Raw genomic sequence first — 57,259 nt, 5'->3', positions numbered from 1 at the left:
GACGGCCGGGACCAGGACGGAGGGGGCCGGGGCCACGAGGGACACCGGTGGGTCGACCACGGTCATGGCGCGGGACGGTAATGGCCGGTACCGCCCGGTGGGGGCACTGCGCCCCGCTTCGCCGTCGTTTCGCACGCAGGAGTGACGGGTGCGCCGCCGTGGAACGCGTGAGACGGCCCGCGCGGACACCCGCAGGGAGTTTCGGAGGACGTGACACAGGTCACCGGGTGAGGGAAGGGTCGCCTGACCGGTCACTCCTGTCGCTGAGCTGGGATGATCGCGGGTGGTAAACCAGCGCAGACGAACCAGCGAGGGGTAGGCGCAGAGAAGTGGCAGCCAGCAAGGACACCTTCGGAGCCCGGTCGACGCTCAGCGTCGAGGGCACCGAGTACGACATCTACCGGCTCGACGCGGTGGAGGGCTCTGAGAAGCTGCCCTTCAGCCTGAAGGTCCTCCTCGAGAACCTCCTGCGCACCGAGGACGGCGCAGACATCACCGCCGACCACATCCGGGCGATCGCCGGCTGGGACCCGAATGCCGAGCCCGACCAGGAGATCCAGTTCACCCCGGCCCGCGTGGTCATGCAGGACTTCACCGGCGTCCCCTGCATCGTCGACCTCGCCACCATGCGCGAGGCCATGGCCGAGCTCGGCGGGGACCCGCAGAAGATCAACCCGCTGGCGCCGGCCGAGCTGGTCATCGACCACTCGGTGATCGCCGACATCTTCGGCACCGAGGACTCGTTCCAGCGCAACGTCGAGATCGAGTACGAGCGCAACGGCGAGCGCTACCAGTTCCTGCGCTGGGGCCAGGGCGCGTTCAGCGACTTCAAGGTCGTCCCCCCGGGCACCGGCATCGTCCACCAGGTCAACATCGAGCACCTGGCCCGCGTGGTCTTCCCGCGCCAGGAGGGGAACCGCGTCGTCGCCTACCCCGACACCTGCGTGGGCACCGACAGCCACACCACCATGGTCAACGGCCTGGGTGTCCTGGGCTGGGGCGTCGGCGGCATCGAGGCCGAGGCCGCGATGCTCGGCCAGCCGGTCTCGATGCTCATCCCCCGCGTCGTCGGCTTCAAGCTCTCCGGCTCGCTGCCGGACGGCGCCACCGCCACCGACCTGGTCCTCACGATCACCGAGATGCTGCGCGAGCACGGCGTCGTCGGGAAGTTCGTCGAGTTCTACGGCGAGGGCGTCTCCGCGGTGCCGCTGGCCAACCGCGCCACGATCGGCAACATGAGCCCGGAGTTCGGCTCCACCGCGGCGATGTTCCCGATCGATGAGGAGACCATCACCTACCTGCAGCTCACCGGCCGCAGCGAGGAGCAGGTCAAGCTGGTCGAGGCCTACGCCAAGGAGCAGGGCCTCTGGCACGACCCCTCCCGCGAGCCGGCGTTCTCCGAGTACCTGGAGCTCGACCTCGCGACCGTGGTGCCCTCGATCGCCGGGCCCAAGCGCCCGCAGGACCGCGTGGCCATCACCGACGCCAAGCCGGCCTTCCGCACCGCGCTGGCCGACTACGTCGCCGCAGACGAGACCGGTGGGGAGGACCGCAAGCCCGGCGTCCCGGCCAACGAGCAGCCCTACGGCGTCGAGTCCGCCGCCGACGAGGCCTCGGCCGAGTCCTTCCCGGCGTCGGACCCGGTGAGCCCGTTCGCGCGCGGCAACGGTGAGGCCGGCAAACCGCACCACGCCGTCGTCCCGGAGAAGGCCGCCGACCGCCCCTCCAAGCCCACCAAGGTGGTCATGGAGGACGGCACGGAGACCTTCGTCGACCACGGCCACGTCGTGATCGCCGCGATCACCTCCTGCACCAACACCTCGAACCCGCAGGTGATGATCGGTGCCGCGCTGCTGGCCAAGAAGGCCGTCGAGCGTGGGCTGACCAGCAAGCCGTGGGTCAAGACGACGCTGGCCCCCGGGTCCAAGGTCGTCATGGACTACTACGAGAAGGCCGAGCTCACCCCGTACCTGGAGAAGCTGGGCTTCTACCTGGTCGGCTACGGCTGCACCACGTGCATCGGCAACTCCGGCCCGCTGCCGGAGCCGGTGTCCCACGCTGTCAACGAGGCCGACCTCGCCGTCGTCTCGGTGCTCTCGGGCAACCGCAACTTCGAGGGCCGGATCAACCCCGACATCAAGATGAACTACCTGGCCTCACCCCCGCTGGTCGTCGCCTACGCCCTCGCCGGCTCCATGGACGTCGACCTGAACAACGACCCGCTGGGGCAGGACCCCGACGGCAACGACGTCTTCCTGCACGACATCTGGCCCTCCCCGCAGGAGGTCCAGCGGGTCATCGACCACGCCGTCTCCGCGGAGCAGTTCGGCAACAGCTACGCCGACGTCTTCGCCGGCACCGAGCAGTGGCAGGCCCTGCCCACCCCGGAGGGCGACACCTTCCAGTGGGATGCGGACAGCACCTACGTGCAGCGTCCGCCGTACTTCGACGGCATGCCTGCCGAGCCGACTCCGGTCGAGGACATCACCGGCGCCCGCACGCTCGTGGTGCTCGGTGACTCGGTGACCACCGACCACATCTCACCGGCCGGCTCGATCAAGGCCGACAGCCCCGCGGGCCAATACCTGCGCGAGCGCGGGGTGGACCGCCGCGACTTCAACTCCTACGGCTCCCGCCGCGGGAACCACGAGGTCATGATCCGCGGCACCTTCGCCAACATCCGGCTGCGCAACCAGCTGGTGCCCGGCACCGAGGGCGGCGTCACCAGGAACCACCTGACCGGCGAGACGACGACGATCTACGACGCCTCGCGCGCCTACATCGACGCCGGCGTCCCGCTGGTCGTGCTGGCCGGCAAGGAGTACGGCTCGGGTTCCTCCCGCGACTGGGCGGCCAAGGGCACGGCGCTGCTGGGCGTCAAGGTGGTCATCGCCGAGAGCTACGAGCGCATCCACCGGTCGAACCTGATCGGCATGGGCGTGCTGCCGCTGCAGTTCCCCGAGGGCCAGAATCGCGAGTCGCTCGGCCTGACCGGCGACGAGGAGTTCACGATCACCGGGATCACCGCGCTGAACGACGGCTCGGTGCCGCGCACGGTGAAGGTCACGGCTCAGGCATCGGACGGTCAGACGACCGAGTTCGACGCCCGCGTCCGGATCGACACCCCCGGTGAGGCGAACTACTACCGCAACGGCGGGATCATGCAGTACGTCCTGCGCTCGCTGCGGGGCTCTGCCGCCTGATGGACCTGGGCCTGGGTGGTCGCGGATTCCTGCTCACCGGCGCGAGCCGTGGGCTGGGGTTCGCCACCGCCCAGGCCCTCGTCCATGACGGGGCCCGGGTGCTGGTCAGCTCACGGTCCGCCGACGGGGTCGCGCGGGCCGTCGAGCGGCTCGGCGGCGAGCCCGCGGCCTCCGGGCTCGCGGCCGACCTCGCCGACGCCGGTGCCGCGGAGGCGCTGGTCGCCGCGGCCCGGGAACGGCTCGGCAGGCTCGACGGGGTCCTCATCAGCGTCGGCGGCCCGGCGCCCGGCAGCGTGCTGGACACCCCCGAGGACGCCTGGCGGGCCGGGGTCGACAGCGTGCTGCTGGGCCCGCTCCGGCTGGTCAAGGCGCTCGTCCCGCACCTCGGCGAGGGCGCGGCCATCGCCTTCGTCCTGTCCACCTCCGTCCGGCAGCCGCTGGACGGGCTGGCGGTCTCCAACGGCCTGCGCCCGGGCCTGGCCATGACCGCCAAGGGCCTCGCCGACGAGCTGGGTCCCCGGGGGATCCGGGTCGTCGGCCTGCTGCCCGGCAGCATCCTGACCGATCAGAACCGTCACCTGCACGATGGCTCGGATGAGGCCACCGCACGACGTGCCCGCAGCGAAGCGGGGATCCCGCTGCGCCGACTCGGTCGACCCGAGGAGTTCGGTCGGGTGGCCGCCTTCGTGCTCTCCCGCGCTGCCTCCTACGTCACGGGCACGATGATCGCCGTCGACGGCGGTCGGTTGCGGTCGATGTGAACGTCACGGCACACCCCACCGACCCGGTGCTCGTCGCATGTGCCCACGGCACCCGCAACCCCACCGGCCGTCGATTGATCGCGGAACTGGCGCTGGCCGCCCGCGCACGACGTCCGCGCCTGGTGACGGCGGCGGCGTTCGTCGACGTGCAGCCGCCGACCGTGGTCGACGTGGTCGCAGGGCTCGCCGCGGAGGGCCGGTCCGCCGTCGTCGTCCCGCTGCTGCTCTCCGGCGGCTACCACGTGCACGTCGACATCGCGGGCGCCGTGGCGGCGCACGGGTCCGTCGTCGCCGCGCGTCCGCTCGGTCCCGACCCCCGGTTGGTCGAGGTCGTGCACGAGCGTCTGGTGCAGGCCGGCGCCGACCCCCGCGACCCCGTGACCGCGGTCGTCCTCTGCGCCGCCGGCTCCAGCGACCCGCGTTCGGTGGCCGACGTCGAGTCGACCGCCGACCTGCTCCAGGCGTCCTGGGCCGGCACCGTGACCACCGGCTACGGCTCGGCGGCCAGCCCGACGGTGCGGGATGCAGTTGCCGCGGCCCGTGGCGCGGGCGCGCGCCGAGTGGTCCTGGCGAGCTACCTGCTGGCCCCCGGGCACTTCCACGACAAACTCTCGGCCGCGGGAGCCGATGCGGTCACCGCACCGCTGCTCCCCGACGAGCGCATCGCTGCCGTGCTGCTGGACCGCTACGACGCCGCGACAGGATCGCGGTGAGTCAGGCGGCGTCGCCGACGACCAGCACAGGTTTGAGGGTGCGACCGCTGCGCATGTCGTCCAGGGCGTCGTTGGCCCGGGCCAGCGGGTAGTGGGTCACCAGCGCCGACAGGTCGAACCGCTCGGCGAGCGCGGGCACCGAGCGGACGTACTGCACGTGGTCGGCCGCTGAAAAGGCCCAGCTGCCGAGGACCCGCAGCTGCTTCTTCGTGATGTAGTGCGGGTTGAGCATGGTCGTGCCATGGTCGGTGTACTGGCCGACCACGAGGTACGTGCCACCCTTACGCGCCAGGTCGATGCCCTCCGCAACGGCGCTGGGCGCCCCGGTCGCCTCGATGACGAAATCGGCACCGCGGCCACCCGGTGTCTCGGCCAGCACCCGAGCCAGCCGCTCCTCCGCGGAGCTCTCGAAGATGTCGACGTGCACGTCTCCGATGCCGAGGCTCCGGGCGATCTCCAGGCGGTTGGCGGGCCCACCGACGAGGATCACCTTCGCTGCCCCGGCCAGCTGCGCGAGCATCGCCGACGCCAGGCCGACGGGCCCGCTCCCCTGGACGACGACGACATCCCCTTCCCGCGGCTCGGCCATGCTCTGCATCGCGTGCGTCGCGGTCGGACCGGCGCAGCCGAGGGCGATGACGGCGTCCGGCGTGGCTCCCTCGGGCAGCTTGATGACGGTGGAGCCGGGCTGCAGGTAGATCTGCTCCGACCAGCCCCCGGAGAGGTGCGGCCAGTCGGCGGAGCTCTGGTTGATCCCGTACACACGGCGGCTCTCGCACAACGATGGCTGGTTCTCCTCGGTGCAGTAGAAACACTGACCGCAAGGGATGTTCGACATCCACGAGATGGCGTCGCCGACCTCCAGCCGCTGTCCCGTGGCATCCGTCGTCACACCGCTCCCCAGCTCACGGACGACCCCCACGGCCTCGTGCCCCAGGATCACCGGGAGGGGGATCTGCATGCGCCCTGCCTGCAGATGCATGTCGGTGCCGCACACCCCTGCGTGGGTCACGTCGGCCACGATGGCTCCCGGACCAGCAGCCGAGGGGACGATCCGGGTGGGCTCCAACGGCGCATCGAAGGCCCGCAGTTGCATGGCGGACACCGGGCGGGCCGAGGTCGAGCTGGTGGTCACTGGGATCCGATCCTGGCTGTCGGGCGGGCTTCGTCCGGAGGACGGGCGAGCGCCTGGGGCACGCGGGAGACGTCCGACCAGCCCGTGAGAACCGTCGATGTGCCGTCCGTCACTCGTGACCGTAGGTCCGACCCCGACCACGGTCAACGATTGATAGCCCCTATCGGAAATGCTGATTCGCACCCTCGCGAACTGGTCGCCAGCCCATCCGGCTGGCGACCTCAGTGCGGCCAGGGTGCCATTTCTCGCACGTCCCGGCCTTCGCGTGCGCAATACAGCCGCGCGGCTCGAAATGGAATGGGCAGGGCACCTCGATACCAACAACGTGCATTCCCGATTCCTGCCACCGGCGTCGCACGAAAGAGCGACGCGTACGGCGGGTGAATGCGCGGTGCCGGGGGCCTGCGTGGTTCACTGACGGCGTGTACGCGATCCGAGCAATGAGGCCGGGCGGAGCCGACGTTCTCGAGTACGGGGAAGTGCCCGATCCACATCCGGGGCCTGGCGAGCTGCTCGTCGAAGTCATCGCCAGCGGTGTCAATTTCATCGACACGTACCGCCGCAGCGGGGTGTACGCGTCGGAGTTCCCGCACGTCCCCGGCGCGGAGGCCATGGGCACCGTCGTAGCCTTGGGCCCCGGCGTGGAGGGCATCGCGGTCGGCCAGCGCGTCGCGTGGGTGGACGTCCTCCGGTCGTACGCACAGCTCGCCGTGGTGCCGAGCGCTCGGGCCGTGGTCATCCCCGACGGTGTCGACGACGCGAGCGCTGCCGCACTCCCCCTGCAGGGCATCACGGCGCACTACCTCGCCGTCTCGACCTACCCGGTGCAGCGGGGCGACACCGTGCTGGTGCACGCGGCGGCCGGTGGTGTGGGACTGCTGCTCACGCAGCTGGCGGTCTCCCGAGGCGCGCGGGTCATCGGCACGGTCAGCACCGCGGCCAAGGAGGCGCTCGCGCGCGAGGCCGGCGTCTCGGACGTCATCCGCTACGACGAGCTGCAGGACCTGGCGGCCGAGCTGCCGGCGGTGGTGCGTGAGCTGACCGCCGGCACGGGCGTCGACGCCGTCTACGACGGTGTCGGCCGGGCAACCTTCGAAGCGTCCCTCGGATCGCTGAAGCCGCGCGGAATGGTGGCCCTCTTCGGAGCGGCTTCGGGCCAGGTGCCGCCGTTCGACCTGCAGCGGCTCATCGCCTTCCACTCGGCGTACGTCACGCGGCCGACCATCGGTGACTACATCGCCGACCGCGAGGAGCTCACCTGGCGTGCCCGCGAGGTGTTCGACGCCGCCGCCGCCGGCCTCCTCACCGCCCGCGTCGGTGGCCTGTACCCCTTGCAGGAGGCGGCCGATGCGCACGGTGACCTGGAGAGCCGGCGGACCACCGCCAAGCTCCTCCTGGTTCCCCCAGGGTCGCCGCTGAGCTCATGACCGTCCTGGACGGTTACCGGCTCGAGTGGTTGGGGAGCTTCCTGGCCGTCGTGGACCACGGCGGCTTCGCCGCTGCCGCCGAGAATGTCTACCGCTCGCAGCCGAGCATCAGCTCGCACGTCGCCGAGCTGGAGAGCCGGCTGGGTGCGTTGCTGTTCGACCGCAAGGAGCGTCCGGTCCGACTGACCGAGGCAGGGATGGCGTTCCTGGTGCACGCCCGCGCCGTGCAGGCCGAGCTGGAGGCCGGCGAGGCCGACGTGCAGGCCGTCCTCGGTCTGCTCCGCGGTCGCGTACGGCTGGGGTGTTACCCCAGCGCAGGCGCCGCCTTCGTGCCCGGCGCCCTGCGCGAGTTCGCCGCCCAGTACCCCGCGGTTGAGGTCGCTCTTCTCGAGGGCGCGCCGGTGGACCTCGGCGCCGCCCTGCAGAACGGGGACGCCGACCTGGCGATCCGCCCGCTGCTCCCGATCCCGCGCGAGTCCTCCGTCGCCCACGAAGTCCTGTGGGTCGAGCCGTTGGTCGCCGTCGTGGCCGAGGACCACCCGCTGGCGCAGTTCCAGACGATCGACCTGGCCCGTCTCCGCAACGCGCGGCTGATCACGCTGGGGTCGGGGACGCAGCGCGAGACGGGGACGACCGAGATGGACCACGCGCTGCGGGACGCCGGTCTGGAGAACCACGTCGTGCTGCGTACCAACGAGCCGCAGACCCTCGTGGCGCTGGCCCGGACGGGGCACGGTATCGGTCTGACGAACCTGCTCGCGGCCGCGGTGTCCGACACCTCGGGCACCCGGGTCATACCGATGCACGGCACGGTGCACCGGCGCGAGGTCGGGGTGTTCTGGGACGGCGCCCGTGCGATGCAGCCGGCGGTCCGCGCCTTCCTCGACCTGATCCTGCAGATGCCCGTCCCTGATGCGGTGCAGCGGTACGAGCGCCGCGCCTGACCGGCCGCACGCGCGGTGCGGCCGGTCGGCCGGTCAGCGCGCCCCAGCCAGCTCCCTGAGCTCGGTGAACAGCTCGTCGGCGACGCGGCGCGACGGGATGGGGTTCACGGCACCGAGACTCTGCACGACCCGGGACGCTGCCGCGGCGGCGAAGGTCGCCGCCTCCACGGGCGGTCGCCCTTCCACCAGCGACACCGCGAAGGCAGCGTCGAAGGTGTCCCCCGCCCCCGTGGGATCCTTCGCCCGCACCTTGAGGGCGGGAATGGCCTCGTAGCCGTCGGCGGTCGCGACGGCCGCCCCGACGCCACCCATCTTCAGCACGACCAGCGGCGCCCCCAGGGCCAGAAGCTCCGAGGCGATGGCCCGCGGGTCCTCGTAGCCGGTCAGCAGCCGCCCCTCGTCGAGGTTGGGGAGCACGACGTCGCACAGTGGGAGCGTGTACCGGGCCATCGCCCGCGCCTGGTCCAGCGACCACAGCCGGGGCCTGATGTTCGGGTCGTAGGTGACCAGCGTGTCTCCCAGGCGGGCCCGTTCGATGGCGCTGAAGACCGTGTCACAGGCAGTCCTGCTGATGGCCTGCGTGATGCCGGTGACGTGGACGACGCGCGCCTGTTCGATCCAGCCGTCCGGCAGGTCGGCCGGACGCAACCGCGATGCCGCAGAACCGGTCCGCCGGTAGACGAACTCCGTACTCGTCCCTTCCCGCAGGACGAAGTAGAGGCCGGTGGGGTGCTCGGGGTCGGTGACGACGTGCTCGGCCTGCACGCCCTCGGACTGCCAGAGCTTGCGCAGCAGCTCGCCGAACTGGTCATCCCCCACCCGGGAGAGATAGCCCGAGCGCCCGCCCAGCCGGCTGGCGGCCACCGCGAAGTTGGAGCTGTCCCCGCCGAAGCCCACGCTGTACAGCGACCCCACCCGGGGGCCGCCGACGGCCTCTGCATTGAACTCGACCATCGGCTCGCCGAACGAGACGATGTCTGGCACGTACGTCATGACCGGATCGCCTCGCCGCTCAGATGCGGTTGTACTTGGCCAGGCCGGCGGCCAACGAGCCGGACTCGAGGATGAGGCGGGTCTGCTCGCGCTCGCGCTCCTCGATCGACGTCGCTCCCTCCAGGACCTGCGCCACCAGGGCGTGCGGGACGGCCACGACACCGTCGCCGTCACCCACGATGAGATCGCCTGGGTTGACCGTGACGCCGCCGCAGCGGACGGGCTCGTTGGCGGCCACCGTCTTGTAGCGACCGACCGTCGTCGCGGTGGAGACCGACCTAGAGAAAACGGTGAACCCGAAGTCCCGCCGGATCTCCTCGACGTCACGCATGCCGCCGTCCAGGACGGCACCGGCGAGGTCGTTGGCCACGGCTCCGGCCGTCATGAGGCCGCCCCACACCGCCACCTCGGTCTCCTCGCCGATGTCGATGACGACGACGGAGCCCGGCGCGGAGTTGTCGATCACGTCAAGTGCGTGCTGCGGGGGGACGCGCTCGGAGGTGGGGACCTCTCGCACGGTCACAGCGGGACCCACGAGCTTCTGACCGGTGCGCAGACGGATCTGCGACGACATGTAGCCGTGGACGCCGAGCTCCTGCAGGGCGTCGGACACCGACGCCGTGGTGATCCCGCGAAAGGCCTCGATGGTCTCGGCGGGATGGACAGCGGGGGTGGTCATGGACGCTCCTTCGTGGACGGGTCTGGGGTAGCCGACGGTGTTCGCACCGCGACGAGTGACTGCCTTGCTGCTTCGTGGATGGCCTCGAGCCCTGCCTGGTCGAGCGGGCCGCTCGGCGAGAGCGCCCCACCCATCCCGACGGCGACGGCGCCTGCGTCGAGCCACGCCCGTGCGTTGCCCGGCCCTACGCCTCCGCTGGGGACGATCTCGAGCTCGGGCATCGGGCCCAGGAGCGCCCCGATGTAGCCGGGATCGACGGCGGAGGCAGGGAAGAGCTTCAGCGCACGCGCCCCGGCCGCCAGCGCACGCATCGCCTCGCTCGGGCTGAGGATCCCTGGGAGGGCGAGGACGTCCTGGCCGGTCACCCGGGCGACGAGCGGCTCGTCGAGGCCCGGGCTGACGACGAAGCGTGCGCCCGCCGAGATGGCGGCGTCGGCCTGCTCCGTCGTCCGGACGGTGCCGGCACCGATCAGCGTGCCGTCGTCCGGGCTGCTCCGCGAGAGTTCCGCGATGACGTCGACGGCTCCGGGCACGGTGAAGGTGACCTCGACGACTCGGATACCGGCGTCGATGGCCGCACGTGCCCCCGCCAGCGCGGTCTCGGGGGTGGGCGCGCGGAGCACCATGACCATGCGCTCGCGCCGGATGACCTCGAGGGACTGCTCGGCCGTCATCCCGCATCGTCCTCGTAGAGCTCCAGGCGGTCGACCCAATAGATCTTGGCCAGGGCCGCCACGGACTCGGGTCTCACTGAGCGGAGATGGATCCGGTTGTCCTCGACGCCCATGACATGTCCGTAGGACTGCAACTTCAGGCTGTGGAACCGCTCGGGCGGGAAGTCCAGCGCCACCGAGACGCGCAGGGGCTGCCCCTCCTCCACGGCCACGGCCAGCTCTGGGGCGATCCGGCCCGGCGCCCGGACGGTGAGGTACACCTGCCAAGCCAGCGCGAGCACCAGGACCACGACGATCGTCCGGAAGGCCGTGCTGCGGGACAGCCGGCGGAGCAGCGTCACGACCCCTTCTCGTCGTCGTCGACGCCCAGCATCGCCATCAGCTCACGCCGGATGCGGACGAATGCCGGGTCGGCGTACACGTCCGACCACGTCCGCGGCCTCGGGATGGGGATCTCGATGTCGGCCTGGACGGCGCTCGGACGGCTGGAGAGGACGATGACGCGGTCGGACATGAAGATCGCCTCGTCGACGTCGTGGGTGACGAAGAGGACCGTCGGCCGCTCCTGCTCCCAGATGCGGAGGACCTCCTGCTGCAGCACGCGCCGCGTCTGCGCGTCGATGCTCGCGAACGGTTCGTCCATCAGCATCATCGTCGGTTCGGTGGCGAGGACCCGCGCCACACCCACGCGCTGCCGCATGCCGCCCGAGAGCTCGTGCGGGTACTTCGCCTCGAAGCCGGAGAGACCGACGAGCTCGATGACCTCCCGGGCCCGCCGCTTGCGCTCGGCCTTGTCGACGCCCCGCATCTTCAGGCCGAAGGCAATGTTGGCTTCCACCGATTTCCACGGGAAGAGGGCGAAGTCCTGGAACACCACACCACGGTCGGGGCCGGGGCCGGAGATGGGTTTCCCGGCCAGCATGACGCTCCCACCACTGGCCCGGATGAAGCCGGCAACAATGTTGAGAACCGTCGTCTTCCCGCAACCGCTGGGCCCGATCAGGGAGATGAACTGGCCTTCGGGAATATCGAAGGACACATTTCCGACCGCGGTCATTTCTTCGTGCGTGTACGCGTCCGTGTACACCTGGTTCAGGTTTTCCACTGACAGGAGACTCATCTGCCGATCCCTTCTACCATGCCCCAGCGCTCGACCGTCTCCTTCTCGAAGGGGGCGAGGATGAGAGCGTCCGTGGCATACCAGAGGGCGCCCAGCACGACCATTCCGATGAAGACGTGCGAGACGTCGCCCTGACGCCGCGCCTCGAACATCATGAATCCGACGCCGCTCGTCCCGATGATGATTTCGGCGGCGATCAGGGCGCGCCATCCATAACCGAGTCCCGTGCGAATCCCACTGGAGATGCCGGGCAGGGCAGCCGGCACGACCACTTCCACGATCCCCCGCCAGCGCTTGGCTCCCAGGCTCGCGGCAGCCCGCATCAGGTTCTGCGGGATGGAGTCGATCCCGGCGACGATGCTGATGATCAGGGGAAACGTCACCGTGTAGACGATGACGAGCGTGACCGACGTGAGGCTGAACCCGAACCAGATGATCAGGATCGGCAGCCACGCGATGTCGCCGATCGCCTGGAAGAAGAGAAGCATGGGCCAGCTGAACTTGCGGGCGTACTTGTTGAGCCCGATCAGGAAGCCGAGCGCGACGCCGATGACGACCCCGAAGCCGGCCCCCACCGCCAGGCGGAGCAACGAGTCCCCGATGTAGCTGGGCAGGATGCCACGCTCGATCAGGCGCACAGTGGTCTCGAAGACCGTCCCCGGTCCCACGAAGAAAGCCGACGGGAAGAGCTCCAGTTCGGCGATGAGGGCCCAGATCGCGACGACGACCGCGAACGGTCCCCACGTCCGGATCCCGGGGACACGGAGGAGCCCGGTCCAGGCGCCGGCCGTCTCAACGCGGGACCGCTGCTGCGATCGGACGGGAGTGTCGACGGTCATGTCCCCACCTGCCTGCGAGCGCCCCAGCGCTCCACGGTCCGGCGCTCCAGCGGCGCCAGCAGGAAACGGTCCATGAGGAGCCAGAGCACCCCGATCGTGATCATCATCAGGATGATCACGTCCGTCTCGTAGTACTGGCGGGCCAGGAACAACGTGTAGCCCAGACCACTGCTGGTCGCGATGATCTCGGCCGCGATGAGCCCTCTCCAGGCGAAGCCCATGCCCATCCGCAGGCCGGTGACGATGCTCGGTGCGGCTCCAGGCAGGTAGATCTCGACGAACATCCGCCCCGGCCCTGCACCCAGACTGCGCGCCGCTCGCAGCAACGAGGTGCTGATCTGGCGGACGCCAAGCATCGTGGTGTAGACGACCGCGAAGAAGACCGCGTTGAAGACGATGAAGACGACCGCGCCCGTGCCGTAGCCCAACCAGAGTGTGGCCAGCGGGATCCACGCGATACCGGCGAGGGCGACGGAGAACCTGAGCAGCGGGGAGAAGAAGCCGGAGACACCCCGACTGATGCCCATGAGGATCCCGAAGGGCACGCCGATCGCGATCGCCAGGCCCGTGCCGGCCCCGACCCGGGCGAGGCTCGCGAAGACCTGCGTCCAGAGCGACCCGTCGGTAACGCCGGAGGTGAAGACCGCCCACACGGATGCGAGGCTGGGGAAGGTGCGCGGCGACACGTCCAGGGCCGGTACCAGCACGGCCCACAGGGCCACCAACACGACGAACGGACTGAGGAACCAGGCGGCCGAGGAGAGGCGCGCCCGCCGCCGCGCGAGCTGCCGGCGACCGGAGTCGCTCAGCGGCTCGCGCGACGGCCGGAGGGCGATCCCCGTCATCGGGAGCACTGACCCCCGTCGGGCTCGAAGGTGAAGTCGTCACCCTCGATGACTGCGGAAGCGGGGATCTCGTCGAGGTCCTCGAAGAGCTCCGGCGACTCCTCCATGACCTCGTTGATCGGGCCGGGAACGAAGACGTCGTTCACGTCGAAGGTGCCGTTGATCGTCCCGAGCCCGTGCAGCGTGGTGATCGCCTCGTGGAGCGCGGCGTAGTTGCACGCGGAGATGCGCGGGTCGAGCTGCTCGACGTTGTACTGCATGGCCTCCTCGGCGATCGCCGGGTCCAGGCTGGACAGCCACCGGGCGGCCACCTCTGCTCCGCCGTCAGGGTTCTCGCGCATCCACTGGTCGGCAGCCGCGCGAGCCGTCAGGAACTTCTTGACCGTGTCTCGGTTCTGCTCCACCCAGTCCCGCTTCGCGACCAGGTAGCCCAGGTAACCGATGTAGCCACCACCACGAGCCACCTCGTACGAGCCGGGCACCTGATCCAGGATCAGCAGCGGGAAGGGGTCCCAGCCGATCGCGACGTCGATGCCGGCCGTCTGCAGTGCCACGGCCATGTCCGGCGGCGGCGTGTTGACGATCGAGACGTCGTCCGGGGTCATGTCGTTCTCGGCCAATGCCGACAGCAGGTACAGGTGGTTGATCGAGCCGATGGCGACACCGATCTTCTTGCCCCGGAGCGTCGACAGGTCGCCCGCCTCCACGCCGGACCCGTCGCGGGCCACGACCGCCATGGTCTCGTCGATACCGAGTTGCGCCGCGCTGCCCGAGTAGTTCCCCAGCAGCACGTAATCCGCGCCGCTGAGGATGGCACCGATCGCCGGGGAACCCACCTGGGCGATGTCGATCTGGCCGCTCTCGAGGGCGTTGAGCTGGTCGGTCCCGGTGGCGAAGGGCTCAGCGACCGTCACATCCAGTCCCTGCTCCTCGAAGAAGCCCTGGTCGAGGGCCGCCGGAAGGCCGATCTGGTCGATTGCCCCGACCAGTCCCGCATTCACGGCGACGGATTCCTCGCCATTCTCCGCGACCGAGTCGGCGGGGGTGGGGGCTCCGCCGCAGGCCACGAGTACCAGAGACATGCTGAGCCCGGCTCCCAGCGACAGGACACGATTTCGATGAGGTGCCTGGAACATGCGCGTTCCGCCATTTCGTCGTTTGAAACCTGCGACTGTTGTCGAAGGGCCTCCATCTGGCGAGGGACGCTAGGAGGGTGATGCGCATCACGCCAAGGGCGCGTTTCGTATAGAGCCCATCAGGTTTCCCGATAGATGGCGGCCGGGTGCCCCGCGGAGGGGTCGGCACCCGTCACTCCCACGGCGTCAGCGCGCCCGCGGCCGACGCCGCCCGCGGGACCGACACGGTCCCCGCGGACGACGCGACCGCGGTGCATCGTTTCCGCTCGGCGAAGTCGCAGGTCAGGCGGTCGGAACCACCAGCGTGATCTCTCGGACGGTGAAGTCGGTGATCAGTCCGGCCACGTGGTACGGGTCCGCCCGAACCCACTCCTCGACCTGCGCTCGGCCGTCCGCCCGGAACACGAGAACGGCCCCGTCGACCGGATCAGCGAGAGCCCCCGACAGCAGCACCCTGCCGTCCGAGGCCGCTGCTGTGATCCTGCCGAGATGTTCGGCGCGGTACGGCTGGCGCCGGTCGAGGATGTCGGACACATAGGAGTACTGCACGACGAATGTTGCGGGCATGGCCGTTTCCTCGCAGGAGAGAGTAGGGGCGAATGGGACGGATCGCAGCAATTGGTCGCGACTCCGGCGCAGACCATATCCGACGCCGTGCCGTGACCACGACGCGTTCTCCGCATGTACCTTGCGGGTCTGGAAATGCCGCATATCCGCTCGGCGACCTTTTCGGCGTCGGGCCGAGAGGGCTGCAGGCGCCACCCGTCACCTGCCCAACGAGGAGAGCCATGACCGACGTCCAGAGCATCGACCCCCGGACCGGGCAACCCGTCGAGGTCGTGACGCGGGAGACCACGCCGGACGAGGTCGACCGCCTGGCACACGCCGCCGCGCTCGCCGCGCCCGGTCTCGACACGCTCGGGCGGGACGGTCGCGGCGCCCTTTTGCGAGCACTGGCAGACGGGCTGGAGGCGCGCCGGGCCGACATCGTCGGAACCGCCGATCGGGAGACCGCGCTCGGCGTGACACGGCTCAACGGCGAGCTGACCCGCACGTGCTACCAGTTCCGCCTGTTCGCGGAGGTGCTCGAGGAGGGCAGTTACCTCGAGGCCGCGATCGACCACGCCGGGGACAGCCCCATGGGCCCCCGACCCGACCTGCGCCGGATGCTCGTCCCACTCGGACCGGTCGCCGTCTTCGGTGCGTCCAACTTCCCGCTCGCCTTCTCGGTCCCCGGTGGCGACACGGCTTCCGCCCTCGCGGCCGGAAGCCCCGTCGTTGTCAAGGCCCACGGGGCGCACCCGGCCACCTCACAACTGTGCTTCGACGTGATGTCAGCCGCGGCCGCGGCCGCAGGTGCGCCCGCTGGCACGCTCGGCGTCGTGCACGGCGTCGAGGCCGGTGTCGCGCTCGTGCAACACCCGGCCATCCGGGCCGTCGGCTTCACCGGCTCCCTCGCGGGCGGCCAGGCGATCGTCCGCCTCATCGACGCGCGCCCAGACCCCATTCCCTTCTACGGCGAGTTGAGCAGTCTCAATCCCGTGGTCGTCACGTCGGGCGCAGCCGTCGGGCGCGCCGAGGAGATCGGCCGCGGCCTGGGCGGTTCGATGACCCTCGGGTCCGGCCAGTTCTGCACCAAGCCGGGGCTGGCCTTCGTCCCCGTCGGCCCCGCCGGCGACCGGTTGATCGAGGCCATGTCGGAGTTCTTCGACGGCGTCGAGCCGCACGTGCTGCTCAGCGAGCGGATTGCGCGCTCCTACGCCGAGGACACGGACCGCCTGGCCTCGACGCCGGGCATGACGACGGCGGCTCGAGGCGGGCCTGCCCGCGGGGTCGGGTACGAGGCCGTACCGCTGCTCCTCAGCGTCGACGCCGGCACGCTGCCCCGGGTAGCGCACGAGGAGGTGTTCGGCCCCGTCGCCGTGGTGGCGAGGTATGCCGACGAGGCGGAGCTCCTCACCGCACTGGACGGCCTACCCGCTTCTCTGACGATGACCGTGCACACGGGGGCCGGGCACAGCGACCTGACGCCGGCCATCGTCCGCGTCCTGGGGAGCCGGAGCGGCAGACTGCTGTTCAACGGCTACCCCACGGGTGTCGCGGTCACCTGGGCCCAGCACCACGGCGGTCCATGGCCCTCCACCAACACCGCGCACACGTCGGTGGGTACGAGCGCCATCCGCAGATTCCTGCGCCCCGTCGCATGGCAGTCAGCGCCCCGGGAGTTGCTGCCCGTCGAGCTGAGGGACGAGGAGCCGGGCATCCCGAGGCGGGTCGACGGAGTGCTGGTCCTTCCCGCTCGGTCCTGACACGCAAGGGCGGTCCGAGTCCCCGGGGAAGCAGCCGACGGGTCCACCAGCAGGGCGGGACACCGCCCGGGTGGCGGTGCGATGGACGACGAGGGCAGCGGCCGGCGGGACGGCTCCCGCCCCAGGGAGGAGTGCCGGTCCGGTCCGGGTTCGGCGAGTCCGACGAGGTCGCCGGCGGCTGGAGGCGGGACGGACGATCCCGGGGACGGGCGGCGTACTCAACTGCCGCGCACCGACGTTCCCCCGTCCAGGAGGGGTGCGCCGGGTACGCACCCGCCGCGAGCCGCATACCCGCGGCTTTGGGACGGCGGCTCGCCGATCAGGCCCGCGCTGGGAGGACCTGACCGCTCACCTCGCCGAAGCCGAGGCTGGAGTCCCCCGGCCCTGGAGCGGTGGCGGTGATGCTCACCGTGTCGCCGTCCTCGAGGAAGGTGCGGGTCGAGCCGTCGGCGAGCGTCAGCGGCCGCGTCCCGTTCGCAGTCAGCTCCAGCAGCGAGCCCCACTCCTCTGGCGAGGTGCCGCTGACCGTGCCGGAGGCGAACAGCTCGCCGGGCAGCGTCGAGGCGCCGTTCACGGTCAGGTGCGCGAGCTGCTGGGCCGGCGTCCAGTACATGTCGCGGAAGGGCGGCCGGCTGACCAGCTGCCCGTTGATCCGCACCTCGAGGGCCAGGTCCAGGCCCCACGGGTCGCCGTCGTCGCGCAGGTAGGGCAGCAGCTCGGTGTCGCGGGCCGGCGGCGGCACGCGGGCCGCCCCGAGCGCGGCCAGCGGCACGACCCACGGCGACATCGACGTCTGGAACGACTTGCCGAGGAACGGCCCCAGCGGCTGGTACTCCCAGGCCTGCAGGTCGCGCGCGGACCAGTCGTTGACCAGGCAGGCCCCGAACACGTGCTCGGCGAGGTCGGCCACGGGCACCCGCTCCCCCGGCTCGGACGGCGCCCCCACCACGAAGCCCACCTCGGCTTCGAGGTCCAGCCGGGCGGTCGGACCGAACGGCGGCAGCCCGCCGGTGGGCGGGCCGAGCTGGCCGCAGGGCCGGACGACCGGGGTCCCCGACACCACCACCGTGCCGGCGCGACCGTGGTAGCCGATCGGCAGGTGCCGCCAGTTCGGCGGCAGCGGATCGGCGTCCGGGCGGAACAGCCGGCCGACGTTCTGGGCGTGCGCCTTCGAGCTGTAGAAGTCCACGTAGTTCGGGACGCCGATCGGCCGGCACATCCGCACCTCGTCGATCGGCAGCAGGTGCGGCTCCACGCGCGCGCGGTGGCGCACCCCGGTCAGCCACTCGGTGACCTGCTCGCGCAGCGTGCGCCAGGCGCCCGGCCCCGCGACGAGGAAGGGGTCGAGGGTCCCGGTGGCGTGCACCGGCAGCCCGGTCACCGCGAACAGGTCGAGCACGCGGTCGCCGATGCGCACACCGTGCCGGAACCCGGGGCGCCCGCCACCGAGGAACACCCCCAGCGGCAGGTTCCCGATCCCGAAACCGGTGCCCTCGGGGAGGTCCACCCAGGTCACGAGGGTCCGCGCCCCGACCAGGACCACGCGTAGCGGCCGTCGTCCACCGCCGTGCCTCCCTCACCCAGGCCCAGCGGCCGGAAGGTGTCGACCATGACGGCGAGCTCGTCGAACCGCTCGGCCCCCAGCGACGCCTCGACCGCGGCCGGCTGCGGACCGTGCGAGTGCCCGCCGGGGTGCACGGTCACCGACCCCTTGCCGATGCCCGACCCCTTGCGCGCCTCGTAGTCGCCGGCGACGTAGAACATGATCTCGTCGGAGTCGACGTTCGAGTGGTAGTACGGCACCGGTACCGCGAGCGGGTGGTAGTCGACCTTGCGCGGCACGAAGTTGCAGATGACGAAGTTCGGCCCCTCGAAGACCTGGTGCACCGGCGGCGGCTGGTGCACCCGTCCGGTGATCGGCTCGAAGTCGGCCACGTCGAAGGCGTACGGGTAGAGGCAGCCGTCCCAGCCGACGACGTCGAACGGGTGCTCCGGCACGACGTGCACGGTGCCGGCCAGGCCACCGGGACCGTCCCCGCGGTGCTTGACGAAGACCTCGACGTCGGCGCCCTCGGCCAGCAGCGGCTCCGCCGGCGCCCGCAGGTCCCGCTCGCAGTAGGGCGCGTGCTCGAGGAACTGCCCGTACCGCGACAGGTAGCGCTTCGGCGGGGCGATGTGGCCGCTGGCCTCGATCGCGTAGGTGCGCAACGGCTCCTCGCCGGTCGGGATCCAGCGGTGCGTCGTCGCCCGCGGCAGGACGACGTAGTCCCCCGGCCCGACCTGCAGCGCACCGAAGACAGTTTCGACCGTCGCCGTCCCCCGTTCGACGAACACGCACTCGTCGCCGACCGCGTTGCGGTACAGCGGGCTGGTCAGGCAAGACACCGCGTAGGAGATGCGGACGTCGGCGTTGCCCAGGACCAGCCGGCGCCCGGTGACCGGGTCGACGCTCTTGTGCTCCTCGCCGGGGAAGAGGTCGTGCAGCTTCAGGTGCCGGGGCACCAGCGGGCTGTTCGGCGTCGTCGCCTGGTCGGGCAGCTCCCACGGCCGGGCGTCGACCAGCGAGCTGGGGACGCCGCGGTGGTAGAGCAACGCGCTGTCGGAGGAGAAGCCCTCCTCCCCCATCAGCTCCTCGGAGTACAGCCGCCCGTCGGGACGACGGAACTGGGTGTGCCGTTTCCGCGGCACCTCCCCCACCTGCCGGTAGTGCGCCATCTGTGGTGACCTTTCTGGAACGGCCCCGCTGCAGGGACCCGCCGCGAGCGGAGCGAGTGGCGGGGGGCAGCGGGGTCCTTCTTCAGAAGTTGCCGCGCCGTTCCTGCTCGCGCTCGATCGCCTCGAAGAGTGCCTTGAAGTTGCCCTTGCCGAAGCCCAGCGAGCCGTGCCGTTCGATCAGCTCGAAGAACACGGTGGGCCGGTCGCCGGTGGGCCTGGTGAAGATCTGCAGGAGGTAGCCGTCCTCGTCGCGGTCGACCAGGATCCCCCGGGACTGCAGCTCCTCGATCGGCACCCGGACGTCGCCGATGCGGGCCCGCAGCTGCGGGTCCTCGTAGTAGGACGCCGGCGTCGACAGGAACTCCACGCCCTCGGCCCGCATCGCGTCGACGGTCGTCACGATGTCGATCGTGGCGAGCGCGACGTGCTGGGCGCCCGGGCCGCCGTAGAACTCCAGGTACTCGTCGATCTGCGACTTCTTCGCAGCGATCGCCGGCTCGTTGAGCGGGAACTTGACCCGGTGGTTGCCGTCGGCGACCACCTTGCTCATGAGGGCCGAGTAGTCGGTGGCGATGTCGTCGCCGATGAACTCGGCCATGTTCGTGAAGCCCATGACCCGGTGGTAGAACTCGACCCACTGGTCCATGGCGCCCAGCTCGACGTTGCCGACGACGTGGTCGACCGCCTGGAACAGCCGCTTGGGGGCACCGGGCCGCTTCTGGAAGGACGACGTCCGGGGCACGTACCCGGGCAGGTACGGGCCGGAGTACCGGGAGCGGTCGACCAGCGTGTGCCGGGTGTCGCCGTAGGCCGCGATGGAGGCGATCCGCACCGTGCCGTGCCCGTCGGTCAGGTCGCGCGGCTGCTCGAGGACGACGGCCCCCTGCGCGGCGGCGTGGGCGACGCACCGGTCGACGTCGGGGACGGCGAGGGCGATGTCGACGATGCCGTCGCCGTGCCGGCGGTGGTGGTCGGCCAGCGGGCTGGCCGGGTCGTACGCCCCCTGCACCACGAATCGGGCGGCGCCGGAGGTGAGCACGAAGGAGTGGTGGTCGCGGTTGCCGGTCTCCGGCCCGGAGTAGGAGACCAGCTCCATGCCGAAGGCCGACTGGAAGAAGTGCGCCGTCTGCACCGCATTGCCGACCACCCACACCAGCGCGTCCCAGCCGGTGACCGGGAACGGGTCGGCCGAGGCGTCGTACTCCACCAGACCGACCAGCTGCTTCAGCTGGTCGAGGTCCAGGTCCGCCAGCCGTTCCTCGTCGTTGAGCGCCTGCTCCAGCGTCACGGGAACTCCTCCTGTCGCGTACGGGTGCTGTGGTCCGGACCACGGGACACCCCCGGCCGCTCGCTGCGCAACCTCCCTGCCTCGTTCCGGCACGCCTGCACAGCCCGTCTAGCGCAGCGGGCGTTCCACTGTGCAGACTGCACAGCTCGATGCCGGAACTCGGAGATCGGAGACCCGTGCCCGCACCCGCCCTCGACATGCTGGACGTCGCCCTCCTGGAGGCGCTGCACGAGCACCCGCGGACCGGGCTGCAGGAGATCGCCCGCATCGTCGGCGTGGCCCGGGCGACGGCGACGGCGCGGCTGCAGCGACTGGAACGAGCGGGCATCGTCTCCGGCTTCGGCCCGGAGATCGACGTGACCGCGGCCGGCTTCGGCGTGCAGGCGTTCGTCACCCTGGAGATCGCCCAGGGCGCGCTCGAAGAGGTGCACCGGGAACTCGCAGCGATCCCCGGCATCCTCGAGGCGCACGCGACCACCGGCAGCGGCGACGTCATCTGCCGGGTCGCCGCCTCCTCGCACGAGTCGCTGCAGCAGATCCTGGTGCAGCTGAACCGGTCGGCGTCCGTCGTGCGGTCGACGAGCGTCGTGGCGCTGTCCTGCGTCGTGCCCTGGCGCACGCTGCCGCTGCTGCGGTCCGAGGCCGCCCCGGGTTCGGGCCGTTCGCCCAGCTCGCGCTGAGCGGCGGGGCGCGCCCGCGACCACCGCCACCGCAGGCCGCGGCTCACCTAGTCTGGGAGCGATGGACGACGAGCGGACGACGGACGGGCCTCCGAGCCCGGATCCGGACGACGCCTCGCCCGAGGTGCACGCGGTCGCCGGGGAACCGGCCGGTGCCCCGGCCGACGATCCCGACGCCACCACAGACGGCCCGGCGACCTCGGCCGGGAATCCCCAGCCCTCGACCTCAGGTGGAGGGTCAGGCCGCTCCCGCGCCTGGAGCCGGCCGACGGCACTGGCCGCCAGCACCGTCGTCGCCCTGGTCCTGGGCTTCGCGCTCACCGTGCAGATCCGCAGCACCGCCGAGCCCGACCCCCAGGTCGCCACCCGCGAGGAGGACCTGGTCCTGATCCTCGAGGAGCTCAACACCCGCGAGGCGGAGCTGCGCCGGCAGATCGCCCGGACCCGGCAGACGGTCGAGGAGCTCTCGACCGGCCAGCGCCAGTCCGACCGAGCGGCCGAGGAGGCCCGCGCCCGCGCCGAGGCGATCGGCATCCTCAACGGGACACTGCCGGCCAGCGGCCCGGGCGTCGCCCTGACCATCCAGGACCCCGACGGCGCCGTTCCTGCCTCGGTCGTCCTGGACGCCATCCAGGAGCTGCGCGGGGCCGGCGCCGAAGCCATGCAGGTCGACGGCGTCCGCGTGGTGGTCTCGAGCGCGGTGAGCGGCTCCCCCGGCGCGCTGCGCATCGACGGCATCCCGCTGGACAGCCCCTACGAGTTCCGCGTCGTCGGTCCACCCGCGGCCATGGAGGTGGCGCTCAACGTCACCGGTGGCGTCGTCGCCGACGTCGGGCGCGTCGGGGGCACGGCGGTCGTGCGCCAGGCCGACGTCGTCACCGTGGACGCCACCGTCGACTGACTCGCGGAGTCACTGCGGGATGAGCAGCCCCCGCAGCTCCTCGGTGAGCGCCTCACGGGCCTCCGGGTGCTGGTCCCACGACGCCGGCGTGACCTGGAACAGGGAGATCCGCCAACGCCCCCGGCCCTCGTCCACGGCGACCATCGTGTGGACCGCGTTCAGCGACGGGTCGAGGTCGTTGCCGTTCGCCGGGATCATCCCGGCGTGCGCGGTGAGCATCGCGACGCCGGGACCGACCGGCCGCACCGAACGCACCACCGCCACGTAGGCCGGGGTCTCGTGGCTGCCGAACACCTGGCGCAGGTCGGCGGCGATGGACAGCCGGCCGCGGTGGTGGGTGCCGTCGAACCCGATGATGTCGCCGTCGTCGGCGAACCCGGCCGCCACCGCCGCGCCGCTGCGCCGGTTCCAGCCGTCGACGAACTGCGCGTACAGCGCTCGGATCTGGGCGTCCTGCGGGTGCGCTGCGGTCACGTCTCCTCCTCGCCGGCGTTCGTCGGTGAATCCCGACGGTGCTCAAGTTCCTTCGTGACCGCGCCGGCCCGGTCACGCGTCCCGGCTGCGGCCGCCCGGGACAGGAGTGACGCTAGTGCTCCATCGGGACGGACCGTTCGACGCTCGCCGGTGTTCTCCGCCGCGCTCAGCAAGGTTTTCCGCCTCGCCCGAGCGCCCACGACGGGGCGTGCGCGGTTGTGCGCGCAGCGCCACCACCAAGGCTCTGGTTCAGGGTCAGGCGACGGCGGCCGGGTCGCGCTCGCTGTCGGCGAACTGCGTCCGGTAGAGGTCGGCGTAGCGGCCGCCGCGGCCCAGCAGCTCTTCGTGCGTCCCCGTCTCCACGATCCGGCCCTCGTCGATGACGAGGATCTGGTCGGCGCTGCGGATCGTGGACAGCCGGTGCGCGATGACCAGCGAGGTGCGGCCGGCGAGCGCGGTGTCCAGGGCATGCTGGACCGCCGCCTCCGACTCGCTGTCCAGGTGGGCGGTCGCTTCGTCGAGGATCACGATCCCCGGCGCCTTGAGCAGGACGCGGGCGATGGCCAGCCGCTGCTTCTCCCCGCCGGAGAGCCGGTAGCCGCGGTCGCCCACGACGGTGTCCAGCCCTTCCGGCAGCGACCGTACGAGGTCGGCGATGCGGGCGCCGGTGAGCGCCTCCCAGACCTGGTCGTCGGTGGCGTCCGGCCGCGCGTACATCAGGTTGGCGCGCATCGTGTCGTGGAAGAGGTGGGAGTCCTGGCTGACGACGCCGATCGCGTCCTGGAGCGAGGCCAGCGTCGCCCGCCGGACGTCCAGGCCCCCCACCCGCACCGCGCCGCCGGTGACGTCGTAGAGCCGCGGCACCAGGTGGGCGATGGTCGACTTGCCGGCGCCGGAGTGCCCGACCAGGGCCACGAGCTGGCCCGGGGCCACGCGGAAGGTGATGTCGTGGAGGACGTCGACCGGCCCCCCGTGCTCGGGCAGCGACACCTCCTCCAGTGACGGCAGCGAGACGTCCGCCCCCGCGGGATAGCTGAACGCCACGTGGTCGAACTCGATCGACCGGTCGTCCGCCGGGACGGCGACCGCGTCGGGTACCTCGCGGATCATCGGCGGCAGGTCGAGGACCTCGAAGACCCGGTCGAAGCTCACCATCGCGCTCATCACGTCGACCCGGACGTTGGCCAGCGCGGTCAGCGGGCCGTAGAGCCGGGACAGCAGCAGGGCCAGCGCGACGACGTCACCGGGGCTGAGCTCCCCGGTGAACGCGAGCCACCCGCCGAGCCCGTAGACCAGCGCCGTCGCCAGCGAGGCGACCAGCGTCAGCGCGACGAAGAAGGTCCGGCCGTACATGGCCGACAGGACGCCGATGTCGCGGACCCGCGCCGCCCGCCCGCGGAAGGACTCGGCCTCGACCCCGGGCCGGCCGAACAGCTTGACCAGCAGCGCCCCGGCGACGTTGAACCGCTCGGTCATCGTCGCGTTCATGGAGGCGTTGAGGGAGTAGGACTCCCGGGTGATCTCCTGCAGCCGGCTGCCGATCCGGCGCGCGGGCAGGACGAAGAGCGGCACCAGGACCAGCGACAGCAGGGTGATCTGCCAGGACAGCGTGAGCATCACGCCGGCGGTCAGCACCAGGCCGATGACGTTGGAGACGACGCCCGACAGGGTCGAGGTGAACGCCTGCTGGGCCCCCACGACGTCGTTGTTCAGCCGGCTGACCAGGGCACCGGTCTGCGTGCGGGTGAAGAAGGCGACCGGCATCCGCTGCACGTGCTCGAAGACGCGGCTGCGCAGGTCGTAGATGACGCCTTCGCCGATCCGGGCGGAGAACCACCGGGTGCCCAGGGAGATGCCGGCGTCGACGACGGCCAGTGCACCGATCACCAGCGCGATCTGCACGATGCCGCCGGCGGTGCCCTCGAGCCGGGCGATCCGGTTCACGATGTCGCCGGCCAGCAGCGGCGTGATGACCCCGATGACCGAGGAGCCGACGACCAGCAGCAGGAAGAACGCCAGCTCACGCCGGTAGGGCCGGGCGATGCCCAGGATCCGCCGCACCGTGCCCTGGGGCAGCTGCCGCGCCGTCACGGACGGGTCCCGCCGGAAGGACCGCATCGTGGCCATGGAGGTCATGGAGCCGCCGTCCATCGCACCTCCTCGGGTCCGCCGGTTGCGCCCCGGCCGCTCGTGCCAACCGGGGCGCCGCCGCGCTTGTTCCTGCGGAGTCTCTCAGCGACCGCTGACGAGATCGTGCAGTCGCTGTACCTGCGCAGCCCGCTCGGCCGCGTCCTGGGCCGCGACGTCGTTGCCGACGGCGGACCGCACCAGCTGGGCGGTGGCCCGGCTGGCCCCGACGGGCGGGGCCAGCAACGCCTGCACCAGATCGGCGACCGCGCCGTCCAGCTCGTCGCGGCCCACCACGAGGGTGGCCAGGCCGATGGCCTGGGCCTCCGCGGCGCCCACGGCCCGTCCGGTCAGGCACATCTCCAGGGCCCGGGAGTAGCCGACCAGCTCCACCAGCGTGCTGGTGCCGGTGAGGTCGGGCACCAGCCCCAGCGTGGCCTCCGGCAGCCGCAGCTGGGCGTCGTCGGTGAGGACCCGCAGATCGCACGCCAGCGCCAGCTGGGCGCCGGCGCCGATGGCGTGGCCCTGGACCGCGGCCACCGAGACGATCCCCGGCGAGCGCAGCCAGCGGAAGCCGGCCTGGTATCCGCGGATGCGCTCCTGCGCCTCCTCCACCGGCAGGCCGACGAGCTCGCCGAGGCCACCACCGCTGGTCGAGGAGGTGTCGAACATGCTGCGGTCGAGTCCGGCGGAGAACGACCGGCCCTCCCCCTTCAGCACGACGACGCGCACGTCGTCGTCGAGGGAGGCGCCGACGTCGGCCAGGGCCGTCCACGTGGCGGGCAGCTGGGCGTTCAGCTGCTCGGGACGGTCCAGGGTGACGGTGAGGACCGCACCGTCGCGGCGCGTCCGCACCCAGCCGGACCCGGAGAGGGAGCTCGTGGGTTCCGGAGGAGCGCCCGATGCTGCGTCTACTGGTTCGATCGCACGCTCACTCACTCTTCTTGCTGTTCCGGTTCGCCCCGCCGCGGCTGCGCAGCGAGGCCCCGGACTCCGAGAGGAGACGGTGCACGAACCCGTAGGACCGCTTGGTGGACTCGGCCAGCGAGCGGATGCTCTCGCCCTCGTCGTACCGCTTGCGCAGCTCGTCGGCGAGCGTCGACCGGTCACCCCCGGTGATCCGCTTGCCCTTGCCGAGGTCCGCAGTTGTCGAGTCGGCCATGGCTCCCCTCCGTGTCAGCCGCCGTCCCCAGCAGGTGCCGGCGGGACCGGCCCGCTCGGCGGGCCGGTCGTGGCTGTCGCCGTGGTGCCGCCGTCCTGGTGACCACGGCTCCCGCGACCCCATGATCACGCACAACGCGATCGCCCGCGACGCGAGCATTTCCGGTCGTCCCGAGTGGGCCCCGGAGGGGTCCGCGCAGGGACGACTCAACGGCTCCGCTTCCACGGGGACGGCACGTGGCCGCGGTGCGGTCCGGAGGACCGCGGTGTCACGACGTCAGGCCAGCTCGACCAGGTCGGCCAGGTCCTCGCTCCAGGCGTCCTCGGTGCCGTCGGGCAGCAGGATGACCTTGTCCGGGTCCAGGGCGCGGACCGCGCCCTCGTCGTGGGTGACCAGCACGATCGCCCCGGCGTAGGTGCGCAGCGCCTCGAGCACCTGCTCGCGGCTGGCCGGGTCGAGGTTGTTGGTCGGCTCGTCGAGCAGCAGCACGTTGGCGCCGGAGATGACCAGCGTCGCCATGGCCAGCCGGGTGCGCTCACCACCGGAGAGCGTGCCGGTGCGCTGGTCCACGGTCTCGCCGGAGAACAGGAAGGCACCGAGGATGCGCCGCAGCTCGGTGTCGGTGCTGTCGGGCGCCGAGGAGCGCATGTTCTCCAGCAGGGTCCGGTCCATGTCCAGGGTCTCGTGCTCCTGGGCGTAGTAGCCCACCCGCAGACCGTGGCCGGCCTTCACCTCGCCGGTGTCGGGCTGCTCGGTCCCGGCCAGCATCCGCAGCAGCGTCGTCTTCCCGGCGCCGTTGAGGCCGAGGACGACGACGCGCGCACCGCGGTCCACGGCGAGGTCGACGTCGGTGAAGATCTCCAGCGAGCCGTAGCTCTTGGACAGGCCCTCCGCCGTGAGCGGCGTCCTGCCGCAGGCCACCGGTGTCGGGAACCGCAGCTTGGCGACCTTGTCCTGCACCCGCACCTCGGCCAGGCCGGAGGCCAGCCGCTCGGCCCGCTTGTCCATGCTCTTGGCGGCCTTGGCCTTGGTCGCCTTCGCGCGCATCTTGTCCGCCTGCGCGGTGAGCGTGTCGATCTTCCGCTCGGTGTTGGCGCGCTCCTGCTTGCGGCGCCGCTCGTCGGTCTCCCGCTGGGCCAGGTAGGGCTTCCAGCCCAGGTTGTAGATGTCGACGGTGGCCCGGTTGGCGTCCAGGTGCCAGACCTTGTTGACGACGGCGTCGAGCAGCTCGACGTCGTGGCTGATGACGATCAGACCGCCGCGGTGGCTGGAGAGGAAGCCCTTGAGCCAGGTGATCGAGTCGCCGTCGAGGTGGTTGGTCGGCTCGTCGAGGAGCAGCGTCTCGGCGTCGGAGAAGAGGATCCGTGCGAGCTCCACGCGCCGGCGCTGACCGCCGGACAGCGTGCGCAGCGGCTGCGCCAGGACCCGGTCGGGCAGACCCAGGTTGGTGCAGATGCGCGCGGCGTCGCTCTCCGCGGCGTAGCCGCCCAGCGCGGCGAACTGGTCCTCGATGCGGCCGTAGCGGCGCACCGCCTTGTCCCGCTCCGCGTCGTCGGCCGGCTCGGCCATGGCGATCTGGGCCTTGACCATCTGGTTGCGCAGCTCGTCCAGGCCGCGGCCGGAGAGGACGCGGTCGCTGGCGGTGATGTCGAGGTCGCCGCTGCGCGGGTCCTGCGGGAGGTAGCCGATCTCGCCGGACACCTCCACCTTGCCGGCGTGCGGCAGCCGCTCACCGGCGAGCGTGGTGAGGGTGGTGGTCTTGCCGGCGCCGTTGCGCCCGACCAGGCCGATGCGGTCGCCGGGCTGCACCCGCAGGTTCGCCTCGCTGATGAGGATGCGGGCACCGGCGCGCAACTCGAGGCCGGTCGTGGTGATCACTGATCCCAGGGTAGGCGCTTCCCGGCCGATACCACGAACGCTGCCGGGGTGACATCGACGGCATCCGCCGTTCCCCGCACGGTCGGACGGCGATTCGAGCGGCACCCGCGCGGGCACCGTCCTGCGGTGACGTCGGGAACGCGGGGGACGCGGCCGGTGCCGGTGCCTGCACCGGTTCCGCCGTTCCCCTACCGCACCCGCCCGCCACAGGTGCTGCTCGCCGTGGGCGCCGTCCTGCTGGTGAGCGCGGGCGCCGCGCTCGGGTCGGCCTACGGCGGACCGCTCGTGCGCACCGCCGTCCTGCTGCTCGCCGCGGTCGCCGCCGGAGTCTCGGTCCGCGCCGACCGCGCGGGGCTGCGCACCTCGGCCGAGACCTTCGCCGCCAGCGCGGCCGGGCTGGGCCTCGCCGGCAGCGACGTCCCCGGCGCCCTGCGGGCCGGCGACCCCCTGCCGGCGCTGCTCCTGGCGGGCGTCTTCCTCGGCCTGCACCGCCTCTCCCCCACCCCGGTCGCGTGGCCGCTGGCTGCGTGGGCGGCCGGTCAGGTGGCCGTGCTGCGCTCCCTCGACGGGGTGCCGGAGGCATTGCGCACCGAGCTCTTCCTGGGCGTCTCGCTGGTCGGGCTGGGCATCGCCCTCTGGGCGCGTCCGCTCGTGGCACGTCTGACGATGGCGACGACCGCACCGTGGTGGGCGGCCGGCGTGCTCGGCGGCACGCGGGAGGCCTGGACCGCCGCCGCCGGGGAACGGTGGCTCGCCGCCGCACTCGTCGTCGCCGCGGGCGCCGGGCTGCTCCTCGCGCGGTTGCGCCGTCCGCTCGACGTGCTGCTGGGCCCGCCGCGGCTGGTCCCGGTGGTGGCGGGCGGCGTCTCCGCCGGGGCCGTGGCCGGCGCCGGCTCGGCCGGTGGACCGGTCGTGGTCGCCGTGGCCGGCTTCGCCGGCGTGCTGATCGCCGCCACGTCCGCCGCCGAGCTGTCGGGCTGGCGCCGGGGGCTCCTCCTGCCGGTGGCGCTGACCGGCGGGGTGCTCCTGGCGGTGCTGTCGATCCTGCGCCTGGTGCACGGGCGCCACTGGTCGGAGTTGGCACTCCTGCTCCTGCTCACCGCCGCGCCGACCGTGTGGGTGGCGGCGCTGCGGCGCGACGACCGGCCGGTGGCCGCACCGACGGCGGTGGGCTGCCTGGCCGGCGCGGCGCTGCTCGGCCTCCCCGACGGCTGGGCCTCCCCCTCCGTCGTCGCCGGTCTGCTCACCGCCCTGTACGTGCTCTCGTTGCTGACGGCCGCGCGGCTGGAGCGTGACTCCCGCCGGGCGACGGCGCTGGCCGCCGCGGCCTGCGCCGTGCTCGCCGTCGTCCTCCTCGTCGTCGGGGGCGACCGCGGCCCGGTGGCCGCGCACCTGGCCGCCCAGGGCACGGCGACGCTCGGCTGGGCGTGGTGGACGGGCCGGGCCGGGACCGCGACGGACGACGACACGGACTCGACGACCGGCTGGCGGATCGGGGCCGCGCAGCTCGTGCTCGCCGGCTGGCTGGCCGCCGCGCTCGCCGGTCTCGGCGCCGTCGAGGCCTACAGCGTCCCGGCCGCCGGCGGGCTGCTGCTGGCCGCGGGGCGCGGTCTGCTGCGCGACCCGTCGTGGCAGTCGTGGGGTCCGGGCCTGGTGGTGGCGGCCGCCCCGTCCACGGTGCTCGCCGTCGTGACCCCGGACGCGCTCCGCGCGGTGCTCGTCCTCGCGCTCGCGGCCGTCGCCATGGTGGCCGGGGGCCGGGCCGGGCTCCGGGCGCCCCTCCTGGTCGGCTCGGGGGCCGCGCTGGTGCTGGCGCTCGGGCTGGCGGTCCGGGCGCTGCCCTGGCCGGTGGCCACCGCGCTCGTCGTGGGCAGCGTGCTGCTGCTGATCGGCATGCTGCGCGAGCGGCGCCCGGTCGCGGGCTTCGCCACCCGCCTGGCCGACCTGCGCTGAACGGGACGGGTCCGGCGGGCCGACACCAGGTGAATTCCCGCCCGTGCGCGCATCCTTTCGGCCGCCCGCGCCATGGAGCAGGGCGTGAACGCTCCCTCGCACCTCACGCGCCGCCGCGCCCTCCAGCTCGCCGCCGCCACCGGCGCCGGCATGGCCGCGGTCGCCGCCACCGGTCCCGCCGCCGCCTCGCCGGGCGGGCCCACCTCCTCCGTCTTCCGCCACGGGGTCGCCTCCGGGGACCCGCTGCCCGACGCGGTCCTCCTCTGGACCCGCGTGACCCCGGACCCGACCGCGACGCCGGGCTCCGGAGCGGGCCCGAGGGTCGACGTGGGCTGGGAGGTCGCGACCGATCCGGGCTTCCGGCGGGTCGTGCGCCGAGGCACCTCCTCGACCGGGCCCGCGCGGGACCACACGGTCAAGGTCGACGCGGTCGGGCTGTCCCCCGCCACCACCTACTGGTACCGGTTCCGCTGCCGCGGGACGACGTCCCCCGTGGGCCGGACCCGCACCGCGCCGGCGGTCGACGCCCCGGTGGCGCGCCTCCGGATGGCGGTCGTCTCCTGCGCCAACCTGCAGGCCGGCTGGTTCACCGCCTACCGGCACCTGGCCGCGCGCGGCGACCTGGACCTCGTCGTGCACCTGGGCGACTACCTCTACGAGTACGCGCCCGGGGAATACCAGGCCCGCGACGTCGTGGTCCGCCCGCACGACCCGGCACGGGAGATGGTGGCTCTGGCCGACTACCGGCGCCGGCACGCCCAGTACAAGACCGATCCCGACCTGCAGGCTCTGCACGCGGCGGCTCCCTGGGTGGTCACCTGGGACGACCACGAGTCGGCCAACGACGCCTGGTCCGGCGGCGCGGAGAACCACACGGAGGGGGCCGACGGCGCCTGGACGGCGCGGCGGGCCGCGGCCCAGCAGGCCTACGCCGAGTGGATGCCGGTCCGGTACGAGCCCGGCGGGAGCCTGTACCGGCGCCTGCGGTTCGGCCGGCTCGCCACCCTCTCGATGCTCGACCTGCGCACCTACCGCGACCAGCAGGCCTCGTCCCCGCTGGACCCGGAGCTGTCCGCACCCGACCGGACCATCGCCGGGCCCGAGCAGCTGCAGTTCCTGCTCGACGGGCTGGCTGACCCGCAGGTCCAGTGGAAACTGGTCGGCAACCCCGTGATGATCTCGCCGGTCCGCTTCCCGAACGGCCTGGAGTCCCGCGCGGTGGAGGGCATCGCGGAGCTGGTGGACCTGCCGGTCCCGCCCGTCGCCGGTGCGCCCTACAACGTGGACCAGTGGGACGGGTACCCCGCCGAGCGCGCCGCCGTGCTCGGCCACCTGCGCGACCGTGGCATCACCGACGCCGTCTTCCTCACCGGCGACATCCACTCCGGCTGGGCCTGCGAGCTGCCCGCCGACCCGCTGACCTACCCGGTCACCGGGGTCAGCGTCGGGGTCGAGCTGGTCTGCACGTCGGTGACCAGCGACAACCTCGACGACATCCTGGGCACCCCGCCCCGGACGGCCTCCCTGACGGTCGAGACGGCGGTGAAGGCCGACAACCCGCACGTGAAGTACCTGGACTTCGACTCCCACGGGTTCTCCGTGCTGGAACTCACCGAGGAGGGCGCGCAGATGGACTGGTTCGTGCTCACCGACCGGACCGACCCCCACGCGGCGGCCGTCTGGTCCACGTCGTGGCGGGTGCCGGCCGGCACCGCGCGGGTCGAGCGGGCAGCGGGGCGGCTGGCGTGAGCGGCGACGTGCTGAGCCGCCGGCGGTTCCTGCAGCTGACCGCGGCCACCGGCGGGACCGTCGTCCTGTCCACGGCGCTCGGCGCTCCGGTGGCCCGGGCCACCGGCCGGCTGCGCGTCTACGTGCTCGTGGTCGACGGGACACGGCCGGACGAGGTCACCCCGCTACTGATGCCGCGGCTGCACCGGCTGCGCGCCGAGGGGACCTGGTTCAGCGGGGCGCGGTCGCTGCCGGTGATGGAGACCATCCCCAACCACGTGATGATGATGACCGGCGTCCGGCCGCACCGGTCCGGCGTCCCGGCCAACTCGGTGTACGACCGGGCCGAGGGCACGGTCCGGGACCTCGACCGGCCGTCGGACCTGCGCTTCCCGACCCTCCTGGAGCGGCTGGGCGCCCGGGGCAGGACCACCGGCACGGTGCTGTCGAAGGAGTACCTGTACGGCATCTTCGGGGAGCGGGCCACGCACCGGTGGGAGCCCTTCCCGATCATCCCGGTCAGTGGCCACGCGCCGGACCTCGCCACCACGGACGCCCTGCTGGCGATGGTCGACTCCGCCGACCCGGACCTGGTCTTCGTCAACCTCGGCGACACCGACCGCGTCGGGCACAGCGACCTGACCGGCACCTCGCTGCGGACCGCCCGGACGCTGGCGCTGCGCAACACCGACCTGCAGGTCGGCCGGTTCGTCGACCACCTGCAGGCGACCGGTCGCTGGTCCTCCAGCGTGCTGCTGGTCCTCGCCGACCACTCGATGGACTGGTCGCTACCGACCGGCGTCATCTCGGTCGACGCGATCCTGCGCAGCCGGCCGGAGCTGCGGTCCTCGGTGCAGATCGCGCAGAACGGCGGTGCGGACCTCCTCTACTGGACCGGCCCGGCCGCTGGGCGCGACGCCGGGCTCGCCGAGGTGCGGCGCCTGGCCGCGGCGCACCCGGGCGTGCTGTCCGTGCACGCTCCCCGCGAGCTCGGGCTGGGGCCGGAGGGGGGCGACCTGGTCGCCTACTGCCGTGCGGGCTGGCGGTTCAGCGACCCGGAGGTCTACGCCAACCCGATCCCGGGGAACCACGGGCACCCGGCGACCGAGCCGATCCCGTTCCTGGTCGCGGGCGGCCACCCCGCGGTCCGCCGAGGCGTGGTCAGCGGGGCACCGGCCCGCACGGTCGACGTCGCGCCGACGATCGGGGCTCTGTTCGGGCTGGGCTCACCACACGGCGGCTACGACGGCGCCGTCCGCAAAGAGGCGTTCGCCGGTCGCCGTTGACCGCGAGGGCACGGAACGTGCTGGAACGGCCTCGCTGCAGGGCTCCGCGCTGAGCGTGCGAAGCGTGGGGGGCAGCGAGGTCCTCTTTCAGACGCGGAAGCCGAGCGCGCGCAACTGCTCGCGACCGTCGTCGGTGATCTTGTCCGGGCCCCACGGCGGCATCCAGACCCAGTTGATCCGGATGTCGTCGACCAGCCCGGGGCCGGGGCCACCGGTGAGCGCCTGGCGGGCCTGGTCCTCGATGACGTCGGTCAGCGGGCAGGCGGCCGAGGTCAGCGTCATGTCGATGATCGCGACGCTGGAGTCGCCGCTGCTGTCGTCGACGTCCAGGCCGTAGACGAGACCCAGGTCGACGACGTTGACGCCGAGCTCCGGGTCGACGACGTCGCGCATGGCCTCCTCGAGGTCCTCCAGCAGCGCCGACTTGTGGGCCGGCAGGTCGCCGGGCGCCCCATCGGTGGCGGGCGTCGCGTTCTCGGTGGTCTCGCTCATGACTGGCCTCCAGTCGTCGACAGCGCTCGTGCGGACGCGTCCTTCAACGCCATCCAGCTCATCAGCGCGCACTTGATGCGCGCGGGGTACTTCGACACACCGGCGAACGCGACGGCGTCCTCCAGTTCGTCCTCGAGCTTCTCGGCGACCGACGGGTCGCCCTTGGCCTGCATCAGGGTCATGAAGTGCTCGCCGGTCCCCAGCGCCTGCGGCACCGTCTTGCCGACGACGAGGTCGTACATCGCCGAGATCGAGGCCTGGCTGATCGAGCAGCCCATGCCCTCGTAGGAGACGTCGGCGATCGTGTCGCCCTCGACGTGGATCCGCAGCGTCACCTCGTCGCCGCACGTCGGGTTGACGTGGTGCACCTCGGCCTCGAACGGCTCCCGCAGGCCGCGGCCGTGCGGATTCTTGTAGTGGTCCAGGATGATCTCCTGGTACATCGACTCCAGCTGCATCAGATGCGCCTCACACAGTTCCGAAGAACTTCTGGGCCGCGCGAATTCCGTCGGCCAGCGCGTCGATGTCGTCGTACCCGGTGTGCACGTAGAACGTGGCCCGGGAGGTGGCGGGGACGCCGTAGCGCCGGACGACGGGCCACGCGCAGTGGTGCCCCACACGGACGGCGATGCCGTGGTCGTCGAGCACCTGGCCCACGTCGTGCGGGTGGACGCCCTCGACGGTGAAGGAGATCGCTCCCCCACGGGCCACGGTGTCCGGCGGGCCGATCACCGTGACGCCGGGGATCTCGGCGAGCTTGTCCAGCGCGTAGGCGGTGAGCGCCTTCTCGTGGGCCTCGACCTTGTCCATGCCGAGCGCCTGCAGGTAGTCCACGGCGGCGGCCAGCCCAATGACCTGCGCGGTCATGGGCACGCCGGCCTCGAAGCGCTGCGGCGGCGGCATGAAGGTGCTGCCCTCCATGCGCACGACCTCGATCATCGAGCCGCCGGTGAGGAACGGCGGCAGCTTGTCGAGCACCTCGTAGCGGCCCCAGAGCACGCCGACGCCGGTGGGACCGAGCATCTTGTGCCCGGAGAACACCAGGAAGTCCGCGCCGAGCTCGGTGACGTCGACCGGCTGGTGCGGCACCGACTGCGCGCCGTCGACCAGCACCAGGGCGCCGACCTCGTGGGCGCGGGCGATGATCTCGCCCAGCGGGTTGATCGTGCCCAGGATGTTGGACTGCTGGGTGACCGCGACCAGCTTGGTCCGCTCGTTGACCACCGTCGCCAGGTCGGAGAGGTCCAGCCGGCCGTCGTCGGTGAGGCCCAGCCAGCGCAGGGTTGCGCCGGTGCGCTCGCACAGCTGCTGCCACGGGACCAGGTCGGCGTGGTGCTCCATCTCGGTGACCACGATCTCGTCGCCCTGGCCGACGGCGTACGTGCGGAACTCGGGCTCCTTGGCCGTCGCCGCGTTGCTCATCGCGTAGGCCACGAGGTTGATCGCCTCGGTGGTGTTGCGGGTGAAGACGATCTCGTTCTCCGGCGCGCCGATGAACGCGCCGATCTTCGCCCGCGCCTCTTCGTAGGCGCCGGTCGCCTCCTCGGCGAGCTGGTGGGCCCCCCGGTGCGGCGCGGCGTTGACGTTCTCGTAGAACCAGCGCTCGGCGTCCAGCACCTGGCGCGGCTTCTGCGAGGTGGCGCCGGAGTCGAGGTAGACCAGCCGCTTCCCGTCGCGGACGGTGCGCGACAGGATCGGGAAGTCCGCCCGGATCGCCTCGACGTCCAGCGGGAGCGGAGTGCGCGCCCCCGTGTCGGGACGCGAGGCGGTCGCGGTCATGCTGCGGTCTCCCCCGACCCCTTCACGTACGCCGCGTAGCCCTCGTTCTCCAGCTTCTCCGCCAGCTCCGGGCCACCCTCCTCGACGACCTTGCCGTTGACGAAGACGTGCACGAAGTCGGGCTTGATGTAGCGCAGGATCCGCGTGTAGTGCGTGATCAGCAGGACGCCGATGTCGCCCTCCGCGCGGGAGCGGTTGACGCCCTCGGAGACGATGCGCAGCGCGTCGACGTCGAGGCCGGAGTCGGTCTCGTCGAGGATCGCGATCCTGGGCTTGAGCAGCCGCATCTGCAGGATCTCGTGGCGCTTCTTCTCACCGCCGGAGAAGCCCTCGTTGACGTTGCGCTCGGCGAAGGCCGGGTCCATCTCCAGGCCGGACATCTCGGTCTTGACGTCCTTGACCCAGGTGCGCAGCTTGGGCGCCTCGCCCTTGATGGCGGTGGCGGCGGTGCGCAGGAAGTTCGACACCGAGACGCCGGGGACCTCGACCGGGTACTGCATGGCGAGGAACAGGCCGGCGCGGGCGCGCTCGTCGACGCTCATCTCGAGGACGTCCTCGCCGTCGAGCGTGACGGTGCCGCCGGTGATCGTGTACTTCGGGTGGCCGGCGATCGAGTAGGCCAGGGTGGACTTGCCGGACCCGTTGGGGCCCATGATCGCGTGGGTCTCGCCGGAGCGGACGGTCAGGTCGACGCCGCGGAGGATCTCCTTGGCGTCTGGGTGGGTGGGCGAGTCACCGCCCACGCTGACGTGCAGGTCGCGGATCTCCAGAACGGACACGTGTCTTCTCGCTCCTTCATTCACCGGCCGCGAGCGGGAGGCGGGCGTCGCTCTCGGTGTCGACGAGCACGTCCTCTCCTTCCACGCGGACCGGGTAGACGTCGACCGGCTCGGTGGCCGGCAGGTTGGTGGGTTCACCGGTGCGCAGGTCGAAGCACGACCCGTGCAGGAAGCACTCGATGGTGGGGGCGCCGTCGAAGGTCTCGACGTCGCCGTCGGTCAGGGGGACGTCGGCGTGCGAGCACCGGTCCTCCAGGGCGTAGACCTGACCCTCGAACCGGACGACGGCGACGTCGATGTCGGCGAGCTCGACCCGCAGGGAGCCGTTCTCGGGGACGTCGGACAGCGCGCAGACCCGCTCGAAGGCCATGTCAGGCCACCTCGACCGGCTGCTCGTCCAGGGCAGGCAGAGCGCCGAGGCGGGCGTCGATGGAGGCCATCAGCCGGTCCTGCAGGGCGTTGATCCCGATGTGCTGGACGACGTCGGCGAAGAAGCCGCGCACCACCAGCCGGCGGGCGGTCTCGGCGTCGATGCCGCGCGAGCAGAGGTAGAACAGCTGCTCGTCGTCGAACCGTCCGGTGGCGCTGGCGTGGCCGGCGCCGACGATCTCGCCGGTCTCGATCTCCAGGTTCGGCACCGAGTCGGCGCGGGCGCCGTCGGTGAGCACCAGGTTCCGGTTGAGCTCGTAGGTCTCGGTGCCGGTGGCGGCGGGACGGATGCGGACGTCGCCGATCCAGACCGTGCGCGCGCCCTCGCCCTGCAGCGCACCCTTGTAGAGCACGTTGCTGGTGCAGTTGGGCACCGCGTGGTCGACCCACAGGCGGTGCTCCTGGTGCTGCGTCTCGTCGGAGAAGTAGACGCCGAACAGCTCCGCGCTGCCGCCGGGGCCGGCGTACTGCACGTTGCTGACCACGCGGACCAGGTCGCCGCCGAGGGTGACCACGACCTGCCGATAAGTGGCGTCGCGGCCCACGACGGCGTCGTACTGGCCGCCGTGCACCGCGCCCGGGGCCCAGTCCTGCACGGACACGAGGGTGACCTGCGCGCCGTCGCCGACGAGCACGGTGACCCCGCCGGAGTACTTCGCGAGCCCGGTGTGGTCGAGGACCACGGTCGCCTTCGCGAACGCACCGACCTCGACGACCAGCTGACTCCAGACGACGTCGTCGCTCCCGGTGCCGGCCAGGCCCAGGCTGACCGGGCGGTCGAGCTGGGCCTCCTTCGCCACGCGGACGACGGCGGCGCCGCCGGCCCGCTGGCGGGTGAGGGCGGCCAGCCGGTCGACCGGCTCGGGCAGCCCCTTGAGCAGCGGGTCACCCGCGTCCACGCTGGTCAGCTCGACACCCTCGGGGAGGTCGGTGGTCCAGGTGAGGTGCGCGTCGGAGTCGGCGCCGTCGAGCAGCGACCTGATCCGCTTCATCGGCGTGAAGCGCCAGCTCTCCTCGCGACCGGTCGGCACCCCGAAGGCGTCCGGGTCGGTCGAGGTGAACCGCTCGGCCGGCGAACCGGTCGGCGTGGGGCCACCGTGCGAGTGGGCACCGGGCTGCACGTCACCGGCGGTGCCGGTGTCCGACGCCGGGGTGGTCGGCGGGCCGGCCTGCGCACCCACGCCCGGGGCGAAGAGCTCCGAGGCGAGGGTGGCCGGCTGGGTGGTGAGGTCGGTCGTACCGGTGTTCTGGTCGGTCATCAGCCGACGGCACCTTCCATCTGCAGCTCGATGAGCCGGTTGAGCTCGAGGGCGTACTCCATGGGCAGCTCGCGGGCGATCGGCTCGACGAAGCCGCGCACCACCATCGCCATGGCCTCGTCCTCGGTCAGACCGCGGCTCATCAGGTAGAACAGCTGGTCCTCGCTGACGCGGGAGACGGTGGCCTCGTGACCCATGGAGACGTCGTCCTCGCGGACGTCGACGTAGGGGTAGGTGTCCGAGCGGCTGATCGTGTCGACCAGCAGGGCGTCGCACTTGACCGTCGACCTGGAGCCGTAGGCGCCCTCGTCGATCTGCACGAGGCCGCGGTAGGAGGTGCGGCCACCGCCACGGGCCACCGACTTCGACACGATCGTCGAGGAGGTGTGCGGCGCGGCGTGCACCATCTTGGCGCCGGCGTCCTGGTGCTGGCCCTCGCCGGCAAAGGCGATGGAGAGCACCTCGCCCTTGGCGTGCTCACCGGTCATCCAGACGGCCGGGTATTTCATCGTCACCTTGGAGCCGAGGTTGCCGTCGACCCACTCCATGGTCGCGCCCTCGTGGGCCACGGCCCGCTTGGTGACCAGGTTGTAGACGTTGTTCGACCAGTTCTGGATGGTCGTGTACCGGCAGCGCGCGTTCTTCTTGACGATGATCTCGACGACCGCGGAGTGCAGCGAGTCCGACTTGTAGATCGGCGCGGTGCAGCCCTCGACGTAGTGCACGTAGGCGCCCTCGTCGACGATGATCAGCGTGCGCTCGAACTGGCCCATGTTCTCGGTGTTGATCCGGAAGTAGGCCTGCAGCGGGATGTCGACGTGCACGCCCGGCGGCACGTAGATGAACGAGCCACCGGACCAGACGGCGGTGTTCAGCGCGGCGAACTTGTTGTCGCCGGACGGGATCACCGAGCCGAAGTACTCCTGGAAGATCTCCGGGTGCTCCTTGAGGGCCGAGTCGGTGTCCAGGAAGAGGACGCCCTGGTCCTCCAGCTCCTTCTGGATCTGGTGGTAGACGACCTCGGACTCGTACTGGGCGGCGACACCGGAGACGAGGCGCTGCTTCTCGGCTTCCGGGATGCCCAGCCGGTCGTAGGTGTTCTTGATGTCGTCGGGCAGGTCCTCCCACGAGGCGGCCTGCGCCTCGGTGGAACGCACGAAGTACTTGATGTTCTGGAAGTCGATGCCGGACAGGTCCGAGCCCCAGTCGGGCATGGGCTTGCGACCGAAGAGCTTGAGGGCCTTGAGGCGGCGCTCGAGCATCCACTCGGGCTCGCTCTTGCGCGCCGAGATGTCCCGGACGACGTCCTCGTCGATCCCGCGGCGGGCGGAGGCACCGGCGACGTCGGCGTCGGCCCAGCCGTACTCGTAGCGGCCGAGCTGGTCGATCTGCTCGTCCTGCGTCAGCGGCGCGGCAGGCTGCTGGGTGCTGGTCATGCGGGCGTCCTCTCCCGGTGGTTCGTGGGGGTGGTGCTGGTGGACGGTGCGGTGCGCGCGCGACGCGCGGCTGCTCGCTCACCTGGTACAGGGCGTTCGAGGGTCGTTCTGTTCCCCGGGCGCAGCGGCCCGGGGAGGTGTGTGGTGCAGATCCCGTCGCCGTGGGCGATCGTCGCCAGCCGCTGCACGTGGGTGCCCACGAGCCGGCCGATCACCGCGGTCTCGGCCTCGCACAGCTGGGGGAACTCCGCCGCCACGTGCGCCACCGGGCAGTGGTGCTGGCAGAGCTGCCCTCCGCCGGAGATCGCCGAGGCCGTGGCAGCGTAGCCCTCGGCCGTGAGCGCCGCGGCGAGAGCCTGGGCGCGGTCGACCGGGGCACCGTCGGCAGCCTGCACCGCCTGCTCCACGGCGCTGGACGCACGCGCCTCCAGGCCGGCCAGCTGCTGCTCGGCGACGGCGCGGACGGCGTCCGGCCCCCCGGCCGCCGCGACGTACCGCAGCGCGGTCAGCGCCAGATCGTCGTAGGCGTGCGGGAAGGCCGACCGTCCGGCGTCGGTGAGGTGGAACCGGCGGGCCGGGCGGCCACGGCCGCGGTGCGTGTCGCGGCTCTGCCGCTCCTCGACCCGGCCGGTCGCCCGGAGGCCATCGAGGTGCCGGCGGACGGCCGCCGGCGAGATCCCGAGCCGGGCGGCCAGCTCCGTGGCGGTCTGCGGCCCGTGCTCGAGGAGCAGGGACGTGACGCGGTCGCGGGTTCGCCCGTCGTCGGCTGTCGCCGACGGCCGGGGATGCGCCGCGAGGGATTCCACAACACGAGTGTGTCCTATTTCAGGGACGCCGCAAGCAAGGTCCACCTAAGAAAGTGGCCGTGCGGGGCCCTTCCGTGAGCGGGCTCACGGGGCCTCGGCCGCCGAGCGGCCTCGACGGCCGATGGGCGCCGCGGCACGGCTTAGCATCGGCGGCGTGCCGCTCCTGCCCGCCGCCTTCTCCGCGACCACCATCAGCCGGCTGGCGCTCGCCAACGCCGTCGCCAACGGGCTGATCGTCGTGACCGGCGGCGCGGTCCGCCTCACCGGTTCCGGGCTCGGCTGCCCGACCTGGCCCCGCTGCACCTCCGACAGCTTCGTCGCGACGCCGGAGCTGGCCGGCCACGGCGTGATCGAGTTCGGCAACCGGCTGCTCACCTTCGTGCTGGCCGCGGTCGCGATCGCCACCGTCGTCGCGGTGTGGCGCTCGCCCCGGCGCGACCTGCGCACGCTGGCCGTCCTCACCTTCCTCGGCATCCCGGCGCAGGCCCTGCTCGGCGGCGTCACGGTGCTCACCGGGCTCAACCCCTGGACGGTCGCGGCCCACTTCCTCGTCTCCGCGGCGCTCGTCGCGCTGGCGACGACCCTCTGGTTGCGTTCCCGGGAGACCGGGGTGGGCCGGCCGCTGCTGCGCCGGCCGTTCGTGCTGCTGACGTGGGGCATCGCGGCCGCCACCGCCGCGGTCCTCGTCCTCGGGACGATCGTCACCGGCAGCGGCCCGCACAGCGGCGACGTCGACGAGGGCGGCCTGCCGACGGGCAACCGGATGGGCTTCGACCCGGGGCTGATGAGCCAGCTGCACGCCGACGTCGTCTTCCTGCTCGTGGGGCTCACCATCGCGCTGCTGGTCGCCCTCCACGCGACCGACGCCCCCGGCCGGGTCCGCCGGGCGGCCCGCGACCTGCTGGTCGTGGAGGTGGCGCAGGGCGTGATCGGCTACGTGCAGTACTTCACCGACCTGCCGATCGCCCTGGTGCTGCTGCACATGCTGGGTGCGGTGCTCACCACCGCCTTCGCCGCCCGCCTCGTGTGGTCGGTCCGCGGCCCGGCCTCCGAGCTGCCCCTGACCCCCGCGACGGAGCCCGCCACCGCCACCCGCTGAGCCCGGACCCGCCCGCATACGTACGAGCGTCGGAATGCCGCTGCTGATGACCGCGCATGCGCATCCGGGCGAACAGGGCGGCCACGACGACGCCGAGATCAGGCTCGGGCCGGCCTCGGTGCCGGTGCGTACCGGCCTGGCGCTGATCTCGGTGCGGCGCCGCAGTCACTCGTGCCAGACGAGGACGACGGCGAGCGATCCGCCGGGTGACTCCCAGCGGCCCGCGGTCACGGTCTCCGCGGCGCTGCGGGCGTCGGCCCAGGCCGGCCAGGCGTCGTCCTCGTCGTGCCACACGAGCCGCCCACCGGCGTGGTAGGTCACGACGGGCCACCCGGACTCGATCAGCGACTCCACCTCGGCGGGGTCGATCCGGGACGCGCGCAGCGAGTAGGTGCGCCCGTCGGCCCCGACCAGCTGACCCATGCGTGCATTGGCGAGGTCGCGCCGCACGCTCAGACGATGGCGTCGACGACGATCGCGACCATCAGCAGCGCGAGGTACGAGATCGAGACGTGGAACAGCTGCATCGGCTTGGTCTCCCCGCCGGCGGTGATGCGGCGCAGCAGGCGGTGCGCCTCGACGAGGAACCAGCCGCCGAGGACCGCGGCCGCGATCGTGTAGCCCAGGCCGATGCCGTAGTCCTCGGCCACCGGCCGGAGCAGCAGCGAGACGGCCACGGTGATCCAGGTCCACGCGACCGTCTGCAGCCCGACCGACCGCGCGGTGGTGACCACCGGCAGCATCGGCACGTCCGCCCGCGCGTAGTCGTCCTTGAACCGCAGCGCCAGCGCCCAGAAGTGCGGCATCTGCCAGCAGAAGACGACACCGAAGACGACGACCGCCGGCCAGTCCAGGGACCCGGTGACCGCGGCCCAGCCGATGAGCACGGGCGCCGCGCCCGGCACCCCGCCGAACTCGGTGCTGCGCCGGGTGTACCGCTTGAACACCATCGTGTAGAGGACGGCGTAGTAGAAGATCGCCCCTGCCGCCAGCGCCGCGGCCAGCGGCGTGGTGGTGAGCGCGAGCAGCACGATCGACGCCACGGTCAGGACGACGCCGAAGACCAGCGCCGCCCGGGGGGTGACCGCACCGGTGACCAGCGGCCGCTTCTGCGTGCGGTTCATCAGCCGGTCGATGTCGCGGTCGTACCAGCAGTTGAAGACGTTGGCGGCACCCGCGGCCAGCGTGCCGCCGACCAGGGTGCTCAGCAGCAGCGCCCACGACGGCCAGCCGCGGTCGGCCAGCATCATGGCCGGCACCGTGGTGATCAGCAGCAGCTCGATGATGCGCGGCTTGGTGAGCCCGACGTAGGCGCCCACACGGGCGCGGGTACGGGCGGCGAGGCCTGGAGCGGAGGCGGCGGAGCGCTCGGACAGCGCCGTCACCGGGTGCCCTCGTGCGCGGTCGCGCGCGGGCAGCAGGGCACCACGGGATCCCTTCGAACCGGGGGGAGGAACCCGCCCACTGTAGCCCCGACCCCGCGTCCGGCCAGCCGAACAGCAGAACCTGCGATGACTAGGGTTGATCACGTTGATGCCGCGGGTGCAGCGGGTAGGGGCGAGGCCGACGACACCGGTCGCGCCCCCGGCCCGGGACCGGTCCGGGCAGGCCGGGAGCCCGGTCGGCCGCGCCGGTCCGCCGGGGGTCGACCGCCCACCCGGGTGCACCGTCAGGGCCTACTCGAGGGAGACACCGACCAGATGGACACGCGCAGCACCGAGGCGGAGGCTCCGGCCGAGGCCGCGACCGACTCCCCCACCGGCGACCCGCGTCAGCCCCGCCCCACCCTGCCCGAGGGCTTCGGCGAGCTGGACCGGCGGGCCATCGACACCGCACGCGCGCTGGCCATGGACGCCGTCCAGAACGTCGGCAACGGTCACCCGGGCACCGCCATGAGCATGGCGCCCACCGCCTACCTGCTCTTCCACAAGTGGTTGAGGCACGACCCCACGGACCCGCAGTGGACCGGCCGCGACCGCTTCATCCTGTCGATGGGGCACTCCAGCCTGACCCTCTACGTCCAGCTGTTCCTCTCCGGCTACGGCCTCGAGGTCGAGGACCTGCAGGCCCTGCGCACCTGGGGGTCCAAGACCCCCGGGCACCCCGAGGTCAACCACACCCCCGGCGTGGAGACGACGACCGGCCCGCTCGGCCAGGGCGTCGGCAACGCCGTCGGCATGGCCATGGCCGCCCGCCGCGAGCGCGGCATGCTCGACCCGGACACCCCCGAGGGCGAGAGCCTCTTCGACCACACCATCTGGGTCTTCGCCTCCGACGGCGACCTGGAGGAAGGCGTGAGCGGCGAGGCGTCGTCCCTGGCCGGTACTCAGAAGCTGGGCAACCTGGTCCTCGTCTACGACGACAACCGGATCTCCATCGAGGACGACACGACCGTCGCCTTCACCGAGGACGTCGGCAAGCGCTACGAGGCCTACGGCTGGCACGTCCAGCACGTCGACGACGGCGAGGACCTCGCCGCGGTGGACGCCGCCTTCGCCGCGGCCGAGGCCGAGACCACCCGCCCCTCGATCGTCGTGCTGCGCACCGTCATCGCCTGGCCGGCGCCGAACAAGCAGAACACCGGCGCCTCGCACGGCTCGGCCCTGGGCGAGGACGAGGTGCGGGCCACCAAGGAGATCCTCGGGCTCGACCCCGAGCGCACCTTCCAGGTCGACGACGACGTGCTCGCCCACGCCCGGTCGGTCGTCGACCGCGGCCGGCAGATCCGTGCCGGGTGGGACGAGCAGTTCGCGGCCTGGCAGCAGCGCAACCCCGAGGGCGCCGCACTGCTGGAGCGCATGCGCAGCCGGAGCCTGCCCGAGGGCTGGGCCGAGCGGCTGCCGAGCTGGGACGCCGACCCCAAGGGCGTCGCCACCCGCAAGGCCTCCGGCGAGGTCCTCGCCGCCCTCTACCCGGCACTGCCCGAGCTGTGGGGCGGCTCGGCCGACCTGGCGGAGAGCAACAACACCGCCGTCAAGGGCGAACCGTCGTTCCTGCCCGCCGACCGCCAGACCAAGATGTGGTCCGGCGGGCCCTACGGCCGCACGCTGCACTTCGGCGTCCGCGAGCACGCCATGGGCGCGGTCATGAACGGCATCGCGCTGCACGGCGGGACCCGCGTCTACGGCGGCACGTTCCTCACCTTCTCCGACTACATGCGCGGTGCGGTGCGGCTGGGCGCGCTCATGCAGCTGCCGGTCATCTACGTCTGGACCCACGACTCCATCGGCCTGGGCGAGGACGGCCCCACCCACCAGCCGATCGAGCACTTCGCCGCGCTGCGGGCGATCCCGGGCCTGGACGTCGTCCGCCCGGCCGACGCCAACGAGGTCGCCGTCGCCTGGCGGACGATCCTGGAGAACAACGACCGCCCGGCCGGCCTGCTGCTGTCCCGGCAGAACCTGCCGGTGTTCGACCGCGGCGAGGTCGGCTCCGCCGAGGGCACCGCCCGCGGCGCGTACGTGCTGGCCGACGCCTCGAACGGCAGCCCGGAGGTCATCCTCCTGGGCACCGGCTCCGAGGTGCAGATCGCCGTCGCCGCCCGCGAGCGGCTGGAGGCCGACGGCGTCCCGACCCGGGTCGTCTCCGTCCCGTGCGTCGAGTGGTTCGCCGACCAGGACCAGGCCTACAAGGACGAGGTGCTCCCCCCGACCGTGCGCGCCCGCGTCAGCGTCGAGGCCGGCGTGCCCATGGGCTGGCGGGAGTTCGTCGGCGATGCCGGGCGCATCGTCGGCCTCACCCACTACGGGGCCAGCGCGGCGTACTCCGTCCTGTACGAGAAGTTCGGCCTCACCGACGAGGCGGTCGTCGCCGCTGCCCGCGAGAGCATCGACGCCGCCCGCTCCGGCACCGCGGTCCCCGCCGGCCCCGTGTCCGCCACCGGTGGGCTCCCCCAGGCCACCGGCGACCGATGAAGGACCCTGTCGCCCCCCAGCCCTCGCAAGCTCGGGCAGGGTCCCTGCGACAGGGCCGTTCCAGACTCAACCAGGAAGGCACCTGACATGGCACAGAACGAGAACCTCGCCGACCTGTCGGCCGCCGGGGTCGCCGTCTGGCTCGACGACCTCTCCCGCGACCGCATCCGCAGCGGCAACCTGCAGTCGCTGGTCGACGGGCACTCCGTGGTCGGCGTGACCACGAACCCGACCATCTTCGCCGCCGCGATCAGCGGCTCGGAGTCCTACGACGACCAGCTGCACGCCCTCGCGGTGCGCGAGGTGAGCGTGGAGGAGGCGCTGCGGACCATCACCGGGGCCGACGTCCGCGACGCCTGCGACCTGCTGGCACCGATCGCCGAGCGGCAGCCCGGTGACGGCCGGGTGTCCCTCGAGGTGGCGCCGGGCCTGGCGCACGACACCGATGCCACCGCGGCCGAGGCCGCGCACCTGTGGTGGCTGGTCGACCGGACGAACCTCTACATCAAGATCCCGGCGACCGAGGCCGGCCTGCCGGCCATCCAGACGTCGATCCGCCGCGGCATCAGCGTCAACGTCACCCTGATCTTCAGCCCGGACCGCTACCGCAAGGTCATGGACGCCTACCTGACCGGTCTGGAGGAGCGGCTGGCCGACGACGCGGACGCCGACCTCTCGGGCATCGCCTCGGTCGCGTCCTTCTTCGTGTCCCGGGTGGACAGCGAGATCGACAAGCGGCTCGACGCCGCGGGGGCGGACGCCGCGCTGAAGAGCAAGGCCGGCGTGGCCAACGCGCAGCTGGCCTACCAGGCCTACGAGGAGGTGTTCTCCTCCGACCGCTGGAAGGCGCTGGAGTCCCACGGGGCCCGGCCGCAGCGGCCGCTGTGGGCCTCGACCGGCGTGAAGAACCCCGAGCTGCCCGACACGCTCTACATCAGCGAGCTCATCGCCCCCGGCACCGTCAACACCATGCCGGAGAAGACCCTCAAGGCCTACGCCGACCACGGCACCCCCGGCACACCTGTGCAGAAGGCCTACGACGACGCCACCTCGGTCATGCAGGCCGTCCGCGACGCCGGCGTCGACCTGGACGACGTGTTCAAGGTCCTGGAGGACGAGGGCGTGCAGAAGTTCGTCGACTCGTGGGACGAGCTGACCGAGAGCGTCCGCACGGAGCTCGAGGACAAGAAGTGAACGAGCTCGCGAGTCCAGCGATGGCCGTAGCAACCCGGGTCGCCTGCCCGACGAGCGCCAGCGAGGAGGGCCGGTGAGCCTGTCGTTCAGCGCCGCGGGCCTGGAGGTCCCGGAGCAGGTCCGGGCGCAGCTCCTCCAGGACGACGTCGCGGCGCGGCTGATCCAGAAGGACGCCACGCTGTGGGGGCCGGAGGCCGAGAGCGAGGCCGCGGTCCGGCTCGGCTGGCTGGACCTGCCGGCGTCGTCGCGCTCGCTGGTCGCCCAGCTGGCCGACCTGCGGGCCGAGCTCGCCGCCGAGGGGATCGACCGCGTCGTCCTCTGCGGCATGGGCGGCTCGTCGCTGGCGCCGGAGGTCATCTGCCGGACCGCCGGCGTCCCGCTGGTCGTGCTCGACACCACCGACCCCGGCCAGGTGACGGCCGCCATGACCGACCTGGAGCGGACCGTCGTCGTGGTCAGCTCCAAGTCAGGCGGCACGGTCGAGACCGACAGCCACCGCCGCGCGTTCATCGGCGCCTTCGCAGCCGCCGGGCTCGACGAGGAGCAGATCGGCCGGCGCTTCGTGGTCGTCACCGACCCCGGCTCGCCGCTGGCCGACACCGCGGCCGCGATGGGCGCCCGGGCGGTGTTCCTGGCCGACCCGACCGTCGGCGGGCGCTACAGCGCCCTCTCGGCGTTCGGCCTGGTGCCTTCCGCGCTGGCCGGCGCGGACGTCGGTGCGCTGGTCGACGAGGCCGAGCAGCTCGCCGAGCACCTGGGCGACCCGGCGAATACGGCGATGGAGCTGGGCATCGCGCTCGGCGGCGGCTTCCGGACCGGACGGGACAAGCTCGCGCTGGCCGATGCCGAGGGCACCGCGATCCAGGGCTTCGGTGACTGGGCCGAGCAGCTGATCGCGGAGTCCACCGGCAAGGAGGGGCGCGGCATCCTGCCGGTGGTCCTCGAGTCCGTGGACGCGCCAGGCTCGTCGGGCCCCGACGTCCTGCTCGCCGTCGTGGGCGCCCGCGCCCCGGCCCGGGGGCCCGCGGTCGGCGTGGACGGCCCGCTGGGGGCTCAGTTCCTCGGCTGGGAGTACGCGACGGCGGTGTCGGGGCGGGTGCTCGGGATCAACCCGTTCGACCAGCCGAACGTCACCGAGAGCAAGGAGAACACCCAGGCGATCCTGGCGGCGGGCCTGCCCGACGAGCAGCCGCTGGCGACGGTGGGCGCGGTGGAGATCCGCGCCGCCGGCGCCCTGCTCGACGGCGTCGACCTCACGGCCACCGACGGTCTCCGGTTGGCGCTGGACGCGCTGCTCGGCGCCGTCCCGCCGCGCGGGTACCTCGCGGTCATGGCCTACCTCGACCGGCTGCGGGACGCCGCCGCCGCCGACGTGCGAGCCGCCTTCGCCCGGCGCACCGAGCACGCCGTCACCTTCGGCTGGGGCCCGCGGTTCCTGCACTCGACCGGCCAGTACCACAAGGGGGGCCCGCAGTCGGGGGCCTTCCTGCAGCTCACCGGGGCGGTCCCGGAGGACCTGCCGGTGCCCGACCAGCCCTACACCTTCGGCATGCTCCAGGCCGCCCAGGCCGCCGGTGACCGAAAGGCGCTGGCCGACCGGAAGCGACCGCTGCTGCACCTGCACCTCGTCGACCGGGCAGCGGGAATCGGCCAGCTGCTCGACGCGCTGGGCTGACCGGCGGCGTGGCCGGCCGGCGCGCCCGGCCCGCCACGCCTGTTCCACCCCGCCGTCCGGCCCCCCGGGCCGGACGGCGGGCCACTCCGACCACGAGGACGGAAGATGATCCCCAACCCGCTGCGCGATCCGCGGGACCGGCGGCTGCCCCGGGTCCCCGAGCCCTGCGCCCTGGTGGTCTTCGGCATCACCGGGGACCTGGCGCGCAAGAAGCTGCTGCCGGCCGTCTACGACCTCGCCAACCGCGGGCTGCTGCCCACGAACTTCGCGCTCCTGGGATTCGCCCGCCGCGACTGGGGCGACACGGAATTCGCCGAGCTCGCCCGGGGCGCCGCCCGGAAGAGCGCACGCACCCCCTGGCGCGAGGAGGTCTGGGAGCGGCTGGCCACCACCGTCCGGTTCGTCCAGGGCAGCTTCGACGACGACAACGCCTTCGACGAGCTGGCCGAGCACCTCGCGGAGCTGGAGGGCAGCCACGGCATCGGCGGCAACGCGGCGTTCTACCTGTCCATCCCGCCGTCGATGTTCCCGGTCGTGCTCAAGCAGATGCAGCGCACCGGCATGGCCGACAGCACGCCCGACCGCTGGCGCCGCGTGGTCGTGGAGAAGCCGTTCGGCACCGACCTGGAGTCCAGCCGCGAGCTCAACGAGCTCGTCGACTCGGTCTTCACCGCCGACGACGTCTTCCGCATCGACCACTACCTGGGCAAGGAGACCGTCCAGAACCTGATGGCGCTGCGGTTCGCCAACACCCTCTTCGAGCCGATCTGGAACGGCCACAACGTCGACTCGGTGCAGATCACCATGGCCGAGGACGTCGGCATCGGCGGCCGCGCCGGGTTCTACGAGAAGACCGGTGCCGCGCGGGACGTGCTGCAGAACCACCTGCTGCAGCTGCTGGCGCTGACCGCCATGGAGGAGCCGGTCGAGTTCTCGGCCGAGGAGATCCGCACCGAGAAGCTCAAGGTGCTGCGGGCCGTCTCGCTCCCCGACGACTTGGAGACCTTCGCCGTCCGCGGGCAGTACCAGCAGGGCTGGCTGGCCGGCCAGCGCGCCTGCGGCTACCGGCAGGAGGAAGGCGTCGACGCCGGGTCGACCACCGAGACGTTCGCCGCCGTCCGGCTCGGCGTGGAGACCCGCCGGTGGGCCGGCGTCCCCTTCTACCTGCGCACCGGCAAGCGTCTCCCCCGGCGCGTCACCGAGATCGCGCTGGTGTTCAAGCGCGCCCCGCACCTGCCGTTCGCCGACACCGACACCGAGGAGCTGGGCAACAACCAGCTCGTCGTCCGGGTGCAACCCGACGAAGGGGTCACCCTCAAGTTCGGGTCGAAGGTGCCGGGCAGCGTCATGGAGGTCCGCGACGTGTCGATGGACTTCCTCTACGGCGAGCAGTTCACCGAGTCCAGCCCCGAGGCCTACGAGCGGCTGCTGCTCGACGTGCTGCTCGGCGACGCGACGCTCTTCCCGCGCAACGCCGAGGTCGAGGCCTCCTGGGCGGTGATCGACCCGCTGGAGGAGTACTGGCAGGGGACGGAGCCCCACCCCTACCGCGCCGGCGAGTGGGGTCCCCGCGCCGCCGAGGAGATGCTGGCGGCCGAGGGCCGTCGCTGGCGGCGACCGTGAGCGCCGCCCCCGCCCGCCCGCTCGCATTCGAGGAGATCCCGTGACGACGCTGTGGGACACCACCGGATCAGCCGTGGTGAAGGAGCTGGCCGCCCAGCGACGCACCGGCGGCGCGGTCCTGTCCGGGGTCGCGCTGACCCTCGTCGTCGTCGCCGACGAGAGCCGGGTGACCGAGGCCGAGGAGGCGGCGACCCACGCCGCGGAGATGCACCCCTGCCGGGTCCTGATCGCCGTCCGCCGGCAGATCGACGCACCGGTCCCCCGGCTGGACGCCGAGGTGCTCATCGGCGGCCGGCTGGGCCCCGGGGAGGCCGTGGTCATGCGCATGTACGGGCGGCTGTCCCTGCACGCCGAGTCCGTCGTCCTGCCCCTGCTCGCCGCGGACGCCCCCGTGGTCACCTGGTGGCACGGCGCCCCGCCCGAGCGGATGGCCACCGACGCGCTGGGCGTCTTCGCCGACCGCCGCATCACCGACAGCTCGCTGGCCGACGACCCGAACGCCGCCCTGCGGCTGCGGGCCGAGGACTACGCACCCGGTGACACCGACCTGGCCTGGACCCGCAGCACCGCCTGGCGGGCGGTCCTGGCCTCCACCCTGGACTCCGTCTCCGGCCGGCGCGGCGACGCCGTGCAGGTGCGCGGCGGGCTCATCGAGGGAGACCCCGGCAACGCCACCCCCGAGCTGCTGGCGGGCTGGCTGTCCTCGCGCTGCGGCTGCTCGGTCGAGATCGTCGCCGGCTCCCGCCGTGCCGGCCCCAGCGGGGTGGAGGCGGTCACGCTCCGGCTCGACCAGGACGAGGAGGTCCAGGTCCGGGCCGACCACCGGGGTGGCGCGATCATCTCCCAGCCCTACCGGCCCGACTCGACGCTCGCGCTGCCGGAACGGGCGCTCGGGGACCTGCTGAGCGAGGAACTGCGACGCCTCGACCCCGACGAGCCCTACAGCGAGGCGCTGGAGGCGGCCACCGGCCTCAGCGGCCTCTCCGACCGCGATCCCGTCCGCGAGCACGTCTGGTTCGATCCCGCGGGCCAGGAGCAGGAAGTGAGCACCCCGTGAGCCTCTCCCCCGGCGACCGCGCCGCTGCCGGACTGCCCGACGACCGGCCCACCCCGCAGGTGGTGATCGAGCCGGACGCCGACCGGCTGGCCCGGGCCGTCGCCGAGGCCCTGGTCGCCCGGCTGGCCGCGGCCCAGGCGGTCCACGGTGACGCGTCGGTGGTCCTGACCGGCGGGGGCATCGGCATCGCCGTCCTCGAGCACGTCGCCGGCCTGGTCGCCGAGCCCGTGCGGGAGAAGGTCGACTGGACGAAGGTCGACGTGTGGTGGGGCGACGAGCGGTTCGTCCCCGGGGACTCCGCCGAGCGCAACGAGGGTCAGGCCCGCCGGGCGCTGCTGGACGCGCTCGACATGCCGGACTTCCGCGTGCACGCCATGCCGCCGTCCGACGGCGGGTTCGCCTCGCCCGAGGAGGCCGCCGACGAGTACGTCGCCGAGCTCCGCGAGTACGCCGCGGAGGGAGCCGATCTGCCGCGCTTCGACGTGCTGCTGCTCGGCATGGGACCCGAGGGGCACACCGCCTCGATCTTCCCCGGCACGCCCGCCGTGCGGGACGAGCGCTCGGTCCTCGCCGTCCGCGACTGCCCGAAGCCGCCGCCCACCCGGGTCAGCCTGGGCTTCGGCGCCATCAACAGCGCCGAGGAGGTCTGGGTGCTCGCGACCGGCGAGGCCAAGGCCCCGGCCGTGGCGCGGGCGCTCGCCGGCGCCGACCCCGCGGAGATCCCGGTGGCCGGGGTGCGCGGCACCCGTGCCACCCGGTGGCTGCTGGACGGCGCCGCCGCTGCCGAACTGCCGCGCGCCCAGGGCTGAGCGCGGGCGCCGGCCGCCCGCCGGCAGGCGCAGACCCGGGCTCAGCCGCCGCGGCGCACCCGGAGCCGGTCGAGCGCTTCCTGCAGGAGCGCGTCGCCGTCGGCGTCGCTGCGCCGCTCGCGGACGTAGGCCAGGTGGGTCTTGTAGGGCTCGATGCGCGGGGCCGGCGGCGGCTCCTCGCGGTCCTGCCCGGCCGGCAGCCCGCACCGGGGGCAGTCCCAGAACTCCGGGACGTCGGCCTCGCTGGCCAGCACCACCCGGGTCTCGTGCCCGTTGGCGCACCAGAACGGGATGCGGCGCCGTGGCGCGGCCTCTCCCCGTTCGGCCTCGCCCACCGGGCCCGCTCCGACCCGGGAACCCCGGATCGCGTTGCCACCAGCCACAAGTGCCCCCTGATCGTCGCTCCGGGTCGCGGTGGCACGGCCACCGCGCCGGAAGTCTAGAACCAGGAAGGGGCGATATCGGTCACGAAATCGCTGCGATCGCAACTCGGGTCCGCGACGGCGGACCGCCCGGTCAGGCGGCGACCTTGACCAGGATCCCCAGCCCGACGATGCACACGGCCCAGATGGCGGCGGTGAGCACGGTCAGCCGGTTCAGGTTCTTCTCCACGACCGACGAGCCCGACAGCGAGGCGGAGGCAGCGCCACCGAACATCGACGACAGACCGCCACCCTTGCCGCGGTGCAGCAGGATGAGCACGATGAGGAGCAGGCTGGTGACGACCAGCAGCACGTTGAGGACCAGCTCCATTGACCTCTCCGGAAGTCTCGACGACCGGCGACGGACGCCAGCTCTCGGCACGAGCCTAGCCGACGCCGTCCTCGGGACCGCCGAGGTCGGGCCGGGAGCGGGTCAGCGGACGCCCGCCGTCGCGACGTCGTACCCGGCGTAGGGGCGCATGACGAGGCCGTTGCGCAGCCGCTGCCCCGCCAGCAGCTGGATGCGCGTCTCGGCCAGCGGCACGTAGGCCGACGTCTCCACCGCCGCCTCGGCGACCGCCCGCCAGCTGTCGCCGCCCTGGGCCCGCGCCTCGTCGACCAGCGTGTTGATCGCCGGGTCGTCCAGCCGCGCGTAGTTGGAATTGCCCACCGTGCGCACGCTGCGCCCGTCGACCAGCGGCACCAGGAACGATCCCGGGGTCGGCAGGTCCGCGGTCCGGGTGGCCAGCACCAGGCCGTAGCCGTTCTGCCGCACGACGTCGGGGTTGCCCACCTCGGTGGCGTAGAAGGTGACCGGGTCCAGCGGCCGGACCTCCACGTCGATGCCCACCTCGCCGAGCTGGGCGGCGAGGACCCCGGCCGCCTCCAGGCTGCTGCGCGAGTCGACCACCGCCAGCACCGTGCTGAAGCCGTCCGGCCGCCCGCACTCCTCCAGCGCCGCACGGGCCCGGTCCAGGTCTGGGCCGGCGTCTCGCTGCTCCGGCCCCCCCGCCAGATCACGCGGCCACAGCTGCGAGCTGCGCACCACGTCGACCGCTCCGCCCAGCGCCGTCTGGACGGCGCGCCGGTCCACCGCCGCCGCGACCGCGGCCCGGCAGCCGGGGTCGTCCATCGGCGCGACGTCGGTGGGCAGGGCGAGGATGCGCACCGCGCCGGTGGTCACGTCGTCCACCCGCGCCAGGAGCTCCTCCTGGTCCGGCATCCGCGCGGTCGTCGCCGTCTGGACGCCCGTCCCGGAGATGTCGATGTCGGCGGAGCCGGCCAGGAGCGCCTGGTCGCGCTCGAGGCCGGACAGGCCGGTGCGGACGACCACCGTGTCGGGCAGCGCGGTGCGCACGCCGTCGGTGGCCGGGTCCCACTGCGGATTGCGGTCGAGCCGGATGCCGGTCTCCGGATCGACCGAGGTGACCGCGTACGGACCGGAGGACACCGGGTCGCGCCCGTACTCGCCGCGGGTGTCGGCGTCGGCCGGGACCGGGCTGCTCGACGGCAGCGCCATCACGTACGGGAAATCCGGCTGCGGCGCGCGCAGCCGGAAGACGATGGTGCGGTCGTCCGGCGTCTCCACCGCGGTCAGGTCGGGGTCGTCCTCTTCCTTGGAGTACGGCCCGGGGTAGGGGTTGCCCGGGTCGTCCAGCAGGTCGACGACGTACGTCGGACCGCCGACGATGACGTCGGAGGCGAAGGACCGGGCGATGCCGTACTTGACGTCGCGGCTGGTGATCGGCTGCCCGGTCTCGAAGCGGACGCCCTCGCGGAGGGTGAACGTCCAGGTCAGGCCGTCCTCCGACACCGTGCCGAGGTCGGTGGCCAGATCGGGGACGAGCTCGCCGGTCGCGCCGGGCTCGCTGGAGTAGGTGACCAGCGTGCGGGTGTAGAGCCGCATCAGGTTCCAGACACCCGGCAGGTAGGACCGCTGGGGGTCCAGGCTGTCGATCGGCGGGGCGACCAGCCGCAGCGTGCCGCCGCTGACGTCCGACGGCGACCGGACGCCCTCGACGCCCGCGTCGGCGCCGTCGGCCAGGACCGGGACGTCGGCCCGGCCCCCGGCACCGCCCAGGCAGCTGACCGCGAGCACGGCCACGAGCAGCAGGACCGCGGCCGATCCGAGGATCCGGCGGCGCGACCAGCCCTGCGCCCATGCCGGCAGCCGGTCGGCCGGCCGTTCCAGCCTCTGCTGCACCACCTGCTGCCCGCCCCCACCCGTGCCCGGCCGACGGCGGGCAGCAGGGTTCAGCTGCCGCCGGCGGCGATCCGACAGATCTGCGCGAACTCGTCGGCGTCCAGGCTGGCACCGCCGACGAGCGCGCCGTCGATGTCCGCCCCGGCCAGGATGCCGGCCGTGCTCGCAGCCTTCACCGACCCGCCGTAGAGGATACGGACGCTGTCGGCCGTCTCCGGGCCGAACCGCCCGGCGAGCCGCGCTCGGAGTGCGCCGCACACCTCCTGGGCGTCCTCCGGGGTGGCGACCTCGCCCGTGCCGATGGCCCACACCGGCTCGTACGCGACGACAAGGCCGGCCACCTGCTCGGCGGTCAGCCCCTCGAGCGCGGCGTCGAGCTGGTCGGTGCAGTGCGCGACGTGGGTGCCGGCCCTGCGGACGTCCAGCCCCTCCCCCACGCACAGGATCGGGACCAGCCCGTGCCGTAGCGCGGCCGTCACCTTGGTGGCCACGACGGCGTCGTCCTCACCGTGCAGCGCGCGCCGCTCGGAGTGGCCGACCGTGACGTAAGTGCAACCGAGCGCGGCCAGCATGCTGCCGCTGACCTCTCCGGTGTAGGCACCGGAGTCCTGCGTGGAGAGGTCCTGCGCTCCGTAGCCGATGGCCAGCTTGTCGCCGGCGACCAGGGTCTGGACGCTGCGCAGCGCGGTGAACGGAGGGAGGACGACGACCTCGGCCGCCTCCATCTCCTCGTCCTTGAGGCTGAACACCACCTTCTGGACCAGCCCGATGGCCTCCAGGTGGTTCATGTTCATCTTCCAGTTGCCGGCGATGAGCGGCCGGCGGGTGGCGGTGGCCATGATCTCCCCGTTCAGTCCGCGAGCACCGCGAGGCCCGGGAGCTCCCGACCCTCGAGGTACTCCAGCGACGCGCCGCCGCCGGTGCTGATGTGCCCGTAGGACTCCTCGTCGAGGCCGAGCACCCGGACCGCGGCGGCGGAGTCGCCGCCGCCGACGACCGACAGCCCGGCGACCCCGGCGACCGCCTGGGCGACGCCACGGGTGCCCGCCTGGAACGGGGCCATCTCGAACACGCCCATCGGGCCGTTCCAGAAGACCGTGCGGGCGCCGGACAGCTCGCCCGCGAAGAGCTCGACGGTGCGCGGTCCGACGTCCAGCCCCATCTGGTCCTCGGGGATCTCCTCGACGACGACCGTGGTCGACCCGGCGTCGGCGCTGAACGCCGGCGAGCAGACGACGTCGACGGGCAGCACGATGCGCCCGTCGGCCTCGGCCAGCAGCCGGCGGCAGGTCTCGACCTGGTCGGCCTCGAGCAGCGAGGACCCGACGCCGTGGCCCTGGGCGGCGAGGAAGGTGAAGCACATGCCGCCGCCGACCAGCAGCCGGTCGACCTTGGGCAGCAGCGCCTCGATGACCGCCAGCTTGTCGCTGACCTTGGAGCCGCCGAGCACGACCACGTAGGGCCGCTCGGGGTCGGTGGTCAGCCGGGTGAGCACCTCGAGCTCGCGGGCCACCAGGCGACCGGCGTAGCGCGGCACCCGCTGGGCGACGTCGAACACCGAGGCGTGCTTGCGGTGCACGGCGCCGAACGCGTCGTCGACGTAGACGTCGGCCAGGGCGGCGAACCGGTCGGCCAGCTCGCCCCGCTCGGCGTCGTCCTTCGACGTCTCGGCCGCCTCGAAGCGGACGTTCTCCAGCAGGAGGACGTCACCGTCCCCGAGGGCCTCGGCCTTCGCGCGGGCGTCGTCGCCGGCGACGTCGGCGGCCAGCGGCACATTCGTGCCCAGCAGCTCGCCCAGCCGCGCGGCGACCGGCGCGAGGGAGAACTGCGGGTCCGGCGTGCCCTTGGGCCGGCCGAGGTGGGCCGCCACGACCACCCGGGCACCGGCCTCGCGCAGGGCCGCCAGCGTGGGCAGGCTGGCGCGGATGCGGCCGTCGTCGGTGATCGCGCCGGTCTGCTTGTCCAGCGGGACGTTCAGGTCGGCGCGCAGGAGCACGCGCCGACCGGAGACGCCCTCGGCGAGGAGGTCGTCGACGGAGCGCATCAGAGCTTCGAACCCACCAGGGAGGTGAGGTCGACGAGGCGGTTGGAGTAGCCCCACTCGTTGTCGTACCAGCCGAGGACCTTCGCCATCGGGCCGAACACCTTGGTCAGCTTGGCGTCGTAGATGCACGACGACGGGTCGGTGACGATGTCGGAGGAGACGATCTCGTCCGAGGTGTAGGTGAGGTACTTGCCCAGCGGGCCGGCGGCGGCCTCCCGGTAGGCGGCGTCGATCTCGTCGGCGGTCGCCTCGCGCTTGAGCTGCACGGTGAGGTCGGTGGCCGAGCCGGTCGGGACGGGGACGCGGATGGCGTAGCCGTCGAGCTTGCCCTTGAGCTCGGGCAGGACCAGGCCGATGGCCTTGGCCGCGCCGGTGGAGGTCGGCACCATGTTCAGCGCCGCGCCGCGGGCCCGGCGGAGGTCCTTGTGCGGGCCGTCCTGCAGGTTCTGGTCGGCGGTGTAGGCGTGGATGGTCGTCATCAGGCCGCGCTCGATGCCGAACGCGTCGTTGAGGACCTTCGCCAGCGGCGCCAGGCAGTTGGTGGTGCAGGACGCGTTGCTGATGACCGTCTGCGAACCGTCGTACAGCTCGTCGTTGACGCCCATGACGATCGTGATGTCGTCGTCGGTGGCGGGCGCGGAGATGATGACCTTCTTGGCCCCACCGGCGTCGACGTGCTTGCGGGCGTCGGCGGCCTTGGTGAAGAACCCGGTCGACTCGACGACGACGTCGACGCCCAGGTCGGCCCACGGCAGGTTGGCCGGGTCGCGCTCCGACAGCACCTTCATCTTGGTGCCGCCGATGGTGATGCCGTCGCCGTCGGCCACGACGTCCTGCGGCAGCCGGCCGAGGATGCTGTCGTACTTCAGCAGGTGGGCCAGCGCCTCGTTGCTGGTCAGGTCGTTGACCGCCACGATCTCGATGTCCTGACCGCTGGCGGCGGCGGCACGCCAGAAGTTGCGGCCGATCCGGCCGAAGCCGTTGATGCCTACCCGGACCGTCACTGCAGACCTCCCATAGGAACCGTCACGAACACCCAGCCGCACGCGGCGCGCGGCCTCGTTCGCCCAGACCCTATCGGTCGGCCGTGGGCCCGGCTCCCGCTCGCCCCGTTCCGGCGACCGGACGGGGCACCTGTTGATCAGGATGCTCCTATGGATGGTCAAGCTGCTGATGCGAGGTTTTCGGCGGGTTGGGTTGGGCGGAGGACGTAGTAGAGCTCGCGGGCGATCATGCGCTTGAGGCAGCGGATGATGTCTTTCTTGGACA

53 protein-coding genes (1 of these 53 cut by a window edge) are annotated in these 57,259 nt (G+C 72.4%); 18 read left to right on the top strand and 35 right to left on the bottom strand.

The annotated features are described in order from the left end of the window. Positions 1-66: the start of a phosphatase PAP2 family protein gene (locus C5507_RS15700; RefSeq protein ID WP_104529453.1), read on the bottom strand. The gene continues 942 nt to the left of window position 1, outside the view; the window shows 66 of its 1,008 coding nt (coding positions 1-66); it begins with the start codon at positions 64-66; its stop codon lies off the left edge, out of view. Positions 67-329: 263 nt separating this feature from the next. Between C5507_RS15700 and C5507_RS15695 the strand changes: the two genes are divergently transcribed. The 3 genes from C5507_RS15695 to C5507_RS15685 are packed head-to-tail and all read left to right on the top strand — an operon-like array spanning position 330 to position 4,677. Further along, positions 330-3,203, top strand: a complete 2,874-nt coding sequence (locus C5507_RS15695) for an aconitate hydratase (RefSeq protein ID WP_104529452.1) — start codon at positions 330-332, stop codon at positions 3,201-3,203. Further along, the gene (locus tag C5507_RS15690) at positions 3,203-3,964 is read left to right on the top strand and encodes an SDR family oxidoreductase (RefSeq protein WP_104529451.1); all 762 of its coding nucleotides are present in this window, start codon (positions 3,203-3,205) and stop codon (positions 3,962-3,964) included. The genes C5507_RS15695 and C5507_RS15690 overlap by 1 nt, the downstream gene beginning before the upstream one ends. Further along, entirely contained in the window at positions 3,961-4,677 is a 717-nt protein-coding gene (locus C5507_RS15685; RefSeq protein ID WP_249027830.1) for a sirohydrochlorin chelatase, read from the top strand. Before C5507_RS15690 ends, C5507_RS15685 begins: the two co-directional genes overlap by 4 nt. A gap of 1 nt (position 4,678) precedes the next feature. On the opposite strand, the gene C5507_RS15680 is transcribed toward C5507_RS15685, so the two are convergent. Next, the gene (locus C5507_RS15680) at positions 4,679-5,812 is read right to left on the bottom strand and encodes a zinc-binding dehydrogenase (protein ID WP_207225736.1); all 1,134 of its coding nucleotides are present in this window, start codon (positions 5,810-5,812) and stop codon (positions 4,679-4,681) included. Positions 5,813-6,291: 479 nt separating this feature from the next. On the opposite strand from C5507_RS15680, the gene C5507_RS15675 reads away from it, so the two are divergent. Both C5507_RS15675 and C5507_RS15670 read left to right on the top strand, forming a co-directional pair. Beyond that, on the top strand, positions 6,292-7,239 hold the full coding sequence (locus tag C5507_RS15675) for a quinone oxidoreductase family protein (RefSeq protein ID WP_242611062.1): 948 nt from the start codon (positions 6,292-6,294) through the stop codon (positions 7,237-7,239). Continuing rightward, on the top strand, positions 7,236-8,183 hold the full coding sequence (locus tag C5507_RS15670; RefSeq protein ID WP_104529449.1) for a LysR family transcriptional regulator: 948 nt from the start codon (positions 7,236-7,238) through the stop codon (positions 8,181-8,183). The genes C5507_RS15675 and C5507_RS15670 overlap by 4 nt, the downstream gene beginning before the upstream one ends. Positions 8,184-8,216: 33 nt before the next feature. Here the strand turns inward: C5507_RS15670 and C5507_RS15665 are convergent, their stop codons facing one another. The 9 genes from C5507_RS15665 to C5507_RS15625 all read right to left on the bottom strand — a co-directional run bounded on the left by C5507_RS15665 (position 8,217) and on the right by C5507_RS15625 (position 15,036). Further along, entirely contained in the window at positions 8,217-9,176 is a 960-nt protein-coding gene (locus C5507_RS15665) for a sugar kinase (protein ID WP_104529448.1), read from the bottom strand. A 19-nt stretch (positions 9,177-9,195) separates the two neighbouring features. Beyond that, a complete protein-coding gene (locus C5507_RS15660) occupies positions 9,196-9,855 on the bottom strand; it encodes an RraA family protein (RefSeq protein ID WP_104529447.1) in 660 nt (219 codons plus the stop codon). Then, on the bottom strand, positions 9,852-10,529 hold the full coding sequence (locus C5507_RS15655) for a bifunctional 4-hydroxy-2-oxoglutarate aldolase/2-dehydro-3-deoxy-phosphogluconate aldolase (RefSeq protein ID WP_104529446.1): 678 nt from the start codon (positions 10,527-10,529) through the stop codon (positions 9,852-9,854). The genes C5507_RS15660 and C5507_RS15655 overlap by 4 nt, the downstream gene beginning before the upstream one ends. Beyond that, positions 10,526-10,870: a hypothetical protein gene (locus C5507_RS15650; RefSeq protein WP_104529445.1), complete on the bottom strand. Its 345-nt coding sequence runs from the start codon at positions 10,868-10,870 to the stop codon at positions 10,526-10,528. The genes C5507_RS15655 and C5507_RS15650 overlap by 4 nt, the downstream gene beginning before the upstream one ends. Continuing rightward, complete coding sequence (locus C5507_RS15645; protein WP_104529444.1) at positions 10,867-11,649, bottom strand: ABC transporter ATP-binding protein; 783 nt, start codon at positions 11,647-11,649, stop codon at positions 10,867-10,869. The genes C5507_RS15650 and C5507_RS15645 overlap by 4 nt, the downstream gene beginning before the upstream one ends. Further along, entirely contained in the window at positions 11,646-12,488 is an 843-nt protein-coding gene (locus C5507_RS15640) for an ABC transporter permease (RefSeq protein WP_104529443.1), read from the bottom strand. Before C5507_RS15640 ends, C5507_RS15645 begins: the two co-directional genes overlap by 4 nt. Next, positions 12,485-13,333 (bottom strand): ABC transporter permease, encoded by an 849-nt coding sequence (locus C5507_RS15635; RefSeq protein WP_104529462.1) that lies wholly within the window; start codon positions 13,331-13,333, stop codon positions 12,485-12,487. The genes C5507_RS15640 and C5507_RS15635 overlap by 4 nt, the downstream gene beginning before the upstream one ends. Further along, positions 13,330-14,415, bottom strand: a complete 1,086-nt coding sequence (locus C5507_RS15630) for an ABC transporter substrate-binding protein (RefSeq protein WP_207225737.1) — start codon at positions 14,413-14,415, stop codon at positions 13,330-13,332. The genes C5507_RS15635 and C5507_RS15630 overlap by 4 nt, the downstream gene beginning before the upstream one ends. A gap of 336 nt (positions 14,416-14,751) precedes the next feature. Then, positions 14,752-15,036 carry a YciI family protein gene (locus tag C5507_RS15625; RefSeq protein WP_104529442.1) on the bottom strand — a complete coding sequence of 95 codons (285 nt, stop codon included), beginning with the start codon at positions 15,034-15,036 and terminating at the stop codon, positions 14,752-14,754. A gap of 221 nt (positions 15,037-15,257) precedes the next feature. Between C5507_RS15625 and C5507_RS15620 the strand changes: the two genes are divergently transcribed. Then, positions 15,258-16,778 carry an aldehyde dehydrogenase (NADP(+)) gene (locus C5507_RS15620; protein WP_104529441.1) on the top strand — a complete coding sequence of 507 codons (1,521 nt, stop codon included), beginning with the start codon at positions 15,258-15,260 and terminating at the stop codon, positions 16,776-16,778. Between the two features lie 319 nt (positions 16,779-17,097). On the opposite strand, the gene fahA is transcribed toward C5507_RS15620, so the two are convergent. The 3 genes from fahA to hppD all read right to left on the bottom strand — a co-directional run bounded on the left by fahA (position 17,098) and on the right by hppD (position 20,781). Then, positions 17,098-18,285 carry a fumarylacetoacetase gene (gene fahA, locus C5507_RS15615; RefSeq protein WP_249027829.1) on the bottom strand — a complete coding sequence of 396 codons (1,188 nt, stop codon included), beginning with the start codon at positions 18,283-18,285 and terminating at the stop codon, positions 17,098-17,100. 5 nt (positions 18,286-18,290) lie between these two features. After that, positions 18,291-19,493: a homogentisate 1,2-dioxygenase gene (locus C5507_RS15610; protein WP_104529440.1), complete on the bottom strand. Its 1,203-nt coding sequence runs from the start codon at positions 19,491-19,493 to the stop codon at positions 18,291-18,293. Between the two features lie 82 nt (positions 19,494-19,575). After that, complete coding sequence (gene hppD, locus C5507_RS15605) at positions 19,576-20,781, bottom strand: 4-hydroxyphenylpyruvate dioxygenase (RefSeq protein WP_104529439.1); 1,206 nt, start codon at positions 20,779-20,781, stop codon at positions 19,576-19,578. A 176-nt stretch (positions 20,782-20,957) separates the two neighbouring features. On the opposite strand from hppD, the gene C5507_RS15600 reads away from it, so the two are divergent. Together C5507_RS15600 and C5507_RS15595 are read left to right on the top strand one after the other, a co-directional pair. Then, on the top strand, positions 20,958-21,461 hold the full coding sequence (locus C5507_RS15600; protein ID WP_242611063.1) for an Lrp/AsnC family transcriptional regulator: 504 nt from the start codon (positions 20,958-20,960) through the stop codon (positions 21,459-21,461). Positions 21,462-21,522: 61 nt separating this feature from the next. Beyond that, positions 21,523-22,362, top strand: a complete 840-nt coding sequence (locus C5507_RS15595) for a DUF881 domain-containing protein (protein ID WP_104529437.1) — start codon at positions 21,523-21,525, stop codon at positions 22,360-22,362. Positions 22,363-22,371: 9 nt separating this feature from the next. On the opposite strand, the gene C5507_RS15590 is transcribed toward C5507_RS15595, so the two are convergent. The 5 genes from C5507_RS15590 to C5507_RS15570 all read right to left on the bottom strand — a co-directional run bounded on the left by C5507_RS15590 (position 22,372) and on the right by C5507_RS15570 (position 28,003). After that, on the bottom strand, positions 22,372-22,836 hold the full coding sequence (locus C5507_RS15590; protein ID WP_104529436.1) for an SgcJ/EcaC family oxidoreductase: 465 nt from the start codon (positions 22,834-22,836) through the stop codon (positions 22,372-22,374). A 255-nt stretch (positions 22,837-23,091) separates the two neighbouring features. After that, positions 23,092-24,987, bottom strand: a complete 1,896-nt coding sequence (locus C5507_RS15585) for an ABC transporter ATP-binding protein (RefSeq protein ID WP_104529435.1) — start codon at positions 24,985-24,987, stop codon at positions 23,092-23,094. Between the two features lie 81 nt (positions 24,988-25,068). Beyond that, positions 25,069-25,818, bottom strand: coding sequence for an enoyl-CoA hydratase/isomerase family protein (locus tag C5507_RS15580; protein ID WP_104529434.1), 750 nt, complete (start codon positions 25,816-25,818; stop codon positions 25,069-25,071). A gap of 76 nt (positions 25,819-25,894) precedes the next feature. Then, a complete protein-coding gene (locus C5507_RS15575; protein ID WP_104529433.1) occupies positions 25,895-26,125 on the bottom strand; it encodes a helix-turn-helix domain-containing protein in 231 nt (76 codons plus the stop codon). Between the two features lie 276 nt (positions 26,126-26,401). Further along, the gene (locus C5507_RS15570) at positions 26,402-28,003 is read right to left on the bottom strand and encodes an ABC-F family ATP-binding cassette domain-containing protein (RefSeq protein WP_104529432.1); all 1,602 of its coding nucleotides are present in this window, start codon (positions 28,001-28,003) and stop codon (positions 26,402-26,404) included. Between the two features lie 156 nt (positions 28,004-28,159). Between C5507_RS15570 and C5507_RS15565 the strand changes: the two genes are divergently transcribed. From C5507_RS15565 to C5507_RS15555, 3 genes are all read left to right on the top strand, one after another. After that, entirely contained in the window at positions 28,160-29,956 is a 1,797-nt protein-coding gene (locus tag C5507_RS15565; protein WP_104529431.1) for an SCO7613 C-terminal domain-containing membrane protein, read from the top strand. 84 nt (positions 29,957-30,040) lie between these two features. Next, a complete protein-coding gene (locus tag C5507_RS15560) occupies positions 30,041-31,705 on the top strand; it encodes an alkaline phosphatase D family protein (RefSeq protein WP_207225738.1) in 1,665 nt (554 codons plus the stop codon). Then, entirely contained in the window at positions 31,702-32,970 is a 1,269-nt protein-coding gene (locus C5507_RS15555) for an alkaline phosphatase family protein (protein WP_104529459.1), read from the top strand. The genes C5507_RS15560 and C5507_RS15555 overlap by 4 nt, the downstream gene beginning before the upstream one ends. An 87-nt stretch (positions 32,971-33,057) precedes the next feature. Here C5507_RS15555 and C5507_RS15550 read toward each other — a convergent pair whose 3' ends face one another. Genes C5507_RS15550 through C5507_RS15515 form a run of 8 tightly spaced genes read right to left on the bottom strand, consistent with a single transcriptional unit; the run spans position 33,058 to position 39,950 of the window. Beyond that, on the bottom strand, positions 33,058-33,462 hold the full coding sequence (locus C5507_RS15550; protein WP_104529429.1) for a metal-sulfur cluster assembly factor: 405 nt from the start codon (positions 33,460-33,462) through the stop codon (positions 33,058-33,060). Beyond that, positions 33,459-33,920: a Fe-S cluster assembly sulfur transfer protein SufU gene (gene sufU, locus C5507_RS15545; protein WP_104529428.1), complete on the bottom strand. Its 462-nt coding sequence runs from the start codon at positions 33,918-33,920 to the stop codon at positions 33,459-33,461. The genes C5507_RS15550 and sufU overlap by 4 nt, the downstream gene beginning before the upstream one ends. Before the next feature lie 10 nt (positions 33,921-33,930). Next, the gene (locus C5507_RS15540; protein WP_104529427.1) at positions 33,931-35,241 is read right to left on the bottom strand and encodes a cysteine desulfurase; all 1,311 of its coding nucleotides are present in this window, start codon (positions 35,239-35,241) and stop codon (positions 33,931-33,933) included. Further along, positions 35,238-36,020, bottom strand: coding sequence for a Fe-S cluster assembly ATPase SufC (gene sufC / locus C5507_RS15535; protein ID WP_104529426.1), 783 nt, complete (start codon positions 36,018-36,020; stop codon positions 35,238-35,240). Before sufC ends, C5507_RS15540 begins: the two co-directional genes overlap by 4 nt. A 16-nt stretch (positions 36,021-36,036) precedes the next feature. After that, on the bottom strand, positions 36,037-36,390 hold the full coding sequence (locus tag C5507_RS15530) for a Rieske (2Fe-2S) protein (protein ID WP_104529425.1): 354 nt from the start codon (positions 36,388-36,390) through the stop codon (positions 36,037-36,039). A gap of 1 nt (position 36,391) precedes the next feature. Further along, complete coding sequence (gene sufD, locus C5507_RS15525; protein WP_104529424.1) at positions 36,392-37,708, bottom strand: Fe-S cluster assembly protein SufD; 1,317 nt, start codon at positions 37,706-37,708, stop codon at positions 36,392-36,394. Beyond that, the gene (gene sufB, locus C5507_RS15520) at positions 37,708-39,144 is read right to left on the bottom strand and encodes a Fe-S cluster assembly protein SufB (RefSeq protein WP_104529423.1); all 1,437 of its coding nucleotides are present in this window, start codon (positions 39,142-39,144) and stop codon (positions 37,708-37,710) included. Before sufB ends, sufD begins: the two co-directional genes overlap by 1 nt. Beyond that, the gene (locus C5507_RS15515) at positions 39,141-39,950 is read right to left on the bottom strand and encodes a helix-turn-helix transcriptional regulator (protein ID WP_207225739.1); all 810 of its coding nucleotides are present in this window, start codon (positions 39,948-39,950) and stop codon (positions 39,141-39,143) included. Before C5507_RS15515 ends, sufB begins: the two co-directional genes overlap by 4 nt. 154 nt (positions 39,951-40,104) lie before the next feature. Here C5507_RS15515 and C5507_RS15510 point away from each other — a divergent pair, with 154 nt between their 5' ends. Continuing rightward, complete coding sequence (locus C5507_RS15510; RefSeq protein WP_242611064.1) at positions 40,105-41,049, top strand: COX15/CtaA family protein; 945 nt, start codon at positions 40,105-40,107, stop codon at positions 41,047-41,049. Between the two features lie 165 nt (positions 41,050-41,214). Here C5507_RS15510 and C5507_RS15505 read toward each other — a convergent pair whose 3' ends face one another. Together C5507_RS15505 and C5507_RS15500 are read right to left on the bottom strand one after the other, a co-directional pair. Continuing rightward, positions 41,215-41,499 carry a hypothetical protein gene (locus C5507_RS15505; RefSeq protein ID WP_104529421.1) on the bottom strand — a complete coding sequence of 95 codons (285 nt, stop codon included), beginning with the start codon at positions 41,497-41,499 and terminating at the stop codon, positions 41,215-41,217. A 2-nt stretch (positions 41,500-41,501) separates the two neighbouring features. Then, positions 41,502-42,434, bottom strand: coding sequence for a heme o synthase (locus tag C5507_RS15500; RefSeq protein WP_207225740.1), 933 nt, complete (start codon positions 42,432-42,434; stop codon positions 41,502-41,504). Positions 42,435-42,749: 315 nt separating this feature from the next. Here C5507_RS15500 and tkt point away from each other — a divergent pair, with 315 nt between their 5' ends. The 6 genes from tkt (at position 42,750) to pgl (ending at position 51,321) form a co-directional block, all read left to right on the top strand. Continuing rightward, a complete protein-coding gene (gene tkt, locus C5507_RS15495) occupies positions 42,750-44,963 on the top strand; it encodes a transketolase (protein ID WP_104529420.1) in 2,214 nt (737 codons plus the stop codon). 87 nt (positions 44,964-45,050) lie between these two features. Next, positions 45,051-46,157 (top strand): transaldolase, encoded by a 1,107-nt coding sequence (tal, locus tag C5507_RS15490; RefSeq protein WP_104529419.1) that lies wholly within the window; start codon positions 45,051-45,053, stop codon positions 46,155-46,157. A 73-nt stretch (positions 46,158-46,230) separates the two neighbouring features. Next, positions 46,231-47,832 carry a glucose-6-phosphate isomerase gene (locus C5507_RS15485; protein WP_104529418.1) on the top strand — a complete coding sequence of 534 codons (1,602 nt, stop codon included), beginning with the start codon at positions 46,231-46,233 and terminating at the stop codon, positions 47,830-47,832. Between the two features lie 105 nt (positions 47,833-47,937). Continuing rightward, the gene (gene zwf, locus C5507_RS15480) at positions 47,938-49,455 is read left to right on the top strand and encodes a glucose-6-phosphate dehydrogenase (RefSeq protein ID WP_104529417.1); all 1,518 of its coding nucleotides are present in this window, start codon (positions 47,938-47,940) and stop codon (positions 49,453-49,455) included. Between the two features lie 40 nt (positions 49,456-49,495). Then, positions 49,496-50,512, top strand: a complete 1,017-nt coding sequence (locus C5507_RS15475; protein ID WP_104529416.1) for a glucose-6-phosphate dehydrogenase assembly protein OpcA — start codon at positions 49,496-49,498, stop codon at positions 50,510-50,512. Continuing rightward, positions 50,509-51,321 carry a 6-phosphogluconolactonase gene (gene pgl / locus C5507_RS15470; RefSeq protein ID WP_104529415.1) on the top strand — a complete coding sequence of 271 codons (813 nt, stop codon included), beginning with the start codon at positions 50,509-50,511 and terminating at the stop codon, positions 51,319-51,321. The genes C5507_RS15475 and pgl overlap by 4 nt, the downstream gene beginning before the upstream one ends. Before the next feature lie 41 nt (positions 51,322-51,362). On the opposite strand, the gene C5507_RS15465 is transcribed toward pgl, so the two are convergent. The 6 genes from C5507_RS15465 to gap all read right to left on the bottom strand — a co-directional run bounded on the left by C5507_RS15465 (position 51,363) and on the right by gap (position 56,994). Then, positions 51,363-51,704, bottom strand: coding sequence for an RNA polymerase-binding protein RbpA (locus C5507_RS15465; protein WP_104529414.1), 342 nt, complete (start codon positions 51,702-51,704; stop codon positions 51,363-51,365). 133 nt (positions 51,705-51,837) lie between these two features. Continuing rightward, positions 51,838-52,074 (bottom strand): preprotein translocase subunit SecG, encoded by a 237-nt coding sequence (gene secG, locus C5507_RS15460; protein WP_104529413.1) that lies wholly within the window; start codon positions 52,072-52,074, stop codon positions 51,838-51,840. Positions 52,075-52,176: 102 nt separating this feature from the next. Beyond that, the gene (locus tag C5507_RS15455) at positions 52,177-53,946 is read right to left on the bottom strand and encodes an ABC transporter substrate-binding protein (RefSeq protein ID WP_242611066.1); all 1,770 of its coding nucleotides are present in this window, start codon (positions 53,944-53,946) and stop codon (positions 52,177-52,179) included. A gap of 50 nt (positions 53,947-53,996) precedes the next feature. Then, on the bottom strand, positions 53,997-54,785 hold the full coding sequence (gene tpiA / locus C5507_RS15450; protein WP_104529411.1) for a triose-phosphate isomerase: 789 nt from the start codon (positions 54,783-54,785) through the stop codon (positions 53,997-53,999). Between the two features lie 11 nt (positions 54,786-54,796). Next, a complete protein-coding gene (locus C5507_RS15445; protein ID WP_104529410.1) occupies positions 54,797-55,990 on the bottom strand; it encodes a phosphoglycerate kinase in 1,194 nt (397 codons plus the stop codon). Beyond that, complete coding sequence (gap, locus tag C5507_RS15440) at positions 55,990-56,994, bottom strand: type I glyceraldehyde-3-phosphate dehydrogenase (RefSeq protein ID WP_104529409.1); 1,005 nt, start codon at positions 56,992-56,994, stop codon at positions 55,990-55,992. Before gap ends, C5507_RS15445 begins: the two co-directional genes overlap by 1 nt. Positions 56,995-57,259: the final 265 nt, after the last annotated feature.

It is taken from the genome of Blastococcus saxobsidens, from assembly GCF_002938435.1.
GTDB classification, from domain to species: domain Bacteria; phylum Actinomycetota; class Actinomycetes; order Mycobacteriales; family Geodermatophilaceae; genus Blastococcus; species Blastococcus saxobsidens.
This window is presented reverse-complemented; position numbering and strand designations above follow the sequence as displayed.

Bases quoted from the DNA above. Each gene is read 5' to 3' on its own strand.
- C5507_RS15530 (WP_104529425.1), bottom strand. From the start codon at position 36,390: ATGGCCTTCGAGCGGGTCTGCGCGCTGTCCGACGTCCCCGAGAACGGC.
- C5507_RS15445 (WP_104529410.1), bottom strand. From the start codon at position 55,990: ATGCGCTCCGTCGACGACCTCCTCGCCGAGGGCGTCTCCGGTCGGCGC.
- C5507_RS15630 (WP_207225737.1), bottom strand. From the start codon at position 14,415: ATGTCTCTGGTACTCGTGGCCTGCGGCGGAGCCCCCACCCCCGCCGAC.
- C5507_RS15575 (WP_104529433.1), bottom strand. From the start codon at position 26,125: ATGGCCGACTCGACAACTGCGGACCTCGGCAAGGGCAAGCGGATCACC.
- tpiA (WP_104529411.1), bottom strand. From the start codon at position 54,785: ATGGCCACCGCCACCCGCCGGCCGCTCATCGCCGGCAACTGGAAGATG.
- C5507_RS15550 (WP_104529429.1), bottom strand. From the start codon at position 33,462: ATGAGCGAGACCACCGAGAACGCGACGCCCGCCACCGATGGGGCGCCC.
- sufU (WP_104529428.1), bottom strand. From the start codon at position 33,920: ATGCAGCTGGAGTCGATGTACCAGGAGATCATCCTGGACCACTACAAG.
- tkt (WP_104529420.1), top strand. From the start codon at position 42,750: ATGGACACGCGCAGCACCGAGGCGGAGGCTCCGGCCGAGGCCGCGACC.
- secG (WP_104529413.1), bottom strand. From the start codon at position 52,074: ATGGAGCTGGTCCTCAACGTGCTGCTGGTCGTCACCAGCCTGCTCCTC.
- C5507_RS15585 (WP_104529435.1), bottom strand. From the start codon at position 24,987: ATGGACGGCGGCTCCATGACCTCCATGGCCACGATGCGGTCCTTCCGG.
- C5507_RS15625 (WP_104529442.1), bottom strand. From the start codon at position 15,036: ATGCCCGCAACATTCGTCGTGCAGTACTCCTATGTGTCCGACATCCTC.
- tal (WP_104529419.1), top strand. From the start codon at position 45,051: ATGGCACAGAACGAGAACCTCGCCGACCTGTCGGCCGCCGGGGTCGCC.
- C5507_RS15635 (WP_104529462.1), bottom strand. From the start codon at position 13,333: ATGACGGGGATCGCCCTCCGGCCGTCGCGCGAGCCGCTGAGCGACTCC.
- C5507_RS15540 (WP_104529427.1), bottom strand. From the start codon at position 35,241: ATGACCGCGACCGCCTCGCGTCCCGACACGGGGGCGCGCACTCCGCTC.
- C5507_RS15620 (WP_104529441.1), top strand. From the start codon at position 15,258: ATGACCGACGTCCAGAGCATCGACCCCCGGACCGGGCAACCCGTCGAG.
- C5507_RS15660 (WP_104529447.1), bottom strand. From the start codon at position 9,855: ATGACCACCCCCGCTGTCCATCCCGCCGAGACCATCGAGGCCTTTCGC.
- C5507_RS15690 (WP_104529451.1), top strand. From the start codon at position 3,203: ATGGACCTGGGCCTGGGTGGTCGCGGATTCCTGCTCACCGGCGCGAGC.
- sufB (WP_104529423.1), bottom strand. From the start codon at position 39,144: ATGACCAGCACCCAGCAGCCTGCCGCGCCGCTGACGCAGGACGAGCAG.
- C5507_RS15595 (WP_104529437.1), top strand. From the start codon at position 21,523: ATGGACGACGAGCGGACGACGGACGGGCCTCCGAGCCCGGATCCGGAC.
- C5507_RS15665 (WP_104529448.1), bottom strand. From the start codon at position 9,176: ATGACGTACGTGCCAGACATCGTCTCGTTCGGCGAGCCGATGGTCGAG.
- zwf (WP_104529417.1), top strand. From the start codon at position 47,938: ATGATCCCCAACCCGCTGCGCGATCCGCGGGACCGGCGGCTGCCCCGG.
- C5507_RS15640 (WP_104529443.1), bottom strand. From the start codon at position 12,488: ATGACCGTCGACACTCCCGTCCGATCGCAGCAGCGGTCCCGCGTTGAG.
- C5507_RS15610 (WP_104529440.1), bottom strand. From the start codon at position 19,493: ATGGCGCACTACCGGCAGGTGGGGGAGGTGCCGCGGAAACGGCACACC.
- C5507_RS15655 (WP_104529446.1), bottom strand. From the start codon at position 10,529: ATGACGGCCGAGCAGTCCCTCGAGGTCATCCGGCGCGAGCGCATGGTC.
- sufD (WP_104529424.1), bottom strand. From the start codon at position 37,708: ATGACCGACCAGAACACCGGTACGACCGACCTCACCACCCAGCCGGCC.
- C5507_RS15670 (WP_104529449.1), top strand. From the start codon at position 7,236: ATGACCGTCCTGGACGGTTACCGGCTCGAGTGGTTGGGGAGCTTCCTG.
- C5507_RS15645 (WP_104529444.1), bottom strand. From the start codon at position 11,649: ATGAGTCTCCTGTCAGTGGAAAACCTGAACCAGGTGTACACGGACGCG.